The 57,671-nt window shown below is 46.9% G+C and carries 45 protein-coding genes and 4 pseudogenes (2 of these 49 cut by a window edge); 45 read left to right on the plus strand and 4 right to left on the minus strand.

The annotated features are described in order from the left end of the window. Positions 1-120, plus strand: the final stretch of a protein-coding gene (locus tag AACU19_RS11955) for a PP2C family serine/threonine-protein phosphatase (protein WP_105278912.1). Its footprint begins 642 nt before the window's first position; 120 of the gene's 762 nt are visible here — the last part of the coding sequence; its start codon lies beyond the left edge, outside the window; the stop codon is at positions 118-120. A gap of 64 nt (positions 121-184) precedes the next feature. Here the strand turns inward: AACU19_RS11955 and AACU19_RS11960 are convergent, their stop codons facing one another. After that, positions 185-646, minus strand: coding sequence for a YegJ family protein (locus AACU19_RS11960; RefSeq protein WP_105278913.1), 462 nt, complete (start codon positions 644-646; stop codon positions 185-187). 200 nt (positions 647-846) lie between these two features. On the opposite strand from AACU19_RS11960, the gene yegI reads away from it, so the two are divergent. Continuing rightward, complete coding sequence (gene yegI / locus AACU19_RS11965; RefSeq protein WP_105278914.1) at positions 847-2,793, plus strand: protein kinase YegI; 1,947 nt, start codon at positions 847-849, stop codon at positions 2,791-2,793. A gap of 12 nt (positions 2,794-2,805) precedes the next feature. Here yegI and yegD read toward each other — a convergent pair whose 3' ends face one another. After that, the gene (gene yegD, locus AACU19_RS11970; RefSeq protein WP_105278915.1) at positions 2,806-4,158 is read right to left on the minus strand and encodes a molecular chaperone; all 1,353 of its coding nucleotides are present in this window, start codon (positions 4,156-4,158) and stop codon (positions 2,806-2,808) included. Positions 4,159-4,291: 133 nt separating this feature from the next. Between yegD and alkA the strand changes: the two genes are divergently transcribed. Then, positions 4,292-5,140 (plus strand): DNA-3-methyladenine glycosylase 2, encoded by an 849-nt coding sequence (gene alkA / locus AACU19_RS11975; protein WP_105278916.1) that lies wholly within the window; start codon positions 4,292-4,294, stop codon positions 5,138-5,140. Between the two features lie 109 nt (positions 5,141-5,249). Here the strand turns inward: alkA and AACU19_RS11980 are convergent, their stop codons facing one another. Then, positions 5,250-8,567 (minus strand): diguanylate cyclase, encoded by a 3,318-nt coding sequence (locus AACU19_RS11980; RefSeq protein ID WP_105278917.1) that lies wholly within the window; start codon positions 8,565-8,567, stop codon positions 5,250-5,252. A 317-nt stretch (positions 8,568-8,884) separates the two neighbouring features. On the opposite strand from AACU19_RS11980, the gene udk reads away from it, so the two are divergent. From udk to asmA, 3 genes are all read left to right on the plus strand, one after another. Next, positions 8,885-9,526, plus strand: coding sequence for a uridine kinase (gene udk / locus AACU19_RS11985; RefSeq protein ID WP_000132077.1), 642 nt, complete (start codon positions 8,885-8,887; stop codon positions 9,524-9,526). A gap of 91 nt (positions 9,527-9,617) precedes the next feature. Beyond that, entirely contained in the window at positions 9,618-10,199 is a 582-nt protein-coding gene (gene dcd / locus AACU19_RS11990) for a dCTP deaminase (RefSeq protein ID WP_001234777.1), read from the plus strand. 21 nt (positions 10,200-10,220) lie between these two features. After that, entirely contained in the window at positions 10,221-12,074 is a 1,854-nt protein-coding gene (asmA, locus tag AACU19_RS11995) for an outer membrane assembly protein AsmA (protein WP_105278918.1), read from the plus strand. 458 nt (positions 12,075-12,532) lie between these two features. On the opposite strand, the gene AACU19_RS12000 is transcribed toward asmA, so the two are convergent. After that, a complete protein-coding gene (locus tag AACU19_RS12000) occupies positions 12,533-14,116 on the minus strand; it encodes a TerC family protein (protein ID WP_001366304.1) in 1,584 nt (527 codons plus the stop codon). A gap of 658 nt (positions 14,117-14,774) precedes the next feature. Between AACU19_RS12000 and wza the strand changes: the two genes are divergently transcribed. The 39 genes and pseudogenes from wza to gndA all read left to right on the plus strand — a co-directional run. Beyond that, the gene (gene wza / locus AACU19_RS12005; protein ID WP_000978094.1) at positions 14,775-15,914 is read left to right on the plus strand and encodes a polysaccharide export protein Wza; all 1,140 of its coding nucleotides are present in this window, start codon (positions 14,775-14,777) and stop codon (positions 15,912-15,914) included. Positions 15,915-15,919: 5 nt separating this feature from the next. Beyond that, on the plus strand, positions 15,920-16,363 hold the full coding sequence (wzb, locus tag AACU19_RS12010; RefSeq protein ID WP_000482901.1) for a low molecular weight protein-tyrosine-phosphatase Wzb: 444 nt from the start codon (positions 15,920-15,922) through the stop codon (positions 16,361-16,363). A 2-nt stretch (positions 16,364-16,365) separates the two neighbouring features. Beyond that, positions 16,366-18,528, plus strand: a complete 2,163-nt coding sequence (gene wzc / locus AACU19_RS12015) for a tyrosine-protein kinase Wzc (protein ID WP_105278919.1) — start codon at positions 16,366-16,368, stop codon at positions 18,526-18,528. A gap of 128 nt (positions 18,529-18,656) precedes the next feature. Beyond that, positions 18,657-19,496, plus strand: a complete 840-nt coding sequence (gene wcaA, locus AACU19_RS12020) for a colanic acid biosynthesis glycosyltransferase WcaA (RefSeq protein ID WP_000654499.1) — start codon at positions 18,657-18,659, stop codon at positions 19,494-19,496. Positions 19,497-19,498: 2 nt separating this feature from the next. Continuing rightward, positions 19,499-19,987, plus strand: coding sequence for a colanic acid biosynthesis acetyltransferase WcaB (wcaB, locus tag AACU19_RS12025; RefSeq protein WP_000888735.1), 489 nt, complete (start codon positions 19,499-19,501; stop codon positions 19,985-19,987). After that, positions 19,984-21,201, plus strand: coding sequence for a colanic acid biosynthesis glycosyltransferase WcaC (wcaC, locus tag AACU19_RS12030; protein WP_105278920.1), 1,218 nt, complete (start codon positions 19,984-19,986; stop codon positions 21,199-21,201). Before wcaB ends, wcaC begins: the two co-directional genes overlap by 4 nt. Then, a complete protein-coding gene (wcaD, locus tag AACU19_RS12035; RefSeq protein ID WP_105278921.1) occupies positions 21,176-22,396 on the plus strand; it encodes a colanic acid polymerase WcaD in 1,221 nt (406 codons plus the stop codon). Before wcaC ends, wcaD begins: the two co-directional genes overlap by 26 nt. Positions 22,397-22,521: 125 nt before the next feature. Then, a complete protein-coding gene (wcaE, locus tag AACU19_RS12040) occupies positions 22,522-23,268 on the plus strand; it encodes a colanic acid biosynthesis glycosyltransferase WcaE (RefSeq protein ID WP_105278922.1) in 747 nt (248 codons plus the stop codon). A gap of 15 nt (positions 23,269-23,283) precedes the next feature. Continuing rightward, entirely contained in the window at positions 23,284-23,832 is a 549-nt protein-coding gene (gene wcaF, locus AACU19_RS12045; protein WP_001153577.1) for a colanic acid biosynthesis acetyltransferase WcaF, read from the plus strand. 26 nt (positions 23,833-23,858) lie between these two features. After that, positions 23,859-24,980, plus strand: coding sequence for a GDP-mannose 4,6-dehydratase (gmd, locus tag AACU19_RS12050; protein WP_000048190.1), 1,122 nt, complete (start codon positions 23,859-23,861; stop codon positions 24,978-24,980). A 2-nt stretch (positions 24,981-24,982) separates the two neighbouring features. Continuing rightward, the gene (gene fcl / locus AACU19_RS12055) at positions 24,983-25,948 is read left to right on the plus strand and encodes a GDP-L-fucose synthase (protein WP_000043590.1); all 966 of its coding nucleotides are present in this window, start codon (positions 24,983-24,985) and stop codon (positions 25,946-25,948) included. A 2-nt stretch (positions 25,949-25,950) separates the two neighbouring features. After that, a complete protein-coding gene (gene gmm / locus AACU19_RS12060) occupies positions 25,951-26,430 on the plus strand; it encodes a GDP-mannose mannosyl hydrolase (RefSeq protein WP_105278923.1) in 480 nt (159 codons plus the stop codon). Continuing rightward, the gene (gene wcaI / locus AACU19_RS12065; RefSeq protein WP_105278924.1) at positions 26,427-27,650 is read left to right on the plus strand and encodes a colanic acid biosynthesis fucosyltransferase WcaI; all 1,224 of its coding nucleotides are present in this window, start codon (positions 26,427-26,429) and stop codon (positions 27,648-27,650) included. The genes gmm and wcaI overlap by 4 nt, the downstream gene beginning before the upstream one ends. A gap of 2 nt (positions 27,651-27,652) precedes the next feature. Next, positions 27,653-29,089 carry a mannose-1-phosphate guanyltransferase gene (cpsB, locus tag AACU19_RS12070; RefSeq protein ID WP_000083412.1) on the plus strand — a complete coding sequence of 479 codons (1,437 nt, stop codon included), beginning with the start codon at positions 27,653-27,655 and terminating at the stop codon, positions 29,087-29,089. A gap of 101 nt (positions 29,090-29,190) precedes the next feature. Then, complete coding sequence (gene cpsG / locus AACU19_RS12075; protein ID WP_105278925.1) at positions 29,191-30,561, plus strand: colanic acid biosynthesis phosphomannomutase CpsG; 1,371 nt, start codon at positions 29,191-29,193, stop codon at positions 30,559-30,561. Positions 30,562-30,615: 54 nt separating this feature from the next. Then, positions 30,616-32,010 carry an undecaprenyl-phosphate glucose phosphotransferase gene (gene wcaJ, locus AACU19_RS12080; protein ID WP_000183149.1) on the plus strand — a complete coding sequence of 465 codons (1,395 nt, stop codon included), beginning with the start codon at positions 30,616-30,618 and terminating at the stop codon, positions 32,008-32,010. A gap of 1 nt (position 32,011) precedes the next feature. After that, positions 32,012-33,490, plus strand: a complete 1,479-nt coding sequence (wzxC, locus tag AACU19_RS12085) for a colanic acid undecaprenyl disphosphate flippase WzxC (RefSeq protein WP_105278926.1) — start codon at positions 32,012-32,014, stop codon at positions 33,488-33,490. Between the two features lie 72 nt (positions 33,491-33,562). Beyond that, positions 33,563-34,843 (plus strand): colanic acid biosynthesis pyruvyl transferase WcaK, encoded by a 1,281-nt coding sequence (gene wcaK / locus AACU19_RS12090; protein WP_105278927.1) that lies wholly within the window; start codon positions 33,563-33,565, stop codon positions 34,841-34,843. After that, complete coding sequence (gene wcaL / locus AACU19_RS12095; protein ID WP_000862632.1) at positions 34,840-36,060, plus strand: colanic acid biosynthesis glycosyltransferase WcaL; 1,221 nt, start codon at positions 34,840-34,842, stop codon at positions 36,058-36,060. Before wcaK ends, wcaL begins: the two co-directional genes overlap by 4 nt. Positions 36,061-36,070: 10 nt before the next feature. Beyond that, positions 36,071-37,465 (plus strand): colanic acid biosynthesis protein WcaM, encoded by a 1,395-nt coding sequence (wcaM, locus tag AACU19_RS12100; RefSeq protein WP_105278928.1) that lies wholly within the window; start codon positions 36,071-36,073, stop codon positions 37,463-37,465. A gap of 174 nt (positions 37,466-37,639) precedes the next feature. After that, positions 37,640-38,533 carry a UTP--glucose-1-phosphate uridylyltransferase GalF gene (galF, locus tag AACU19_RS12105; protein ID WP_000183060.1) on the plus strand — a complete coding sequence of 298 codons (894 nt, stop codon included), beginning with the start codon at positions 37,640-37,642 and terminating at the stop codon, positions 38,531-38,533. A gap of 371 nt (positions 38,534-38,904) precedes the next feature. Further along, entirely contained in the window at positions 38,905-39,990 is a 1,086-nt protein-coding gene (gene rfbB / locus AACU19_RS12110) for a dTDP-glucose 4,6-dehydratase (protein ID WP_105278930.1), read from the plus strand. Then, positions 39,990-40,889 carry a dTDP-4-dehydrorhamnose reductase gene (gene rfbD, locus AACU19_RS12115; RefSeq protein ID WP_105278931.1) on the plus strand — a complete coding sequence of 300 codons (900 nt, stop codon included), beginning with the start codon at positions 39,990-39,992 and terminating at the stop codon, positions 40,887-40,889. The genes rfbB and rfbD overlap by 1 nt, the downstream gene beginning before the upstream one ends. 57 nt (positions 40,890-40,946) lie before the next feature. Beyond that, a complete protein-coding gene (gene rfbA, locus AACU19_RS12120; RefSeq protein ID WP_105278932.1) occupies positions 40,947-41,825 on the plus strand; it encodes a glucose-1-phosphate thymidylyltransferase RfbA in 879 nt (292 codons plus the stop codon). Between the two features lie 4 nt (positions 41,826-41,829). After that, complete coding sequence (rfbC, locus tag AACU19_RS12125; RefSeq protein ID WP_105278933.1) at positions 41,830-42,372, plus strand: dTDP-4-dehydrorhamnose 3,5-epimerase; 543 nt, start codon at positions 41,830-41,832, stop codon at positions 42,370-42,372. Between the two features lie 9 nt (positions 42,373-42,381). Next, positions 42,382-43,515 carry a dTDP-4-amino-4,6-dideoxygalactose transaminase gene (rffA, locus tag AACU19_RS12130; RefSeq protein ID WP_105278934.1) on the plus strand — a complete coding sequence of 378 codons (1,134 nt, stop codon included), beginning with the start codon at positions 42,382-42,384 and terminating at the stop codon, positions 43,513-43,515. 70 nt (positions 43,516-43,585) lie between these two features. Continuing rightward, a complete protein-coding gene (wzx, locus tag AACU19_RS12135) occupies positions 43,586-45,106 on the plus strand; it encodes an O10 family O-antigen flippase (protein WP_105278935.1) in 1,521 nt (506 codons plus the stop codon). Then, complete coding sequence (locus AACU19_RS12140) at positions 45,103-46,014, plus strand: hypothetical protein (protein WP_001702371.1); 912 nt, start codon at positions 45,103-45,105, stop codon at positions 46,012-46,014. The genes wzx and AACU19_RS12140 overlap by 4 nt, the downstream gene beginning before the upstream one ends. 122 nt (positions 46,015-46,136) lie before the next feature. Further along, on the plus strand, positions 46,137-47,057 hold the full coding sequence (locus tag AACU19_RS12145) for a glycosyltransferase family 2 protein (protein WP_105278936.1): 921 nt from the start codon (positions 46,137-46,139) through the stop codon (positions 47,055-47,057). 69 nt (positions 47,058-47,126) lie between these two features. Further along, complete coding sequence (wzy, locus tag AACU19_RS12150) at positions 47,127-48,170, plus strand: O10 family O-antigen polymerase (RefSeq protein WP_105278937.1); 1,044 nt, start codon at positions 47,127-47,129, stop codon at positions 48,168-48,170. A gap of 88 nt (positions 48,171-48,258) precedes the next feature. Continuing rightward, the gene (locus AACU19_RS12155) at positions 48,259-49,194 is read left to right on the plus strand and encodes a glycosyltransferase (RefSeq protein ID WP_105279005.1); all 936 of its coding nucleotides are present in this window, start codon (positions 48,259-48,261) and stop codon (positions 49,192-49,194) included. A 9-nt stretch (positions 49,195-49,203) separates the two neighbouring features. Beyond that, positions 49,204-50,334, plus strand: coding sequence for a glycosyltransferase family 4 protein (locus AACU19_RS12160; protein ID WP_001702375.1), 1,131 nt, complete (start codon positions 49,204-49,206; stop codon positions 50,332-50,334). 396 nt (positions 50,335-50,730) lie between these two features. Then, positions 50,731-51,147, plus strand: coding sequence for an acyltransferase (locus AACU19_RS12165; RefSeq protein WP_241957776.1), 417 nt, complete (start codon positions 50,731-50,733; stop codon positions 51,145-51,147). Positions 51,148-51,385: 238 nt separating this feature from the next. Next, positions 51,386-51,531, plus strand: a pseudogene (locus AACU19_RS12170) (transposase family protein); the annotation flags it as partial. 501 nt (positions 51,532-52,032) lie between these two features. Beyond that, a pseudogene (ltrA, locus tag AACU19_RS12175) lies at positions 52,033-53,356 on the plus strand (group II intron reverse transcriptase/maturase). A 206-nt stretch (positions 53,357-53,562) separates the two neighbouring features. After that, positions 53,563-54,699, plus strand: a pseudogene (locus tag AACU19_RS12180) (ISAs1 family transposase). 9 nt (positions 54,700-54,708) lie between these two features. Further along, positions 54,709-55,064 (plus strand): annotated as a pseudogene (locus AACU19_RS12185) (ISAs1 family transposase); the annotation flags it as partial. Positions 55,065-55,141: 77 nt separating this feature from the next. Then, on the plus strand, positions 55,142-56,761 hold the full coding sequence (locus AACU19_RS12190) for an LTA synthase family protein (protein ID WP_241957777.1): 1,620 nt from the start codon (positions 55,142-55,144) through the stop codon (positions 56,759-56,761). A 134-nt stretch (positions 56,762-56,895) separates the two neighbouring features. Beyond that, positions 56,896-57,671, plus strand: partial view of an NADP-dependent phosphogluconate dehydrogenase gene (gene gndA / locus AACU19_RS12195; RefSeq protein ID WP_105278940.1) — the 5' portion only. Its footprint extends 631 nt past the window's final position; only the first 776 of its 1,407 coding nucleotides appear in the window; its start codon is at positions 56,896-56,898; the stop codon falls past the right edge of the window.

Genomic DNA, 57,671 nt, shown 5'->3' on the forward strand with positions numbered 1-57,671 from the left:
GCAACGCAGGAACAACTCGATTTATTACCTGAATTGTTAAAGCAGTTTTTGTCCAGCCCAGCGGTAAACGAGCGTACCGATGATGATAAAACGTTAGCACTGGCTATGTGGACAGAATGAACATCGCATGGCGGTTGAAGACAACGGTTCAACCGCCAGTTTAAGCAATCAATATAATGGCTGGCTAGCGAACTAATTTTGCTCTTAGCTCGTCGGCTTCTTCTTTTGGATAGGTGACCAATAAAGGATCAATGGTATAACCACCGTAAATTTTATCTCCGTGCGTATACATCCAGTCTGAAATATCTTCTTTCTTGATTTTCCACTCCTGGCCATATTCTACGTTTGTAACAATACCAGGGTCATTGCTTATTATACCAATAAATATGCCGTTAGAATAAGTGACATCCGTGAGCCAGAAATGCTCGGTTTCTCCGCGATCGGTTATCGGGGCTTTGACTGCGAAAGTATCAGCATCTTTTTTATTCATAACTTCGATGAATTGATCGGTTTCTTTCCGCGCATGTTGAATGGCGTCAGACATCGCCTTTTTATCATAACCTCCTGTCACTAACGTATCCGAAATCTCACAATAGCTTGCGGTAGTAAAAAATAGCAGACTCAACATAAGTAATATCTTTTTCATTTTTTCTCCAGAATCCCTGTGTAGTAAAAGTTAGCAAAAAACCTGTGGAAGTGAATCATTATCAGGTTGGAATTGAATTGTATCCTGATGAAATTGCATTATCATTTTTATTCTTGAGTGGGACTCTTCCAATATAGAAATAATTATAATGGACAGTGTTATTATTCATAGAAATATAATATAACTGCCCTTGAAACATTATGAAGACAAATATAAAAGTATTTACATCGACAGGTGAATTGACCACTCTCGGGCGTGAACTGGGCAAAGGCGGCGAAGGTGCGGTTTATGATATCGAGGAGTTTGTCGATAGCGTTGCCAAGATTTATCACACGCCGCCACCCGCCTTAAAACAGGATAAACTTGCCTTTATGGCTGCGACAGTTGACGCGCAGTTGCTGAATTATGTCGCCTGGCCGCAGGCAACGCTTCATAGTGGACGAGGTGGGAAGGTTATCGGTTTTATGATGCCGAAGGTTTCAGGTAAAGAACCGATTCATATGATCTATAGCCCGGCACATCGTCGTCAGAGTTACCCTCATTGTGCGTGGGATTTTCTCCTCTATGTTGCGCGCAATATTGCTTCATCTTTTGCTACGGTTCACGAGCACGGGCACGTCGTGGGTGACGTAAACCAGAACAGCTTTATGGTAGGCCGTGACAGCAAAGTGGTGTTGATTGATAGCGACTCCTTTCAGATTAACGCCAATGGAACGCTGCATTTATGCGAAGTGGGCGTGTCGCATTTTACGTCGCCAGAGCTGCAAACCTTGCCATCATTTGTTGGCTTTGAACGCACCGCGAATCACGATAATTTTGGCCTTGCATTGCTGATTTTTCACGTATTGTTTGGTGGGCGGCATCCTTATTCTGGTGTGCCGCTTATCTCTGATGCGGGTAATGCGCTGGAGACGGATATTGCCCATTTCCGTTATGCCTACGCGTCAGATAATCAGCGACGTGGTTTAAAACCGCCGCCACGATCGATTCCGCTATCGATGTTACCGGGCGATGTTGAAGCCATGTTTCAGCAGGCATTCACGGAAAGTGGCGTGGCAACCGGGCGTCCGACGGCAAAAGCGTGGGTTGCGGCACTGGATTTACTACGCCAACAGTTAAAGAAATGTACCGTTTCGGCAATGCATGTTTACCCCGGTCATTTGACTGACTGCCCGTGGTGTGCGCTGGATAATCAAGGCGTTATCTATTTTATTGATCTCGGCGAAGAGGTCATTACCACCGGCGGTGATTTTGTGCTGGCGAAAGTCTGGGCGATGTTGATGGCGTCAGTAGCACCGCCAGCACTACAGTTACCATTACCCGATCATTTCCAACCAGCTGGCAGGCCGCTTCCTTTAGGCCTGTTACGGCGTGAATACATCATTCTGATTGAGATCACACTGTCAGCGTTATCGCTGTTGCTTTGCGGTCTTCAGGCAGAACCGCGTTATATTATTTTGGTGCCTGTGCTGGCGGCTATCTGGATTATTGGCAGTCTGACAAGCAAAGCTTACAAAGCAGAAGTCCAGCACCGTCGTGAGGTATTTAATCGTGCGAAAATGGACTATGACCATTTAGTCAGCCAGATCCAACAGTTGGGCGGGTTGGAAGGTTTTATCGCCAAACGGACGATGCTCGAAAAAATGAAGGACGAAATTCTCGCTTTACCGGAAGAAGAAAAGCGCGCGGTGGCAGCACTTCGCGACACCGCAAGGGAACGGCAGAAGCAGAAGTTTCTGGAGGGATTTTTTATTGATGTTGCCTCTATACCCGGTGTTGGCCCTGCGCGTAAAGCGGCGTTACGGTCTTTTGGTATTGAAACAGCAGCAGATGTTACCCGTCGTGGTGTTAAGCAAGTGAAAGGGTTTGGTGATCATCTGACACAGGCGGTTATCGACTGGAAAGCGAGTTGCGAACGCCGTTTTGTGTTCAGGCCGAATGAAGCGGTAACGCCAGCAGACAGACAAGCGGTAATGGCGAAAATGACCGCCAAACGACATCGGCTGGAATCGGCGCTGACTGTCGGCGCGACAGAGTTGCAGCGATTCCGCCTTCATGCTCCAGCACGGACCATGCCGTTGATGGAACCATTACGTCAGGCGGCAGAAAAACTGGCTCAGGCGCAGGCTGATTTAAGCCGCTGCTGAGCCATTTTTCAATTAACGAAACACCACTTCTGCCCAACGTGCCAGCCCGGCGGTAACCGACCCAAAGTCATCGCCGCCTGCAATCGGAATGCCCGGCAACTGTTCTGCCAGCGCTTTTTTAATCAGCGGGGATCGGGCGCTACCACCAGTCAGATAGATGACATCCGGTTTTTCCTGGGCGTTATCCAGCGCCAGTTGCACCTGTTCCAGAATTCGCGCCAGCGGCTGACTGAGGGCGTTTTCCAGTCCTTGTTGGCTAATCAGTGTTGCCAGCTCATCGCTGATAAACGGCAGCGATGCACGGGTTTCCGCTGCGCTGGAAAGGGCGATTTTGCTCTCTTCCGCGCTGCGTACCAGCCGATAACTTAAACGCTGACGCCAGACTTTCTGTAACAGGGCCACTTTCTCCGGTTCGCGGGCGTCGCGTACCAGGTCGTTAAGCAGACGACCGTTAGCACTACTGTAGAAATCACTCTGCGCTGGTACATCGTTGATGGCAACTGCATTCCACCACGGCAGGATCGGCAGGGCGATGCCTTTTTCGGTTTCGCCACCCATGCCCAGTAACGGCATCAGGTTTTTAAACGCCAGCGCGATATCCAGATCGTTACCACCAATACGGCAACCACTATGACCCAGCAGGCTGGCTTCACGATCGAGACGCGAACGCCACTGTGGCCCCATTAGCAGTAAAGAACAGTCAGTCGTACCACCACCAATATCCACCACCAGCACCCGTTTTTCTTCCTGCAAGGTGGCTTCGTAATCCAGCCCAGCCGCCACCGGCTCGTACTGGAATACCACATCCTTAAACCCGGCACGCTTTGCTGCGCGCTCCAGAATCCCTTGTGCCTGGGCGTTTGCTTCATCGCCGCCCAGCCCCTGGAAGTTGATCGGGCGACCAATCACCGCCTGGGTAATCGCTTCTGGCAATTGCGCCTGCGCCTGCTGGCGAATGTGCAACATCATTGCGCAGACCAGATCCTCAAACAGTGCTACTTGCTGCGGTTTTAAGCCGCTGGCACCGAGGAACGATTTTGGTGATTTCACAAACCACACTTCTTCCGGATCATCAATGTACTGCGCCAGTGAGGAAAGACCGAACTGCACGCTTTTCGCCGTGACATCGATATCTTCTTCGCGGTTATAACGAATTGCCCGACGTAATAGCGCCTGCGTTTCATTGTCGTCTGCCGGAACATCATGATGGCGGTACAGCCATTCGCTTACCGCTTCACGCGTTGGCGCGCAAAGCATTGAAGGCAGCAGCGTGCTGTCGTTTTCCATTTTCAGTAATTGCGGTTTACCGTCACGCATGACCGCCACTGAACAGTTTGCTGTACCGTAATCAAAACCAATAAACACGAAATAATCCCCATGCCGGTGAAGAAGGGGCGTGACTTTAGCGAAATGTTGCCGTCGCGACAACCGGAATATGAAAGCAAAGCGCAGCGTCTGAATAACGTTTATGCTGAAAGCGGATTAACAAGGAGATGCGATGTATACCCTGAACTGGCAGCCGCCGTATGACTGGTCGTGGATGTTGGGTTTTCTCGCCGCTCGTGCGGTGAGCGGTGTGGAAACGGTCGCTGACGATTTTTATGCCCGTAGTCTGGCGGTGGGCGAATATCGCGGCGTGGTGACTGCTATTCCGGATATAGCCAGCCATACTCTGCACATAAATTTAAGTGCAGGTTTAGAACCTGTTGCCGCTGAGTGTCTGGCGAAAATGAGCCGCCTGTTTGATCTGCAATGTAACCCGCAGATTGTGAACGGTGCGTTGGGAAAGTTAGGCGCGGCGCGGCCCGGATTGCGTTTACCTGGTTGTGTTGATGCTTTTGAGCAGGGCGTGCGGGCGATTTTAGGCCAACTGGTGAGCGTGGCGATGGCGGCAAAATTGACCGCCAGAGTGGCACAGCTTTATGGCGAACGGCTGGATGATTACCCGGAATATGTCTGCTTCCCCACGCCTCAGCGGCTGGCTGCAGCCGACCCGCAGGCATTAAAAGCGTTAGGTATGCCGTTGAAACGGGCAGAGGCGCTGATTCATCTGGCAAATGCGGCGCTGGAGGGCACCTTACCAATGATAATACCGGGCGACGTAGAACAAGCGATGAAAAAGCTGCAAACTTTTCCGGGTATCGGGCGCTGGACGGCGAATTATTTCGCCTTACGTGGTTGGCAGGCGAAAGATGTTTTCCTGCCGGATGATTATCTGATTAAACAGCGATTTCCGGGAATGACACCGGCACAAATCCGCCGTTATGCCGAACGCTGGAAGCCCTGGCGTTCTTATGCGCTGTTGCATATCTGGTATACGGAAGGCTGGCAACCAGACGAAGCATGACGTTGGTCGCCGGATGCGGTGCGAGCGCCTTATCCGGCCTGGGGAATGAGCGATTTGTAGGCATGATAAGACGCGTTAGCGTCGCATCAGGCAATGGGCAAACGCTCCCTCAGTTAATCGCGAAATAACTGCTATTCACCAGCAAATCCAGCGGTTGGGCATCGGCAATCACATCACCATAAATCAGATCAACGCCGATGCCAGAAAGCGTATCCATCACTAAGGGTAAAACAACTGGCCCGGCGATAGTCTTCACCCCGAGTCGCTGAGCGTGCCCCTGAATAATCGTAATCAGCATCTCATCCATCAAATTACCCTGCACGCTGGCGCATAGCTCACCGTCAAGTAGCAGGTAATCTGCCATATTCGCTTTCAGCGTGTTGAAAATTTGCAGATCTCGACCCACCTGGCTGAGTACGATCCGACATCCCGCCAGCCGTAGTTTTTGCACGCTTTCTGCGTGATCGAAAACCGCTTCTGCCGGAATAATCAGATGTAATAACCGTGGTGGTAGAGGGCTATTTTCCAGCTGCTCAATTAGTTCATTCACCAGCGAGGCGCTACTCAAACCGGCAACAGAAAGGGGGAGGGCGATGCTTAAGCCTTTACTGGCAATCGCTTTTGCGGTCTGCTGGAAAAATTCATGGAGTACCCGGCGGTCAAGAGCATGGTTAAGCGCCGGATCACCGAAGCTACGACGAAATGTTTGTTCATCAAAAATCTCGCCTTCGCAACCCCAGAGTTTTAGTGATATCAACCACAAATTACGCGCTTCCGGGATCCGTGGCGAAGCGACGCCGTGGGCGATCATCATCAACTGATTCTCTTTAATCATCCGCCACTGTTCATCAATCGACATCGCCGCCCGTTCGATATGTGCGTCAGCTTGCTGCGGTTCGTAAACTGTCACCCGGCCGCGGCCACCATTTTTGGAGGCATAACAGGCGATGTCAGCCTGCGACATCACTTCAACCGCCTGATGATTGTTGTCATCAATCAAGGTAATCCCGGCACTGGCACCTACCCGATGTACACGTCCTTCCCATATAAAGTGATAGTCATTCACGGCGCTGATAATGCGTGTAGCGATAAAACGCGCACTTTCGACATTACAATCTGGCAGCAGCAGACCAAATTCATCGCCACCGAGTCGCGCCAGCACGTCGCTGGAGCGCAGCATACTCAGCATCAATGACGCCAGTTCGCGCAACAAAGCGTCGCCAGCGGCGTGTCCGGCGCTGTCATTCACCGCTTTAAAGCGATCAAGATCGATAAACACCAGGGCATGTCGCTGATGTGTACTGTTTACCGTTTGCAGCAGGATGCGTAGTTGCTTCTCAAAACTGGCGCGATTGGCGAGATGCGTCAGTGCATCATGGGAGGCGCTGTAGCTCAGCTGGCGCAGCATTTTGCGTGATTCGGTGACGTCCTGAATCACCAGAACCGAGCCTATATTGCTGCCGTCCAGAGTACTTAACGGCGTAATACTGTAATGCACGTCGTAGCTGCCGCCGCTCCGGCAGTGCAACACCACATTTTGTTCAATCGCGGAACGTGAGGTGTCGGCACTGTAAATGTTCTCCATTAATGGCCCGTTGTCGCCAAAAGTAATATGCAACACCGTCAGGAGCGGAACACCTAACGCTTCTTCCTGCGTCCAGCCGCTCATCTTCTCCGCCACCGGATTCATAAAGGTAATTTTCATCGCCATATCAATACAGACCACGGCTTCGCCGATGGAATCCAGCGTAATGTGCAGGCGCTCTTTTTCCTGAAACAATGCCTCGTTAAGCTGTTTCACTTCGGTCATATCCATATTAATGCCGAGCAGGCGTTCGACTTCGCCTTCTTTATTCAGTACCCGGTTGGCGAGGGCGCGGATATGGCGGATGCCATCTTTCACGGTAATGCGAAATTCCAGTTTAAAGGGAGAGCGCGATTGCAATGAATCGCGAATCACTTTTTCGGCGTGCTGGCGATCTTCCGGCAGCACGCACTCGTACCACACCTGCCAGTTCGGTTTGATATGCGGAGGAATTTCATACAGCTCGAACATCCGCTTATCCCAGCTAAAAATATTCGGCTTTAGCTCCCACTCCCAGATGCCAATCCCGCCCGCTTCGTTAGCCAGCGTGATGCGCTCCATCAGTTGCTGGTTCACCTGTTCGGTGCGTTTTAGCTCGTTAATGTCTTCAATCTGAGCGATAAAATAGAGCGGCGTACCATCGGTGTGGCGCACCAGTGAGACGGCAAGCAACGCCCAGACAACATCGCCATTGCGGTTGTAGTAGCGTTTTTCCATTGAATAGGTGTTTATTTCACCGCTTATCAGCTTTTCAACCTGTTGCAGATCTTTATTGAGATCCTCCGGCCAGGTCAGTTGCTGAAAGGTGAGTCCGCGCAGTTCTTCCTGACTGTAACCGAGAAACTGGCAGAGCGCTTTGTTGGATTGCAGCCATTGCCCCTCGGTGCCCACTAATGCCATGCCGATGGCGGAATATTCCATCGCGTTCCGAAAGCGGGTTTCGCTTTCGGAAATGTGTTTGCGTTCCGCACGAAAGGCATACATCACCATCGTCATGATGTTGGCGGGCAGCAGGATCAGCAAAAACGGTAGCCACGGCATATGGCTCATCAGGTACGTACGCGGCGTAGCAAGCAGGGAGGGATCAGCGGCCATCATCAGTGACACCATCATCACCGTGGTAAGGAAGATCAAAAAGGCTTCCATTCGTGGCAGGCGCACGGCGCTCCACATCAACAGCACAATAATGAAAGTAAAAGGCCACGGCAGATACAGCATCGAAAGCCAACTTAACGTCAGTGTGATGGCTAACGTGAGCAGCGACTCAAAAAGCAACCTTGGGTTGCGATGGCGCAGCAGATAGTGTGGTTTAAATAACAATCCCAGCGGCACCAGTGCCAGTGCGCCGATGGATTCTGACAGTACCCATATCAAAAATGCCCTGAGAGGATCGTCTCCGGGCGTCAGCAGGATAACCAGAACACCCCCTAACAGAGGTGGAACAATGGCGCTGCCGAGTGCCAGACGCAGCCAGTCAGCCAGATTTTGCAAGGGGTTATACCACGGCAGCAATTTACGCAGTAGCACTGCCCCGACCACGGCTTCAACAATATTGATGGTCGTCCAGGTCATGTTCAGCGAGCTGGTGGAAAAAAGCAGGATGGATGCGGCGATATTTCCCAGCGAGCAGCTCAGCGCAATCCCCGGCCACATGCGCCCGGCATGGCGATAGAACGCCACCATCATGATGGATGTCGGGAACCACAATGGGGCGAGTTGAGTTCCAAACTGCGAAAGTTCAAGCGAGAAAAGGGTAAAGATAAACGAGACTAAACCTAAACTGACCAGGTGAAGCAGCGGGTGGGGCAGGGCAATTAATACATGCTGTGATTGTTTGCTCATTACCGCTTTATCCGCAAGACCAGGTCGCCAGTATTCGTTTCTGTGTTTATGCTAGTACAAAAGTTTTACATTTTATATGCGAATTGCTCATAAAGTGACGTAAAGGCGGATAATTTGCGCAACGACGTATAACATTTTTTACCTTGCATTAAAACTGAACAACGTAATTTGCCACCGGGAATTATTCGTCAACAATTACTCTGAGCGCGCGGCAACGCTATTCGACTGGTATCAGGCGGATGAAATCCCTATAATTGCCGCGTTTGGCGCTTCGTCGCCCCCTTCCTAACATCCAGGTTAATCAGGTCGCTAAATATATGACTGATCAGTCTCATCAGTGCGTCATTATCGGTATCGCTGGCGCATCGGCTTCCGGCAAGAGTCTTATTGCCAGTACCCTTTATCGTGAATTACGTGAGCAAGTCGGTGATGAACACATCGGCGTAATTCCCGAAGACTGCTATTACAAAGATCAAAGCCATCTGTCGATGGAAGAACGCGTTAAGACCAACTACGACCATCCCAGCGCGATGGATCACAGCCTGCTGCTTGAGCATTTACAAGCATTGAAACGCGGCTCGGCAATTGACCTGCCGGTTTACAGCTATGTTGAACATACGCGTATGAAAGAAACGGTAAAGGTTGAGCCGAAGAAGGTCATCATTCTCGAAGGCATTTTGCTGCTGACGGATGCGCGTTTGCGTGATGAACTTAACTTCTCAATTTTCGTTGATACCCCGCTGGATATTTGCTTGATGCGCCGCATCAAGCGTGATGTTAACGAGCGTGGGCGTTCAATGGATTCCGTGATGGCGCAATATCAAAAAACTGTGCGCCCGATGTTCCTGCAATTCATTGAGCCTTCTAAACAATATGCGGACATTATCGTGCCGCGCGGCGGGAAAAACCGCATCGCCATCGATATATTGAAAGCGAAAATAAGTCAGTTCTTTGAATAAGCTTGATAAATTGTGTACCGTTCAGTGATAACCTGGTATGCCCTTGACGTAATTGGCGTTAAGGGAGTGATGCGCGAAAGGAGAAAATGCCATGCGTCTGTGTGACCGAGATATTGAAGCCTGGCTTGATGAAGGCCGTTTGTCGATCAACCCACGTCCGCCAGTGGAGCGTATTAATGGCGCGACGGTGGATGTGCGCCTGGGCAATAAATTTCGTACCTTCCGTGGTCACACGGCAGCGTTTATCGATCTGAGCGGTCCCAAAGATGAAGTGAGCGCCGCGCTTGACCGCGTGATGAGCGATGAGATCGTACTCGATGAAAGCGAGGCGTTTTATCTTCACCCAGGAGAGCTGGCGCTGGCGGTGACGCTGGAGTCGGTGACGCTGCCAGCCGATCTGGTGGGATGGCTGGACGGTCGTTCCTCACTGGCGCGTCTGGGGCTTATGGTGCACGTCACCGCGCACCGTATCGATCCGGGCTGGTCTGGCTGCATTGTGCTGGAGTTCTACAACTCCGGTAAGCTGCCGCTGGCGCTGCGTCCGGGCATGTTAATTGGTGCGCTGAGCTTTGAGCCGCTTTCCGGCCCGGCGGCGCGACCTTACAACCGCCGTGAAGATGCGAAATATCGCAACCAGCAGGGCGCGGTAGCCAGCCGAATCGATAAAGACTAATTCAGGCCCATTGAGGATACCATGAGACGATTTCTGACGACGCTGATGATACTCCTGGTCGTGCTGGTGGCCGGGTTATCTGCGTTAGTGTTGCTGGTGAATCCGAATGATTTCCGCGACTATATGGTCAAGCAAGTTGCTGCACGTAGCGGTTATCAATTGCAGCTCGACGGGCCACTGCGTTGGCACGTCTGGCCGCAACTTAGTATCCTCTCCGGGCGAATGTCTCTCACTGCCCAGGGCGCGAGCCAGCCACTGGTTCGCGCAGACAACATGCGTCTGGACGTGGCGCTTTTACCACTGCTGAGTCATCAACTGAGTGTTAAGCAGGTGATGCTAAAAGGGGCAGTGATCCAACTGACGCCGCAGACGGAAGCGGTACGCAGCGAAGATGCCCCGGTTGCACCGCGCGACAATACCTTGCCGGATCTGTCAGACGATCGCGGATGGTCGTTTGATATCTCCAGTCTTAAGGTGGCGGACAGCGTGCTGGTGTTCCAGCATGAAGATGATGAGCAGGTGACAATCCGCAATATCCGCCTGCAAATGGAACAAGATCCCCAACATCGTGGCTCATTTGAGTTCTCCGGGCGGGTTAATCGCGATCAGCGCGATCTCACGATATCCCTTAACGGTACGGTAGATGCTTCTGATTATCCGCATGATTTAACGGCGGCTATTGAACAAATTAACTGGCAGTTGCAGGGTGCCGATTTACCAAAACAAGGTATTCAGGGGCAGGGGAGTTTCCAGGCCCAGTGGCAGGAGTCACATAAACGCCTGTCATTTAACCAAATTAGTTTGACCGCCAATGACAGTACGCTGAGCGGGCAAGCACAGGTCACGCTGACAGAGAAACCGGAATGGCAGCTGAGACTGCAATTCCCGCAACTGAATCTTGACAACCTCATCCCGCTTAAAGAAACAGCGAACGGTGAAAACGGTGCCGCGCAGCAGGGGCAGAGCCAATCCACGTTGCCGCGCCCGGTCATTTCTTCGCGTATTGATGAACCGGCCTATCAGGGATTGCAAGGCTTTACGGCTGATATTTTGTTGCAGGCCAGTAACGTGCGCTGGCGCGGAATGAATTTTACAGACGTTGCCACGCAAATGACCAACAAGTCGGGTTTGCTGGAAATTACTCAACTGCAGGGCAAGCTTAACGGTGGACAGGTTTCGCTGCCGGGCACGCTGGACGCGACATCAATAAGTCCGCGGATAATCTTCCAGCCACGGCTGGAAAACGTTGAGATTGGCACCATTCTGAAGGCGTTTAACTATCCGATTTCGTTGACCGGAAAGATGTCACTGGCTGGTGATTTCTCCGGTGCTGACATAGATGCCGACGCATTCCGCCACAACTGGCAAGGACAGGCGCATGTCGAAATGACGGACACACGCATGGAAGGGATGAACTTCCAGCAGATGATTCAGCAAGCGGTAGAGCGTAATGGTGGTGATGTGAAGGCCGCTGAAAACTTCGATAACGTGACGCGTCTTGACCGCTTTACCACCGATTTGACGTTGAAGGATGGCGTCGTGACGTTAAACGACATGCAAGGTCAATCGCCTGTGCTGGCGCTGACAGGGGAAGGCATGTTGAATTTGGCAGATCAAACCTGCGACACCCAGTTTGATATTCGGGTCGTGGGTGGCTGGAACGGGGAAAGCAAACTGATTGATTTCCTAAAAGAAACGCCAGTACCGCTGCGGGTTTATGGCAACTGGCAGCAACTTAATTACAGCCTGCAAGTGGACCAGCTGCTACGCAAACATCTACAGGACGAAGCCAAACGTCGCCTGAATGACTGGGCCGAGCGGAATAAAGATTCCCGCAATGGCAAAGATGTGAAGAAGTTGCTGGAGAAGATGTAAGTCATCCAGATGACATATGCTGTAGGCCTGATAAGACGCGTAAGCGTCGCATCAGGCAATCACGTAGATTACTTTCAGCAAAGATGAATCATCTGTATAAGTAAGATACTTCAGCGAGGGTGTTGGTCCGGCTGTAAATCGCCGAATCGTTTCCTGTAGGCCGGGGCAGCCCACATGGATGTGGGCTGAGGGCGCGTTTTACAGGGATGTTACCTCGCGCCCGTACCCGATAGCCGAAAGGAATAAGATGAGGGGACCGCGCTAGCGGCGATTTACCGCCGGGAGCCCGGGTTGCCAGGGTGGTGGCGATTGAGCCACCCTGGCACGTTCACCGGCTTGAGCGTTCCAAAGTAGCGAGGAACATAAAGTGAACGGAACAGCCTCTAATGTCACATACTCTCCCGGTTGAATGAAACGCCTGATGCGACGCTTACGCGTCTTATCAGGCCTACATGCCATCACACCTCGTACTCCATCTCGCCATCCTTATGCAGCGGAATAATCTGCACCTTCTGCACGCGATGGCTTTCCACCTGCAACGTTTTAAGCAAATAATCCCCCACCTGAACTTCTTCGCCAGGTTTTGGAATACGCTGTAAATATTCCATCAACAGCCCGGCAATGGTGTGATATTCACGTTTTTCATCCAGCGGCAGCGGCACATATTGCACCAGATCTTCCAGCGGCATATGACCATTCGCCGTCCAGGAACCGTCGGCATTCTTCTGAATATCATGGCGGGCGTCGATCTCTTCCACTTCGTTCGGTAAGTTACCGGCAATGGTTTCAGTGACGTCACTTAATGTCACAATCCCTTCCACCGAGCCGAACTCATCCACCACAAAAGCAAAGTGTGTGCGGGCATTACGGAACTGCTCCAGGGCAGGTAACAACGGTAAAGTTTCCGGGAACACCAGCGGCTGGCGAATCAACACCCGCAGGTTGAGCGGTTCGCCGCGCAGTGACTGTTGTAACAGGTCGATAACGTGAACGACACCGAGCAAATCTTCTGCATCATCGCCGTCGGTAACGACCAGACGCGTGTGCTGATTTCGCTCCAGCAGCTGGCGGATCTCCTCTTCCGGCGCGTTGAGATCGATATGCTCAATATCGTGGCGCGACGTCATAATGCTGCTGACAGTACGCTGGTTAAGATTAAGTACCCGCTCAATCATCCGCCGTTCCTGCGGATTAAAGATCTGCTGGTTACCATGATCCACCAGCATGGACGCGGTTTCGGCATCCAGTTCCGCATCTTCTTTTTGCCCGCTTAACAAGCGCATTACCGCTTCGGTAGTCCGCTGGCGCAGCGTCTGGTTAGCGGAAAGAAAACGTCGCCGGTTAAAGATAGCCAGCTGATTGAGCGCCTCGATCATCACCGAGAAACCAATGGCAGCGTACAGGTAGCCTTTCGGAATGACGAAGCCGAAACCTTCCGCCACCAGGCTAAAGCCAATCATCAACAGGAAACTTAAGCAGAGTATGACGATGGTCGGGTGGCTATTAACGAACTGGGTTAACGGCTTGCTTGCCATCAGCATCAGGCTGATCGCGATAACGACGGCGGCCATCATGACCAGTAAATGGTCGACCATCCCGACGGCAGTAATCACCGAGTCAAGTGAGAAGATGGCGTCCAGTACCACAATTTGTGTCACCACACCCCAGAACTTCGCACCTTTGCGTTGCGTGGGGTTATTGCTGTCTTTCCCCTCCAGCCGTTCGTTCAGCTCCATCGTGGCTTTGAACAGCAGGAAGAAACCACCAAACAGCATGATTAAGTCGCGGGCACTAAAGGTAAACGAGCGGAAGCTGAACAGCGGTTGAGTCAGGGTGACCAGCCAGGAGATTGACGCCAGCAGTAACAGGCGCATTAACATTGCCAGCAGCAGCCCGGTAACCCGTGCGCGGTCGCGCTGCTTCGGCGGTAGTTTTTCGGCGAGGATGGCAATAAAGACCAGGTTATCAATGCCGAGGACCAGTTCGATCACAATCAGCGTGATTAACCCGGCCCAGATAGACGGATCGGCAATCCATTCCATAGTAAGTACAAAACCTATTCGTTGTATGACAAATGTCACAATTCGATCATGGATAAATCGGGGCAAAAATGCAATGTTGCAGCACTATTTATCTCATATAATTTGAGGGTTATAACCTCACATTATCCCTGAATTAAAAGTGGCAATAATAAAACATTATTTAAGAAATATCGCATATGGAGACACTATATTAATTATTGTCAACCTAAAGAAAGTCCTAAAAAACATATTGATTGACACTTAATATAATTCTTAAAAATAGCCAATTGCCGAATTGTTACCTTGCCTGCTATTCCGTTAGCTGTAACACTTCCTCCTGCATTATTGGAAGCCAATATTCAATTACCATAATGCCACCTTATATCTGGAAAATTAATTCACGGAATAACGCTTTTTCATAATCGACTGCATGATGAAAGAGTTGGAAAATCTAAACTAAATCAGTGTATTGGTAGCTAAAAAGCCAGGGGCGGTAGCGTGTCTGGATGCCTGAAAGACCAGTCTGAATTATTCTGTCAATAGCCTGCGGATGAAATCAATTTTTTTAGGACTGATGCCAGTTAAATTTTTATTCAATTAACTGCAAGGTAAATGTGCATGGCGACATTGCTATTAATAGTGCACAGGATAATTACTCTGCCAAAGTGATAAATAAACAATGATGAAATCCAAAATGAAATTGATGCCATTATTGGTGTCAGTAACCTTGATAAGCGGTTGCACAGTACTTCCGGGCAGCAATATGTCGACGATGGGTAAAGACGTCATCAAACAGCAGGATGCTGATTTCGATCTCGACAAAATGGTGAATGTTTATCCGCTGACCCCGCGCCTGATTGATCAATTACGTCCACGCCCGAACGTCGCGCGCCCCAATATGACGCTGGAAAGCGAGATTGCCAATTATCAATATCGTGTCGGGCCGGGCGACGTTCTTAATGTCACCGTCTGGGATCACCCGGAACTCACCACGCCAGCTGGTCAGTACCGCAGCTCCAGCGACACCGGCAACTGGGTACAGCCTGACGGCACCATGTTCTACCCGTATATCGGCAAGGTTCACGTGGTGGGGAAAACGCTCGCTGAAATCCGCAGTGATATTACCGGGCGCTTAGCGACGTACATCGCTGACCCGCAGGTGGACGTTAATATCGCCGCCTTCCGCTCGCAAAAGGCCTATATCTCCGGTCAGGTGAATAAATCCGGTCAACAGGCGATCACCAACGTACCATTGACCATTCTCGACGCCATTAACGCCGCAGGTGGCCTGACCGATACCGCTGACTGGCGCAACGTGGTGCTAACACACAATGGTCGTGAAGAACGCATTTCTTTGCAGGCGCTGATGCAAAACGGTGACCTCAATCAGAATCGACTGCTTTACCCCGGCGATATCCTCTACGTGCCGCGTAATGATGATCTGAAAGTATTTGTGATGGGTGAAGTGAAGAAACAGAGCACCCTGAAAATGGACTTTAGCGGCATGACCTTGACTGAAGCCCTGGGCAATGCCGAAGGTATCGACATGACCACCTCCAACGCCAGCGGCATCTTTGTCATTCGTCCATTGAAAGGCGAGGGCGGGCGTAACGGCAAGATCGCCAATATCTACCAACTGGATATGTCCGATGCCACGTCGCTGGTGATGGCGACAGAATTCCGCCTGCAGCCTTATGACGTGGTGTATGTCACCACCGCCCCGGTTTCCCGCTGGAACCGTCTGATCAATCAGTTGCTGCCAACTATTAGCGGTGTCCGTTACATGACGGATACAGCCAGCGACATTCATAACTGGTAATCGTCATGTTTAACAACATCTTAGTTGTCTGTGTCGGCAATATTTGCCGTTCCCCGACGGCGGAACGCTTACTGCAACGTTATCACCCTGAGCTGAAAGTTGAATCCGCTGGTCTCGGCGCACTGGTCGGTAAGGGCGCTGATCCTACCGCTATCAGCGTCGCCGCAGAACATCAACTGTCTCTGGAAGGTCACTGTGCACGGCAAATCAGCCGCCGCCTGTGTCGCAACTACGACCTGATTTTGACCATGGAAAAGCGCCATATCGAACGCTTATGCGAGATGGCACCTGAGATGCGCGGCAAAGTGATGCTGTTTGGTCACTGGGATAACGAATGTGAAATCCCCGATCCGTATCGCAAAAGCCGGGAAACGTTTGCAGCGGTGTACACATTACTTGAACGGTCTGCCCGCCAGTGGGCGCAGGCATTGAACGCAGAGCAGGTATAACAATGACAGAAAAAGTAAAACAACATGCCGCTCCGGTAACGGGCAGTGATGAAATCGATATTGGTCGCCTGGTCGGCACCGTCATTGAAGCGCGCTGGTGGGTAATTGGCATCACCGCCGTATTCGCCCTCTGTGCTGTGGTTTACACCTTCTTCGCTACGCCGATATACAGCGCCGACGCACTGGTACAAATTGAGCAAAGCAGCGGCAATTCGTTAGTGCAGGATATCGGCTCGGCGTTAGCTAACAAGCCGCCAGCATCGGACGCTGAGATCCAGTTGATTCGCTCGCGTCTGGTGCTCGGTAAAACGGTGGACGATCTCGACCTCGATATTGCGGTGAGCAAAAACACGTTCCCCATTTTCGGTGCGGGCTGGGATCGTTTGATGGGACGTCAGAACGAGACCGTAAAAGTGACCACCTTTAACCGTCCAAAAGAGATGGTGGATCAGGTGTTTACGCTTAATGTGCTGGACAACAAAAACTACACTTTGAGCAGCGACGGCGGCTTTAGCGCTCGTGGGCAAGCGGGTCAGATGCTGAAAAAAGAAGGCGTCACGCTGATGGTTGAAGCTATTCACGCCAGCCAGGGCAGTGAGTTTACCGTCACTAAATACTCCACGCTGGGGATGATCAATCAACTGCAAAACAGCCTGACGGTAACAGAGAATGGCAAAGACGCTGGCGTACTGAGCCTGACATATACCGGTGAAGATCGCGAACAGATCCGCGACATTCTTAACAGTATCGCCCGTAACTATCAGGAACAAAATATTGAGCGCAAATCGGCGGAAGCGTCGAAAAGCCTCGCCTTCCTCGCGCAACAGTTACCAGAAGTACGCAGCCGCCTTGATGTTGCTGAAAACAAACTGAATGCCTTCCGTCAGGATAAAGATTCTGTTGATCTGCCGCTGGAAGCGAAAGCGGTGCTCGATTCGATGGTGAACATCGACGCGCAGTTGAACGAACTGACCTTTAAAGAGGCGGAAATCTCCAAGCTGTACACCAAAGTTCACCCGGCGTACCGCACGCTGCTGGAGAAACGTCAGGCGCTGGAAGAAGAGAAAGCCAAACTTAACGGTCGCGTAACGGCGATGCCGAAAACCCAGCAGGAAATTGTCCGTCTGACCCGCGATGTCGAGTCTGGTCAACAGGTCTATATGCAACTGCTGAATAAAGAGCAGGAGCTGAAAATCACCGAAGCCAGCACCGTCGGCGATGTGCGCATTGTTGACCCGGCAATCACCCAGCCTGGCGTGCTGAAACCGAAGAAAGGGCTGATTATCCTCGGCGCGATTATCCTTGGCCTGATGCTCTCTATCGTGGGTGTGCTGCTGCGCTCGTTGTTTAATCGCGGCATCGAAAGCCCGCAGGTGCTGGAAGAACACGGCATCAGCGTCTATGCCAGCATCCCGCTGTCGGAATGGCAAAAAGCGCGCGATAGCGTCAAAACCATCAAAGGGGTTAAACGCTATAAACAGAGCCAGCTACTGGCGGTGGGGAATCCAACCGATCTGGCGATTGAAGCCATCCGTAGTCTGCGTACCAGTTTGCACTTCGCGATGATGCAGGCACAGAACAATGTGTTGATGATGACCGGGGTTAGCCCGTCAATCGGTAAAACCTTTGTCTGCGCCAACCTGGCGGCGGTCATTAGCCAGACCAATAAACGGGTGTTGTTGATCGACTGCGATATGCGCAAAGGCTACACCCACGAGCTGCTCGGCACCAATAACGTCAATGGCCTGTCGGAAATTCTGATTGGTCAGGGCGATATTACTACCGCTGCTAAACCGACCTCTATTGCCAAATTTGACCTGATCCCGCGCGGCCAGGTGCCGCCAAATCCTTCTGAACTGTTGATGAGCGAACGCTTTACCGAACTGGTGAACTGGGCGAGTAAAAACTACGACCTGGTGTTAATTGATACGCCGCCGATTCTGGCTGTGACCGATGCCGCAATTGTCGGGCGTCACGTCGGAACCACATTAATGGTGGCGCGTTATGCGGTCAACACCTTGAAAGAAGTGGAAACCAGTCTGAGCCGCTTTGAGCAAAACGGTATTCCGGTGAAAGGGGTGATTCTGAACTCTATCTTCCGCCGCGCCAGCGCGTATCAGGATTATGGCTATTACGAATACGAATATAAGTCGGACGCGAAATAACGAGATCCGCTGTCGGATGCGATGCTGACGCATCTTATCCGACCTACGTTCACGCCGCATCCGGCAACAGAACCTGTAAACCAGCTTATAAACCGGCAGAACATCTCGATACTCCGGGAGAACAACCTATGAAAGACAATCCGCTGATCTCAATCTATATGCCGACCTGGAACCGCCAACAACTGGCGATTCGGGCGATAAAATCGGTCCTGCGCCAGGACTACAGCAACTGGGAGATGATCATCGTGGATGATTGCTCCACCTCCTGGGAACAACTGCAACAGTACGTCACCGCCCTCAACGATCCGCGTATTACGTACATTCACAACGACATTAACAGCGGGGCGTGCGCGGTACGTAACCAGGCGATTATGCTGGCACAAGGGGAATACATCACCGGGATCGATGACGACGATGAATGGACACCCAACCGCCTGAGCGTCTTCCTCGCCCATAAACAGCAACTGGTCACACACGCCTTTTTGTACGCTAACGACTACGTTTGCCAGGGCGAAGTCTATTCCCAACCGGCAAGCTTGCCGCTGTATCCCAAATCGCCGTATTCACGCCGCCTGTTCTACAAACGCAATATCATTGGTAATCAGGTATTTAGCTGGGCGTGGCGTTTCAAAGAGTGTTTGTTCGATACCGAACTGAAAGCGGCACAGGATTACGACATCTTCCTGCGAATGGTGGTGGAGTACGGCGAACCGTGGAAAGTGGAAGAGGCGACGCAAATCCTGCATATCAATCACGGCGAAATGCAGATCACCTCGTCACCGAAAAAATTCTCCGGGTACTTCCACTTTTATCGTAAGCACAAAGACAAATTCGACCGCGCCAGCAAAAAATATCAGTTGTTTACCCTCTACCAGATCCGCAATAAACGCATGACCTGGCGCACCTTGTTGACGCTGCTGTCGGTGCGTAACGGCAAACGTCTGGCTGATGGAATTCGGGGGCGCTAAAGATGCTGGAAGATCTGCGCGCCAACAGCTGGAGTTTACGCCCGTGCTGCATGGTTCTTGCCTATCGCGTTGCTCATTTTTGTTCAGTGTGGCGCAAAAAAAACGTCCTCAACAATCTGTGGGCGGCCCCGCTGTTGGTGCTGTATCGCATTATCACCGAATGCTTTTTCGGTTATGAAATCCAGGCCGCCGCGACCATTGGCCGACGCTTTACTATCCATCACGGCTATGCCGTAGTGATCAATAAAAATGTGGTCGCGGGGGATGATTTCACCATTCGCCACGGTGTCACTATCGGCAATCGTGGTGCCGATAACATGGCATGTCCACACATTGGCAACGGCGTCGAGCTTGGTGCCAACGTCATTATTCTCGGCGATATCACGATTGGTAACAACGTTACCGTGGGGGCGGGCAGCGTGGTGCTCGACGCAATCCCGGACAACGCGCTGGTGGTGGGAGAAAAAGCGCGAGTGAAGGTAATTAAATGAATATTCTGCAATTTAATGTGCGACTGGCGGAAGGCGGGGCGGCAGGTGTGGCGTTAGATCTCCACCAGCGCGCGCTGCAACAGGGGCTGGCGTCACATTTTGTCTACGGCTACGGCAAAGGCGGCAAAGAGAGCGTCAGCCATCAGAACTATCCGCAGGTCATCAAACATACGCCGCGGATGACCGCGATGGCGAACATTGCCCTGTTTCGTCTGTTTAATCGCGATCTGTTCGGCAATTTCAGTGAGTTATATCGCACCATTACTCGCACACCGGGACCGGTAGTCCTGCATTTTCATGTGCTGCACAGCTACTGGTTGAATCTTAAGAGCGTGGTGCGCTTTTGCGAAAAGGTGAAAAACCACAAACCGGATGTCACTTTGGTCTGGACACTGCACGATCACTGGAGCGTTACCGGACGCTGTGCTTTTACCGACGGTTGCGAAGGCTGGAAAACGGGCTGCCAGAAATGCCCGACCTTAAATAACTATCCGCCGGTGAAGATTGATCGCGCACACCAGCTGGTGGCGGGCAAACGCCAGTTATTCCGCGAGATGCTGGCGCTGGGCTGTCAGTTTATTTCCCCCAGCCAGCATGTGGCTGATGCTTTCAATAGCCTGTATGGTCCAGGGCGTTGTCGGATTATCAATAATGGCATTGATATGGCAACCGAAGCGATTCTGGCAGACTTGCCTCCAGTGCGCGAAACCCAGGGTAAGCCGAAAATCGCGGTGGTGGCGCATGACCTGCGTTACGACGGCAAAACTAACCAGCAACTGGTGCGCGAGATGATAGCGCTGGGTGACAAAATAGAACTGCATACCTTTGGTAAGTTCTCGCCGTTCACCGCTGGTAACGTGGTTAATCACGGCTTTGAAACTGACAAGCGCAAGTTGATGAGCGCGCTTAATCAGATGGATGCGCTGGTGTTCAGTTCTCGCGTCGATAACTACCCGCTGATTTTGTGTGAGGCGTTATCAATTGGTGTGCCGGTGATTGCCACCCATAGCGATGCGGCGCGGGAAGTGCTGCAAAAATCCGGTGGTAAAACCGTCAGCGAAGAAGAGGTGCTGCAACTGGTGCAGTTAAGCAAACCGGAAATCGCGCAGGCGATATTTGGTACCACGCTGGCTGAGTTCAGCCGGCGCAGCCGCGCCGCCTACAGTGGACAACAGATGCTGGAGGAGTATGTCAACTTCTATCAGAATCTGTAGCTACCTGCTGCTGCCGCTGATTTACCTGCTGGTTAACGTCAAAATCGCCCAGCTTGGTGAAAGTTTCCCCATCACCATCGTCACTTTTTTACCTGTCTTGTTACTGCTGTTTTTAGAGCGCATCAGCGTTAAAAAATTGATGATTGCCTTAGGGATTGGTGCGGGACTCACGGCGTTTAACTACTTGTTTGGTCAGTCGTTGGATGCCAGTAAATACGTAACTTCAACCATGCTGTTTGTCTATATTGTGATCATTATTGGCATGGTGTGGAGTATTCGCTTTAAAACGATTTCGCCACACAACCATAGCAAGATATTACGTTTCTTTTATCTGGTGGTCGGGCTGGTGGTGGCGCTGGCGGCGGTGGAGATGGCGCAAATTATCCTCACTGGCGGCAGCAGTATTATGGAGTCGATTTCGAAATATCTGATTTACAGCAACAGTTATGTGCTGAATTTCATTAAATTCGGCGGCAAGCGTACGACAGCACTTTATTTCGAACCGGCATTTTTCGCTCTGGCATTAATCTCAATTTGGCTCAGCATTAAACAGTTTGGTATCAAAACGCCTAAAACCGATGCTATGATTCTCGCAGGGATAATATTATCCGGATCGTTTTCAGGGGTTATGACCTTTATCCTGTTTTATTTGTTGGAGTGGGCGTTTCAATATCTGAACAAAGAGGCGATTAAGAAAAAGTTACCGTTAGCATTGATTTCTCTGGCTGTATTCCTGGTTGGTGTGGTAATCGCGTTTCCTTATATTTCCACCCGCTTGGGCGATTTAGGTACGGAAGGATCGTCATCGTATTATCGTATTGTCGGTCCACTGGTGATGGTCGGTTATTCTTTGAGCCATATTGACGGTGTAGTCAGATTTGGCTCACTTTATGAATATGTCGCATCATTCGGAATATTTAACGGTGCGGATGTCGGAAAAACCATAGACAATGGTTTGTATCTGCTGATTATTTATTTTTCCTGGTTCGCAGTGCTTTTATCACTGTGGTACATGGGGAAAGTGATAAAAATGATGATCAACGCTTTTGGTGATAATCGCAATTTTCGTGTGCAGCTCTATCTTTTTACTCCGGTGTCGCTGTTTTTTACCGGTTCGATATTTAGCCCGGAATATGCATTTTTAATCGTCTGTCCATTTATTTTGCGAAAAGCGTTAAATATACACCCTAAATAATTCGAGTTGCAGGAAGTTGGTGACGCAGCGAATCTCCAGGAGCGTACACGAGTACGTGACTGGGGTGAGCGAGGAAAACCAACGCACATGCAGCTTGAAGTATGACGGGTATTACGAGGTAAAAAATGTTGCTTAGCATAATCACCGTTGCGTTTCGTAACCTCGAAGGGATAGTCAAAACACACGCCTCGCTGGCGCATCTGGCGCAGGCTGACGATATCAGCTTCGAATGGATTGTTGTCGATGGCGGTTCCAATGACGGCACCCGTGAGTATCTGGAAAATCTCAATGGTATCTATAACCTACGCTTTGTCAGCGAGCCAGATAACGGTATCTACGACGCCATGAACAAAGGCATTGCGATGGCACAAGGCAAGTTTGCGCTGTTTCTCAACTCGGGCGATATTTTTCATCAGGATGCCGCAAATTTTGTCCGTAGATTAAAAATGCAAAAAGATAACGTGATGATCACCGGCGATGCGCTGCTGGATTTTGGCGACGGGCATAAAATTAAACGTCGCGCTAAACCGGGCTGGTATATTTATCACAGCCTGCCCGCCAGCCATCAGGCGATATTTTTTCCGGTATCCGGTTTGAAAAAATGGCGTTATGACCTGGAGTATAAAGTTTCTTCCGATTATGCGCTGGCGGCCAAAATGTATAAAGCCGGTTATGCATTTAAAAAACTCAATGGCCTGGTGTCTGAATTTTCTATGGGTGGGGTATCTACCACCAATAATATGGAATTGTGCGCGGACGCTAAAAAAGTCCAACGGCAAATATTACATGTGCCTGGCTTCTGGGTTGAATTATCCTGGCATTTACGCCAGCGCACGACGGGTAAGACTAAAGCCTTATATAACAAAGTCTGAATATAAGGAATACCAATGCAAGATTTAAGCGGTTTCTCGGTGCCGAAAGGATTCCGGGGCGGCAACGCTATTAAAGTGCAATTGTGGTGGGCAGTACAGGCAACATTATTTGCCTGGTCGCCACAAGTATTGTATCGCTGGCGGGCATTTTTATTACGTTTATTCGGCGCAAAAATAGGAAAAAACGTAGTTATTCGTCCGTCAGTAAAAATTACCTATCCGTGGAAATTAACCTTAGGTGATTACGCGTGGGTCGGCGATGACGTCAATTTATATACCCTCGGTGAAATAACCATTGGCGCACATTCGGTGATATCGCAAAAAAGTTATTTATGCACCGGGAGCCACGACCATGCAAGTCGACATTTCACCATAAACGCCACGCCCATTGTGATTGGCGAGAAATGCTGGCTGGCAACCGATGTTTTTGTTGCTCCTGGCGTCACGATCGGCGACGGCACCGTCGTGGGTGCGCGAAGCAGTGTTTTTAAATCGCTTCCGGCAAATAGAGTTTGCCGGGGGAATCCCGCAGTGGTGATACGCGAACGCGTTGAAACTGAATAAATTCAAAAAATACAGAGGAATAAGACATGTCAAAAGTCGCTCTCATCACCGGTGTAACCGGACAAGACGGTTCTTACCTGGCAGAGTTTCTGCTGGAAAAAGGTTACGAGGTACATGGTATTAAGCGTCGTGCATCGTCATTCAACACCGAGCGCGTGGATCATATTTATCAGGATCCGCATACCTGTAACCCGAAATTCCATCTGCATTATGGCGACCTGAGTGATACCTCCAACCTGACGCGCATTTTGCGTGAAGTGCAGCCGGATGAAGTGTACAACCTGGGCGCAATGAGCCACGTTGCGGTTTCTTTTGAGTCACCGGAATATACCGCAGACGTTGATGCGATGGGCACACTGCGTCTGCTGGAGGCGATCCGCTTCCTTGGTCTGGAAAAGAAAACCCGTTTCTATCAGGCTTCCACTTCTGAACTGTACGGTCTGGTGCAGGAAATTCCGCAGAAAGAAACCACGCCGTTCTATCCGCGATCTCCATATGCGGTCGCCAAACTGTATGCCTACTGGATCACCGTTAACTACCGCGAATCCTACGGCATGTACGCCTGTAACGGCATTCTCTTCAACCATGAATCCCCGCGCCGTGGCGAAACCTTCGTTACCCGCAAAATCACCCGCGCAATCGCCAATATCGCTCAAGGGCTGGAGTCGTGCCTGTACCTCGGCAATATGGATTCCCTGCGTGACTGGGGCCATGCCAAAGACTACGTAAAAATGCAGTGGATGATGCTGCAACAGGAACAACCGGAAGATTTTGTTATCGCTACCGGCGTTCAGTACTCCGTACGTCAGTTCGTGGAAATGGCGGCAGCACAGCTGGGCATCAAACTGCGCTTTGAAGGCACGGGCGTTGAAGAGAAGGGCATTGTGGTTTCCGTCACCGGGCATGACGCGCCGGGCGTTAAACCGGGCGATGTGATTATCGCCGTTGACCCGCGTTACTTCCGTCCTGCTGAAGTAGAAACGCTGCTCGGCGACCCAACCAAAGCGCACGAAAAACTGGGCTGGAAACCGGAAATCACCCTCAGAGAGATGGTATCTGAAATGGTGGCTAATGACCTCGAAGCGGCGAAAAAACACTCTCTGCTGAAATCTCACGGCTACGACGTGGCGATCGCGCTGGAGTCATAAGCATGAGTAAACAACGTATTTTTATCGCTGGCCATCGCGGGATGGTCGGTTCTGCCATCAAGCGACAGCTCGAACAGCGCGGTGATGTGGAACTGGTATTACGCACCCGCGACGAACTGAACCTGCTGGACAGCCGCGCGGTGCATGATTTCTTTGCCAGCGAGCGCATTGACCAGGTCTATCTGGCGGCGGCGAAAGTGGGCGGGATTGTCGCCAACAACACGTATCCGGCGGATTTCATCTACCAGAATATGATGATTGAGAGCAACATCATTCACGCTGCGCATCAGAACGACGTGAACAAACTGCTGTTTCTCGGATCGTCCTGCATCTACCCAAAACTGGCAAAACAGCCGATGGCAGAAAGCGAGCTGTTACAGGGCACGCTGGAGCCGACCAACGAGCCATACGCCATTGCCAAAATCGCCGGGATCAAACTGTGCGAATCTTACAACCGCCAGTATGGACGCGATTACCGCTCTGTCATGCCGACCAACCTGTACGGGCCGCACGACAACTTCCATCCAAGTAATTCGCATGTGATCCCCGCATTGCTGCGCCGCTTCCACGAGGCGACGGCACAGAATGCACCGGACGTGGTGGTGTGGGGCAGCGGTACGCCGATGCGCGAATTTCTGCATGTCGATGATATGGCGGCGGCAAGCATTCATGTCATGGAGCTGGCGCACGAAGTCTGGCTGGAAAACACCCAGCCGATGCTGTCGCACATTAACGTCGGCACGGGTGTTGACTGCACTATCCGCGAGCTGGCGCAAACCATCGCCAAAGTGGTGGGTTACAAAGGTCGGGTGGTTTTCGATGCCAGCAAACCGGATGGTACGCCGCGCAAACTGCTGGATGTGACGCGCCTGCATCAGCTTGGCTGGTATCACGAAATTTCACTGGAAGCGGGGCTTGCCAGCACTTACCAGTGGTTCCTTGAGAATCAAGACCGTTTTCGGGGGTAATGATGTTTTTACGTCAGGAAGACTTTGCCACGGTAGTGCGCTCCACACCGCTTGTCTCTCTCGACTTTATTGTCGAGAACAGTCGCGGCGAGTTTCTGCTTGGCAAAAGAACCAACCGCCCGGCGCAGGGTTACTGGTTTGTGCCGGGAGGGCGCGTGCAGAAAGACGAAACGCTGGAAGCCGCATTTGAGCGGCTGACGATGGCGGAACTGGGGCTGCGTCTGCCGATTACAGCAGGCCAGTTTTACGGTGTCTGGCAGCACTTTTATGACGATAACTTCTCCGGCACGGATTTCACCACTCACTATGTGGTGCTCGGTTTTCGCTTCAGAGTAGCGGAAGAAGAGCTGTTACTGCCGGATGAGCAGCATGACGATTACCGCTGGCTGACGCCGGACGCACTGCTCGCCAGTGACAATGTTCACGCTAACAGCCGCGCCTATTTTCTCACTGAGAAGCGTGCCGGAGTACCCGGATTATGAAAATACTGGTCTACGGCATTAACTACTCGCCGGAGTTAACCGGCATCGGCAAATACACCGGCGAGATGGTGGAATGGCTGGCAGCACAAGGTCATGAGGTGCGGGTCATTACCGCACCGCCGTACTACCCGCAGTGGCAGGTGGGCGAGAACTATTCCGCATGGTGGTACAAACAAGAAGAGGGGGCCGCCACGGTGTGGCGCTGCCCGCTGTATGTGCCAAAACAGCCGAGCACCCTGAAACGCCTGTTACATCTCGGCAGCTTTGCTGCCAGCAGTTTCTTTCCTCTGATGGCGCAACGTCGCTGGAAGCCGGATCGCATTATCGGCGTAGTACCAACGCTGTTTTGCACGCCGGGAATGCGCCTGCTGGCGAAACTCTCTGGTGCGCGTACCGTGCTGCATATTCAGGATTACGAAGTGGATGCCATGCTGGGGCTGGGCCTTGCCGGAAAAGGTAAAGCCGGCAAAGTGGCACAGCTGGCGACAGCCTTCGAACGTAGCGGACTGCATAACGTCGATAACGTCTCGACGATTTCGCGTTCGATGATGAATAAAGCCATCGAAAAAGGCGTGGCGGCAGAAAACGTCATCTTCTTCCCCAACTGGTCGGAAATCGCCCGTTTTCAGCATGTCGCAGACGCTGATGTTGCTGCCCTTCGTAACCAGCTTGGCCTGCCGGATAACAAAAAAATCATTCTTTACTCCGGCAATATTGGTGAAAAGCAGGGGCTGGAAAACGTTATTGAAGCTGCCGATCGCCTGCGCGATGAACCGCTGATTTTTGCCATTGTCGGGCAGGGCGGCGGCAAAGCGCGGCTGGAAAAAATGGCGCAGCAGCGCGGACTGCGCAATATGCAATTTTTCCCGCTGCAATCTTATGACGCCTTGCCTGCACTGCTGAAGATGGGCGACTGCCATCTGGTGGTGCAAAAACGCGGCGCGGCAGATGCCGTATTGCCGTCGAAACTGACCAATATTCTGGCGGTAGGCGGTAACGCGGTAATTACCGCAGAAGCTCACACAGAACTGGGGCAGCTTTGCGAAACCTTCCCAGGAATTGCGGTTTGCGTAGAACCAGAATCGGTCGAGGCGCTGGTGGCGGGGATCCGTCAGGCGCTCCTGCTGCCCAAACACAACACGGTGGCACGTGAATATGCCGAACGCACGCTCGATAAAGAGAACGTGTTACGTCAATTTATACATGATATTCGGGGATAATTATGTCGCAGTCGAAACTCTATCCAGTTGTGATGGCAGGTGGCTCCGGTAGCCGCTTATGGCCGCTTTCCCGCGTACTTTATCCCAAGCAGTTTTTATGCCTGAAAGGCGATCTTACCATGCTGCAAACCACCATCTGCCGCCTGAACGGCGTGGAGTGCGAAAGCCCGGTGGTGATTTGCAATGAGCAGCACCGCTTTATTGTCGCGGAACAGCTGCGTCAACTGAACAAACTCACCGAGAACATTATTCTCGAACCGGCAGGGCGTAACACTGCACCTGCCATTGCGTTGGCGGCGCTGGCGGCAGAACGTCATAGCCCGGACAGCGATCCGTTAATGTTGGTCCTGGCGGCAGATCATGTGATTGCCGACGAAGACGCGTTCCGCGCCGCCGTGCGTAATGCCATGCCGTATGCCGAAGCGGGCAAGCTGGTGACCTTCGGCATTGTGCCGGATCTACCTGAAACCGGATATGGCTATATTCGTCGCGGTGAAGTGTCGGCGGGTGAGCAGGATACGGTGGCCTTTGAAGTGGCGCAGTTTGTCGAAAAACCGAATCTGGAAACCGCTCAGGCCTATGTGGCAAGCGGCGAATATTACTGGAACAGCGGTATGTTCCTGTTCCGTGCCGGACGTTATCTCGAAGAACTGAAAAAATATCGCCCGGATATTCTCGACGCCTGCGAAAAAGCGATGAGCGCCGTCGATCCGGATCTCGATTTTATTCGTGTGGATGAAGAGGCGTTTCTCGCCTGCCCGGAAGAGTCGGTGGATTACGCGGTTATGGAACGTACGGCAGATGCCGTTGTGGTGCCGATGGATGCGGGCTGGAGCGATGTCGGTTCCTGGTCCTCTTTATGGGAGATCAGCGCCCACACCGCGGAAGGCAACGTTTGCCACGGCGATGTGATTAATCACAAAACCGAAAACAGCTACGTGTATGCCGAATCTGGCCTGGTCACCACCGTCGGGGTGAAAGATCTGGTAGTGGTGCAGACCAAAGACGCGGTGCTGATTGCCGACCGTAACGCGGTGCAGGATGTGAAAAAAGTGGTCGAGCAGATCAAAGCCGATGGTCGCCATGAGCATCGGGTGCATCGCGAAGTGTATCGCCCGTGGGGCAAATATGACTCTATCGACGCGGGCGACCGCTACCAGGTGAAACGCATCACCGTGAAACCGGGCGAGGGCTTGTCGGTACAGATGCACCATCACCGCGCGGAACACTGGGTAGTGGTCGCGGGAACGGCAAAAGTCACCATTGACGGTGATATCAAACTGCTTGGTGAAAACGAGTCCATTTATATTCCGCTGGGGGCAAAACACTGCCTGGAAAACCCGGGGAAAATTCCGCTCGATTTAATTGAAGTTCGCTCCGGCTCTTATCTCGAAGAGGATGATGTGGTGCGCTTCGCGGATCGCTACGGACGGGTGTAGTAGTTGAATAATCAACCGGAATAAATCTCCGGTAAATAACGACAAAAACAAAATTGGCCGCTTCGGTCAGGGCCAACTATTGCCTGAAAAAGGGTAACGACATGAAAAAATTAACCTGTTTTAAAGCCTATGATATTCGCGGGAAATTAGGCGAAGAACTGAATGAAGATATTGCCTGGCGTATTGGGCGTGCCTATGGCGAATTTCTCAAACCGAAAACCATTGTTTTAGGCGGTGATGTCCGCCTCACCAGCGAAACCTTAAAACTGGCGCTGGCGAAAGGTTTACAGGATGCGGGCGTCGATGTGCTGGATATTGGCATGTCCGGCACCGAAGAGATCTATTTCGCCACGTTCCATCTCGGCGTGGCTGGCGGCATCGAAGTTACCGCCAGCCATAACCCGATGGATTACAACGGCATGAAGCTGGTGCGCGAAGGGGCTCGCCCGATCAGCGGTGATACCGGACTGCGCGACGTCCAGCGTCTGGCAGAAGCCAACGATTTTCCTCCCGTCGATGAAACCAAACGCGGTCGCTATCAGCAAATCAATCTGCGTGACGCTTACGTTGATCATCTGTTCGGTTATATCAACGTCAAAAACCTTACGCCGCTCAAGCTGGTGATCAACTCCGGGAACGGTGCGGCGGGTCCGGTGGTGGACGCCATCGAAGCCCGCTTTAAAGCCCTCGGCGCACCCGTGGAATTGATCAAAGTGCACAACACGCCGGACGGCAATTTCCCCAACGGTATTCCTAACCCGCTGCTGCCGGAATGCCGCGACGACACCCGCAATGCGGTCATTAAACACGGCGCGGATATGGGTATTGCTTTTGATGGCGATTTTGACCGCTGTTTCCTGTTTGACGAAAAAGGACAGTTTATCGAGGGCTACTACATTGTCGGCCTGCTGGCAGAAGCGTTCCTCGAAAAAAATCCCGGCGCGAAGATCATCCACGATCCGCGTCTTTCCTGGAACACCGTTGATGTAGTGACTGCCGCAGGCGGCACCCCGGTGATGTCAAAAACCGGACACGCCTTTATTAAAGAACGTATGCGCAAGGAAGACGCCATCTACGGTGGCGAAATGAGCGCCCACCATTACTTCCGTGATTTCGCTTACTGCGACAGCGGCATGATCCCGTGGCTGCTGGTCGCCGAACTGGTGTGCATGAAAGGGAAAACGCTGGGCGAACTGGTGCGCGACCGCATGGCGGCATTCCCGGCAAGCGGTGAGATCAACAGCAAACTGGCGCAACCCGTTGAGGCGATTAATCGCGTCGAACAGCATTTTAGCCGCGAGGCGCTGGCGGTGGATCGCACCGATGGCATCAGCATGACCTTTGCCGACTGGCGCTTTAATCTGCGCTCCTCCAACACCGAACCGGTGGTACGCCTGAATGTGGAATCGCGCGGTGATGTGCCACTGATGGAAGCGCGAACGCGAACTCTGCTGACGTTGCTGAACGAGTAATGTCGGATCTTCCCTTACCCCACTGCGGGTAAGGGGCTAATTACAGGAACAACGATGACAAATCTAAAAAAGCGCGAGCGAGCGAAAACCAATGCATCGTTAATCTCTATGGTGCAACGCTTTTCAGATATCACCATCATGTTTGCCGGGCTATGGCTGGTTTGCGAAGTCAGCGGACTGTCATTCCTCTACATGCACCTGTTGGTGGCGCTGATTACGCTGGTGGTGTTCCAGATGTTGGGCGGCATCACCGATTTTTATCGCTCATGGCGAGGTGTTCGGGCAACGACAGAATTTGCCCTGCTGCTGCAAAACTGGACCTTAAGCGTGATTTTTAGCGCCGGACTGGTGGCGTTCAACAATGATTTCGACACGCAACTGAAAATCTGGCTGGCGTGGTATGGGCTGACCAGCATCGGGTTAGTGGCGTGTCGTTCGTGTATTCGCATTGGTGCGGGCTGGTTGCGTAATCATGGCTATAACAAGCGTATGGTTGCCGTGGCGGGGGATTTAGCTGCCGGGCAAATGCTGATGGAGAGCTTCCGTAATCAGCCGTGGTTAGGGTTTGAAGTGGTGGGCGTTTACCACGACCCAAAACCGGGCGGCGTTTCTAACGACTGGGCGGGCAATCTGCAACAGCTGGTCGAGGATGCAAAAGCGGGCAAAATTCACAACGTCTATATCGCGATGCAAATGTGCGACGGCGCACGAGTGAAAAAACTGGTCCATCAACTGGCGGACACCACCTGTTCGGTGCTGCTGATCCCCGACGTCTTTACCTTCAACATTCTCCATTCACGCCTCGAAGAGATGAACGGCGTTCCGGTGGTGCCGCTGTACGACACGCCGCTTTCCGGGGTTAACCGCCTGATAAAACGTGCGGAAGACATTGTGCTGGCAACGCTGATCTTGCTGCTGATCTCCCCGGTGCTGTGCTGTATTGCGCTGGCAGTGAAACTCAGTTCACCAGGGCCGGTTATTTTCCGCCAGACTCGCTACGGCATGGATGGCAAGCCGATCAAAGTGTGGAAGTTCCGTTCCATGAAAGTGATGGAGAACGACAAAGTGGTGACCCAGGCGACGCAGAACGATCCGCGCGTCACCAAAGTGGGGAACTTTCTGCGCCGCACCTCGCTGGATGAATTGCCGCAGTTTATCAATGTGCTGACTGGCGGGATGTCGATTGTGGGGCCACGTCCGCACGCCGTGGCGCATAACGAACAATATCGCCAGCTCATTGAAGGCTACATGCTGCGCCATAAGGTGAAACCGGGCATTACCGGCTGGGCGCAGATTAACGGCTGGCGCGGCGAAACCGACACGCTGGAGAAAATGGAAAAACGCGTCGAGTTCGACCTTGAGTACATCCGCGAATGGAGCGTCTGGTTCGATATCAAAATCGTTTTCCTGACGGTATTCAAAGGCTTCGTTAACAAAGCGGCATATTGATATGAGCTTACGTGAAAAAACCATCAGCGGCGCGAAATGGTCGGCGATTGCCACAGTAATCATCATCGGCCTCGGGCTGGTGCAGATGACCGTGCTGGCGCGGATTATCGACAACCACCAGTTCGGTTTGCTTACCGTGTCGCTGGTGATTATCGCGCTGGCAGACACGCTTTCTGACTTCGGCATCGCTAACTCGATTATTCAGCGAAAAGAAATCAGCCATCTTGAACTCACCACGCTGTACTGGCTGAACGTCGGGCTGGGGATCGTGGTGTGCGTGGCGGTGTTTTTGTTGAGTGATGCCATTGGTGACGTGCTGAATAACCCGGATCTGGCACCGTTGATTAAAACATTGTCGCTGGCGTTTGTGGTGATCCCCCACGGGCAACAGTTTCGCGCGTTGATGCAAAAGGAGCTGGAGTTCAACAAAATCGGTATGATCGAAACCAGCGCGGTGCTGGCGGGCTTTACTTTTACAGTGGTTAGCGCCCATTTCTGGCCGCTGGCGATGACCGCGATCCTCGGTTATCTGGTCAATAGTGCGGTAAGAACGCTGCTGTTTGGCTACTATGGTCGAAAAATTTATCGCCCCGGTCTGCATTTCTCGCTGGCGTCTGTTGCGCCGAACTTACGCTTTGGTGCCTGGCTGACGGCGGACAGCATCATCAACTATCTCAACACCAACCTTTCAACGCTGGTGCTGGCGCGTATTCTCGGCGCGGGCGTGGCAGGGGGCTACAACCTGGCTTACAACGTGGCCGTTGTGCCGCCGATGAAGCTGAACCCCATCATCACCCGCGTGTTATTTCCGGCATTCGCCAAAATTCAGGACGACACCGAAAAGCTGCGCGTTAACTTCTACAAGCTGCTGTCGGTGGTGGGGATTATCAATTTTCCGGCGCTGCTGGGGCTGATGGTGGTGTCGAATAACTTTGTACCGCTGGTCTTTGGTGAGAAGTGGAACAGCATTATTCCGGTGCTGCAATTGCTGTGTATTGTGGGGCTACTGCGCTCAGTGGGTAACCCGATTGGCTCGCTGCTGATGGCGAAAGCGCGGGTGGATATCAGCTTTAAATTCAACGTATTCAAAACCTTTCTGTTTATTCCGGCGATTGTTATTGGCGGGCAGATGGCGGGCGCAATCGGCGTCACGCTTGGTTTCCTGCTGGTGCAGATTATCAACACCATTCTGAGTTATTTCGTGATGATTAAACCGGTGCTCGGTTCCAGTTATCGCCAGTACATCCTGAGTTTATGGCTGCCGTTTTATCTCTCGCTGCCGACGCTGGTGGTTAGTTATGCGCTGGGCATTGTGCTGAAAGGGCAACTGACGCTGGGGATGCTGCTGGCGGTGCAAATTATCGCGGGCGTGCTGGCGTTTGTGGTGATGATTGTGCTGTCGCGCCATCCGCTGGTGGTGGAAGTGAAGCGTCAGTTTTGTCGCAGCGAAAAAATGAAAATGCTTTTACGGGCGGGGTGAATAGTTGTTTTCGGTTCCGACAACGAACACAACAAACACAGCCTCACCTGGCATCAAATTTATGAGGAAAAAATGAAATTACTTATTCTGGGCAACCACACTTGCGGCAATCGCGGCGACAGCGCCATCTTGCGCGGTTTACTTGATGCCATCAACATCCTCAATCCACACGCCGAAGTGGACGTAATGAGCCGCTATCCGGTCAGTTCTTCCTGGCTGCTCAACCGCCCGGTAATGGGCGATCCGCTGTTCCTGCAAATGAAACAACACAACAGCGCGGCGGGCGTTGTCGGGCGCGTAAAAAAAGTCCTCCGTCGCCGCTACCAGCACCAGGTATTGCTCTCACGCGTCACCGACACCGGTAAGCTGCGTAATATCGCCATTGCCCAGGGATTCACTGACTTTGTGCGCCTGCTGTCAGGTTACGACGCCATTATTCAGGTCGGCGGATCGTTTTTTGTCGATCTCTACGGCGTGCCGCAGTTTGAACACGCGCTTTGCACGTTTATGGCGAAAAAGCCGCTGTTTATGATTGGTCACAGCGTCGGCCCGTTCCAGGATGAGCAATTTAACCAACTGGCAAACTACGTATTCGGGCACTGCGACGCGCTGATCCTGCGCGAATCGGTCAGCCTGGATCTAATGAAACGCAGCAATATCACTACCGCAAAAGTTGAACATGGCGTCGATACCGCATGGCTGGTCGATCACCACACCGAAGACTTCACCGCCAGCTATGCTGTTCAACACTGGCTGGACGTAGCCGCACAGCAAAAAACGGTGGCCATTACCCTGCGCGAACTGGCACCGTTCGACAAACGTCTCGGCACCACTCAACAAGCGTATGAAAAAGCCTTTGCCGGGCTGGTCAATCGCATTCTCGATGAAGGGTATCAGGTGATTGCGCTCTCCACCTGTACGGGCATCGACAGCTATAACAAAGACGACCGCATGGTGGCGCTCAATCTGCGTCAGCACATCAGCGATCCTGCCCGTTATCACGTGGTGATGGATGAGCTCAACGATCTGGAAATGGGCAAAATTCTGGGTGCCTGTGAACTCACCGTTGGTACGCGTCTGCACTCGGCTATTATCTCGATGAATTTCTCCACTCCGGCAATTGCCATCAACTACGAACACAAATCCGCCGGGATTATGCAGCAGCTTGGGCTACCTGAGATGGCGATTGATATCCGTCATTTATTAGACGGCAGCCTGCAAGCGATGGTTGCGGATACCTTAGGCCAGCTTCCTGCGCTGAACGCACGACTTAGCGAAGCCGTCAGTCGCGAACGCCAGGCAGGAATGCAGATGGTGCAATCTGTGCTTGAGCGCATCGGGGAGGCGAAATGAAGGTCGGCTTCTTTTTACTGAAATTTCCGCTGTCATCGGAAACCTTCGTTCTCAACCAAATCACTGCGTTTATTGATATGGGCTTTGAGGTGGAGATTGTCGCGCTGCAAAAAGGCGATACGCAAAACACCCACGCGGCATGGACGAAATATAACCTTGCCGCCAGAACTCGCTGGTTACAGGACGAACCACAAGGCAAAGTGGCGAAACTGCGCCACCGCGCCAGCCAGACCTTACGCGGCATTCATCGTAAAAATACCTGGCAGGCGCTCAACCTCAAACGCTATGGTGCCGAGTCGCGGAACCTGATTTTGTCTGCCATTTGTGGTCAGGTCGCAACACCGTTTCATGCCGATGTTTTTATCGCACATTTTGGCCCTGCGGGGGTAACCGCAGCAAAACTACGGGAACTGGGTGTCATTCGCGGCAAAATCGCCACTATCTTCCACGGTATTGATATCTCCAGTCGGGAAGTGCTCAACCATTACACTCCCGAATATCAGCAACTGTTCCGCCGCGGCGATCTGATGCTACCAATAAGCGATCTGTGGGCCGGAAGGCTGCAAAAAATGGGCTGCCCGAGGGAAAAAATCGCCGTATCGCGCATGGGCGTGGACATGACGCGTTTTAGCCCACGTCCGGTGAAAGCGCCCGCAACGCCGCTGGAAATCATTTCCGTCGCACGCTTAACCGAGAAAAAAGGCCTGCATGTGGCGATCGAAGCCTGCCGGCAGTTGAAAGAGCAGGGCGTGGCATTTCGCTATCGCATCCTCGGCATTGGCCCGTGGGAACGACGCCTGCGCACCCTCATCGAACAATATCAACTGGAAGATGTGGTAGAGATGCCGGGCTTTAAACCAAGCCACGAAGTGAAGGCGATGCTCGACGACGCGGATGTCTTCCTGTTGCCTTCGGTAACGGGTGCTGACGGTGATATGGAAGGTATTCCGGTGGCGCTAATGGAAGCAATGGCAGTCGGCATTCCGGTGGTTTCTACTCTGCATAGCGGAATTCCGGAACTGGTGGAGGCCGATAAATCCGGCTGGCTGGTGCCTGAGAACGATGCTCGCGCACTGGCGCAGCGACTGGTGGCGTTTAGCCAACTGGATACCGACGAACTTACTACGGTTGTCAAACGTGCGCGCGAAAAAGTCGAACACGATTTTAACCAGCAGGTGATTAACCGAGAACTCGCCAGCTTGTTGCAGGCTTTATAGAGGAGAACGTATGCCATTTAAAAAACTCTCCCGACGCACCTTCCTGACGGCAAGCTCCGCGCTTGCCTTCCTCCATACCCCTTTCGCTCGCGCACTTCCCGCCCGACAAAGCGTTAACATTAACGACTACAACCCACACGACTGGATCGCCTCATTTAAACAAGCCTTCGGCGAAGGGCAAACGGTCGTCGTGCCTGCTGGATTCGTTTGTGACAATATCAACACCGGCATCTTCATTCCTCCTGGCAAAACGTTACACATTCTTGGAAGCCTGCGCGGCAGCGGCAGAGGGCGGTTTGTCTTACAGGACGGCAGCCAGGTGACAGGGGAGGAGGGCGGCAGTATGCATAACATCACCCTGGATGTGCGCGGCTCTGACTGCATCATCAAAGGGCTGGCGATGAGCGGCTTTGGCCCGGTAACGCAGATTTATATCGGCGGCAAAAACAAACGGGTCATGCGCAACCTGACCATCGATAACCTGACCGTTAGCCACGCTAATTACGCCATCTTACGGCAGGGATTTCATAACCAGATTATCGGTGCCAATATCACCAATTGTAAGTTCAGCGACTTACAGGGCGACGCCATTGAATGGAACGTGGCAATTAACGACAGTGATATTTTGATCTCCGACCATGTCATCGAGCGTATCAACTGTACCAACGGCAAAATCAACTGGGGCATCGGCATAGGCCTTGCGGGAAGCACTTATGATAATAATTACCCGGAAGACCAGGCAGTGAAAAACTTTGTCGTGGCGAATATCACGGGATCGGATTGTCGGCAGTTGATCCATGTTGAAAATGGTAAACATTTTGTTATTCGTAATATCAAAGCCCGCAATATCACGCCGGATTTCAGTAAGAAAGCAGGTATTGATAACGCCACAGTCGCTATTTACGGTTGTGACAATTTCGTGATTGATAATATTGAAATGACTAATAGCGCCGGGATGTTAATCGGTTACGGGGTAATTAAAGGCAAATATCTCTCGATACCGCAAAATTTCCGAGTGAATAATATTCAACTGGATAACACCCATCTTGCTTATAAATTGCGCGGCATCCAAATCTCCGCCGGGAATGCTGTCTCCTTTGTGGCACTGACTAACATTGAGATGAAGCGTGCCTCGCTGGAGCTACACAATAAACCGCAACACCTTTTTATGCGTAATATCAAGGTGATGCAGGAATCCTCTGTTGGACCCGCATTGAGCATGAACTTCGACATGCGCAAAGACGTTCGCGGCGTGTTTATGGCGAAAAAAGAAACACTACTATCTCTTGCAAATGTTCATGCGGTGAATGAAAGAGGGCAAAGCTCCGTCGATATCGACAGGGTTAATCACCATATTGTTAATGTGGAAAAGATTAACTTTAGATTGCCGGAACGGAGAGAGTAGATTTGCGACCATTCCTGGAAAAATGGAGCCATACTTAGGAACAATGCTACTGCAATCCACAACGAAGCGGCGTAACATCACAAGTAATTCAGTAATCAATTCAGGGTAATTGATGCTGGCGAAAAAAATCGAACAAGCTATAATTCAGCAACCATTTTACAGGTGGATGAAATAATGACGAATTTAAAAGCAGTTATTCCTGTAGCGGGTCTTGGGATGCATATGTTGCCTGCCACTAAGGCGATTCCCAAAGAGATGCTACCGATCGTCGACAAGCCAATGATTCAGTACATTGTTGACGAGATTGTGGCTGCAGGGATCAAAGAAATCCTCCTGGTAACTCACGCGTCCAAGAACGCGGTCGAAAACCATTTCGACACCTCTTATGAATTAGAATCTCTTCTTGAGCAGCGCGTGAAGCGTCAGCTACTGGCGGAAGTACAGTCCATCTGCCCGCCGGGTGTGACCATTATGAACGTGCGTCAGGGCGAACCTTTAGGTCTGGGCCACTCCATTTTGTGTGCGCGACCTGCCATTGGTGACAACCCATTTGTCGTGGTACTGCCAGACGTTGTGATCGACGACGCCAGCGCCGACCCGCTGCGTTACAACCTTGCTGCCATGATTGCGCGCTTCAATGAAACGGGACGCAGCCAGGTGCTGGCAAAACGTATGCCGGGCGATCTCTCTGAATACTCCGTCATCCAAACCAAAGAACCACTGGATCGTGAAGGTAAAGTCAGCCGCATCGTCGAATTTATCGAAAAACCGGATCAACCGCAGACGCTGGACTCAGACATTATGGCCGTTGGTCGCTATGTACTTTCTGCCGATATTTGGCCGGAACTGGAACGCACTCAGCCAGGTGCATGGGGACGTATTCAGCTGACTGATGCCATTGCTGAACTGGCGAAAAAACAGTCCGTTGATGCCATGCTGATGACAGGTGATAGCTACGACTGCGGTAAAAAAATGGGTTATATGCAGGCATTTGTGAAGTATGGACTACGCAACCTCAAAGAAGGGGCGAAGTTCCGTAAAGGGATTGAGAAGCTGTTAAGCGAATAATGAAAATCTGACCGGATGTAACGGTTGATAAGAAAATTATAACGGCAGTGAAGATTCGTGGCGAAAGTATTTTGTTGCGAATATTCCTGCCGTTGTTTTATATAAACAATCAGAATAACAACGAGTTAGCAATAGGATTTTAGTCAAAGTTTTCCAGGATTTTCCTTGTTTCCAGAGCGGATTGGTAAGACAATTAGCGTTTGAATTTTTCGGGTTTAGCGCGAGTGGGTAACGCTCGCCACATCGTAGGCATGCATGCAGTGCTCTGGTAGCTGTAAAGCCAGGGGCGGTAGCGTGCATTAATACCTCTATTAATCAAACTAAGAGCCGCTAATTTAACAGCATGCTCTGAAGTAATATGGAATAAAAAAGTGAAGATACTTGTTACTGGTGGCGCAGGATTTATTGGTTCTGCTGTAGTTCGTCACATTATAAATAATACGCAGGATAGTGTTGTTAATGTCGATAAATTAACGTACGCCGGAAACCTGGAATCACTTGCTGATGTTTCTGATTCTGAACGCTATGTTTTTGAACATGCGGATATTTGCGATGCTGCTGCAATGGCGCGGATTTTTGCTCTGCATCAGCCGGATGCAGTGATGCACCTGGCTGCTGAAAGCCATGTGGATCGTTCAATTACAGGCCCTGCGGCATTTATTGAAACCAATATTGTTGGTACTTATGTCCTTTTGGAAGCGGCTCGCAATTACTGGTCTGCTCTTGATGGCGACAAGAAAAATAGCTTCCGTTTTCATCATATTTCTACTGACGAAGTTTATGGCGATCTGCCTCATCCTGACGAAGTAAATAATAAAGAAGAATTACCCTTATTTACTGAGACAACAGCTTACGCACCAAGCAGCCCTTATTCTGCATCAAAAGCGTCCAGCGATCATTTAGTCCGCGCGTGGAAACGTACCTATGGTTTACCGACCATTGTGACTAATTGCTCTAACAATTATGGTCCTTATCATTTCCCGGAAAAATTGATTCCATTGGTTATTCTCAATGCTCTGGAAGGTAAAGCGTTACCTATTTATGGTAAAGGGGATCAAATTCGCGACTGGCTGTATGTTGAAGATCATGCGCGTGCGTTATATACCGTCGTAACCGAAGGTAAAGCGGGTGAAACTTATAACATTGGTGGGCACAACGAAAAGAAAAACATTGATGTAGTGCTCACTATTTGTGATTTGCTGGATGAGATTGTACCGAAAGAGAAATCTTATCGTGAGCAAATCACTTATGTTGCCGATCGTCCGGGACACGATCGCCGTTATGCCATTGATGCTGAGAAGATTGGTCGCGAATTGGGATGGAAACCACAGGAAACGTTTGAGAGCGGGATTCGGAAGACAGTGGAATGGTACCTGTCCAATACAAAATGGGTTGATAATGTGAAAAGTGGTGCCTATCAATCGTGGATTGAACAGAACTATGAGGGCCGCCAGTAATGAATATCCTCCTTTTTGGCAAAACAGGGCAGGTAGGTTGGGAACTACAGCGTGCTCTGGCACCTTTGGGTAATTTGATTGCTCTTGATGTTCACTCCACTGATTACTGTGGTGATTTTAGTAATCCTAAAGGTGTAGCTGAAACCGTAAGAAGCATTCGGCCTGATATTATTGTCAACGCAGCCGCTCACACCGCAGTAGACAAAGCAGAATCAGAACCGGAGTTCGCACAATTACTTAACGCGACGAGTGTCGAAGCGATCGCGAAAGCAGCCAATGAAGTCGGCGCCTGGGTTATTCACTACTCTACTGACTACGTATTTCCGGGGACCGGTGAAATACCATGGCTGGAGACGGATGCAACCGCACCACTAAATGTTTACGGTGAAACCAAGTTAGCTGGAGAAAAAGCATTACAAGAGCATTGTGCGAAGCACCTAATTTTCCGGACCAGCTGGGTCTATGCAGGAAAAGGAAATAACTTCGCCAAAACGATGTTACGTCTGGCAAAAGAGCGTGAAGAATTAGCGGTTATTAACGATCAGTTTGGTGCGCCAACTGGCGCAGAGTTGCTGGCTGATTGTACGGCACATGCCATTCGTGTGGCACTGAATAAACCGGAAGTCGCAGGCTTGTACCATCTGGTAGCTAGTGGTACCACAACCTGGCACGATTATGCTGCGCTGGTTTTTGAAGAGGCGCGCAAAGCAGGCATTCCCCTTGCACTCAACAAGCTCAACGCAGTACCAACAACTGCCTATCCTACACCAGCTCGTCGTCCATATAACTCTCGCCTTAATACAGAAAAATTTCAGCAGAACTTTGCGCTTGTCTTGCCTGACTGGCAGGTTGGCGTGAAACGAATGCTTAACGAATTATTTACGACTACAGCAATTTAATAGTTTTTGCATCTTGTTCGTGATGGTGGAGCAAGATGAATTAAAAGGAATGATGAAATGAAAACGCGTAAAGGTATTATTTTAGCGGGTGGTTCTGGTACACGTCTTTATCCTGTGACTATGGCTGTCAGTAAACAGCTATTACCTATTTATGATAAACCGATGATCTATTACCCGCTCTCTACACTGATGTTAGCGGGTATTCGTGATATTCTGATTATCAGTACGCCACAGGATACTCCTCGTTTTCAACAACTGCTGGGTGACGGTAGCCAGTGGGGGCTAAATCTTCAGTACAAAGTGCAACCGACTCCAGATGGGCTTGCGCAGGCGTTTATTATCGGTGAAGAGTTTATCGGTGGTGATGATTGTGCTCTGGTTCTCGGTGATAATATCTTTTACGGTCACGACCTGCCGAAGTTAATGGATGTCGCTGTTAACAAAGAAAGTGGTGCAACGGTATTTGCCTATCACGTTAATGATCCTGAACGCTATGGTGTCGTTGAGTTTGATAAAAACGGTACGGCAATTAGTCTGGAAGAAAAACCGCTACAGCCAAAAAGTAATTATGCGGTAACCGGGCTTTATTTCTATGATAACGACGTTGTCGAAATGGCGAAAAATCTTAAGCCTTCTGCCCGCGGTGAACTGGAAATTACCGATATTAACCGTATCTATATGGAACAAGGGCGTTTATCTGTTGCCATGATGGGGCGTGGTTATGCGTGGTTAGACACGGGGACACATCAGAGCCTGATTGAGGCAAGCAACTTTATTGCAACAATTGAAGAGCGTCAGGGGTTGAAAGTTTCCTGCCCGGAAGAAATTGCTTACCGTAAAGGGTTTATTGATGCAGAGCAGGTGAAGATATTGGCCGAGCCGCTAAAGAAAAATGCTTATGGTCAGTATCTGCTAAAAATGATTAAGGGTTATTAATAAAATGAACGTAATTGAAACTGAAATTCCTGATGTGCTAATTTTTGAACCAAAAGTATTTGGTGATGAGCGTGGTTTCTTTTTTGAGAGTTTTAACCAGAAAGTATTTGAAAAAGCTGTAGGGCGGAAGGTTAATTTCGTACAAGATAATCACTCGAGATCGGTTAAAGGTGTTTTAAGAGGACTGCATTTTCAAATAAAACCTTATTCTCAAGCAAAATTAGTCCGCTGTGTTAAAGGTGAAGTTTATGATGTTGCTGTAGATATACGACCAGAGTCAAGTACATACTGTAAGTGGGTAGGTGTCTTTCTTTCAGCGCAAAATAAAAAACAATTATGGATACCTGAAGGTTTTGCACATGGTTTTGTTGTAGTAAGTGATGAGGCTGAGTTTTTATATAAAACGACTAATTATTATATGCCAAGTGCCGAAGGTTGTATCAGATGGGATGATCCGGCATTGAACATTGACTGGCCGATGAAAACAAACGAACTTATCCTATCGGATAAAGATAAAAATGCTGAAAGATATTATTTTAAGAAATAAGGAATAAATATGATACCATTTAACAAGCCTTATCTCCAGGGAAATGAATTGACATATATTGCGGAAGCAGTGTCTAATGGAAAAATATCAGGCGATGGGATTTTCACTAAGAAATGTCATGAGTTTTTTGAAAGGAAATACGGATTTAAGAAAGCCTTATTGACCACATCTTGTACAGACGCCTTGGAGATGGCAGCCATTCTTTTAGATATAAAACCTGGCGATGAAGTTATAGCTCCGGCTTACACCTTTGTTTCAACTGTCAATGCTTTTGCTCTAAGAGGTGCAAAAATAATTTTTGCTGATAGTTATGATGATAATCCAAATATGGATCCAGAATCTGCAAGTAAGCTCATCACAAATAAAACGAAAGCAATAATTGTTGTGCACTATGCCGGTGTAGCATGCGATATGGATAAATTTTTAGAGCTTTCGAAAGAATATAAAATTCATATCATTGAAGATGCAGCGCAAGCAATTGACTCTTATTATAAAGATAGACCATTGGGTAGCATTGGTACGTTTGGAACCTTTTCCTTTCATGAAACTAAAAATATAATTTCAGGAGAAGGAGGGTTGATTGCTTTAAATAACGATGAATATTTTCATCGGGCAGAAATTATTAGAGAAAAAGGGACGAATAGAGCATCTTTTTTTAGAGGGGAAGTCAATAAATATGGATGGGTTGATATAGGATCTTCGTTTCTTCCATCTGATATGATAGCAGCTTATCTTTATGCACAATTGGAGAATATAGATGCTATACAAAATAAGCGAAAGGAATTGTGGAGAGAGTATTATGACAATCTAAAACAGTTGGCCAACTCTGGGTTTATACAACTACCGATAATACCAGAGTATGCTACCAATAATGCTCATATGTTTTATATTATATGCAGTGACCTTAAAAAACGCTCAGAGCTTATTTCTTATTTAAAAGAGAGTGGAATACATTCCGTTTTTCATTACTTATCATTGAACAAAAGTGAGTATTATTTGAAGCAAAATAAAAAAATAAGTTTGCAAAATAGTGATAAATTCGCTGATTGTCTGTTAAGGCTGCCAATGTATTATGAACTGGAGTGTAAACAAGTTAACTATATTTCTGAAAAAATAGCTCATTTCTTTAAAAAACACGCATAAAAATATTGTGGTGGTATTATAACCGCCACGTTATGTTGCTGGAGAAGTTCTATACTATGAAATATGGTTTATGAATAGAGAATATAAGCTTTTAATTTACATATATAGTGTGAGAATATACACGGCATTAGTGACGATCTTTTTAATTCCAATATTAATTGGAGAAATTGGGTTAGAGGCGTACGGTTTGATTGGCTTTTTTGCAGTGCTTCAGGCTTGCCTTAGTATTTTAGATGCAGGGTTGGGGGGGGTAATAACAAGAGAAGCAATAGTATCAAGGAAAAATCAAGGAACATATAAAAAATTTAGTATTTTGTATAAGAAAATAATTATATTTTTTATAGTTGTATCATTGTTATTAGTTACTTGTGGTTGGTGGATAAGTGAACAATATAGTACTTCATGGCTAAATACAAAGCTTGATAAAGGTGTGGTTGTTTTTTGTACAACAGTAATGTTTTGGGTATTCGCATTACGCTATATGCAAGGACCGTTCCGTAGCATATTACTTTCAAATGAATCGCAAATCATATTGACAACTATTAATCTATTTACCATCACACTATCTCAGCCATTGACTATATTTTTAATGAAGTACCTAGATGAGGGAATTAAGTTTTATTTTTTGATGCAACTTATTTCATCAGCTATTGGCTGTATTTCTATGGTGTTATATAGTGAAAAAATAAGGAGGAAAGTATTATTTTTATGTCCTCTCGAAGAGGATAGCATAAAATCTGAAGATGCTTCTGTCAGAAAATTAATAGTTTTCGCATTACAATTATCAACACTTTCTATTTTATGGGTTTTAGTTAACCAGTCAGACAAATTAGCACTAACAAAATACAGCACATTAACGGAATATGGTATTTATAGCGTTGCAGTATCTATCATAAGTGTGTTAGCTATATTGAGTGATCCGTTGAATCAGTATTTACAACCTAGATTAACAAGATATTATCATCAAAATAACTTAAAGGAATACTCAAAATTATTTAGTGGTGCATTAAAGTTTATATGTATATTAACAATACCTCTAAGTGTATTTTTATTTTTTTATGGTAAGGATGTGTTATTTATATGGAGCGGTGATGAAACATTATCAATAAAAGCTGCGAAGTATTTACCATGGTTATTTATAGGTGGGGTGTTTTCAATATACTCTAATTTTGTATTTTTGTTATTATATAGTTTTGGTGAGTTAAAAAGACACACAATAGTGTATGCGTTATTTAGTCTTTTCGTAATTCCGGCAAATGTTTTCCTAGCAAAACAATATTTAGGTCAAGGGACATCTATTTTCTTTGGTATTAGTTCTATGTTCTTATTTCTCTTATGGGGGGGGTATAACTTTGCAAAATTTTTCGTCAAGGGATTGCGCATTATATATGTATATATCATTCCTTTGTTTCTGGTTGAAATAATATATTTCAAAACTTCAACAGCTTTTCCGTATAATCATACTGTAAAGTGGACTTTATTCATTCAATTATTTTCGGTTGGCTTGGTCGGGCTTGCTTTAGCTATTATTTACTGCAAGCTGGTAGATAAAAAAAATTCACAAGTGATATTAAAGATTGTTGACAAATGAATATATATATTTATGCAAGCTCATATGATGAAAATAGTGGTGGCTCTGTAGTCCTACATAGGCTATGCCACATAATAAATAAACACAGTTCCCATAGTGCATATTTAGTTAAATTAGATCCATTTCATTATGGTAAAAAAACAATTAGAAAATACCTGTCAAAATTAAAATGGGAACTTTGTAATAAGTTTAAATTTAAAACTAATGACGATTGGGATACTCCTGTTTGGCACAAATTAAACAATATCCCTTCAAATTCCGTGGTGATTTATCCGGAAATAATTAATGGCAATCCTTTAAAAATAAAAAATGTTGTAAGATGGTTATTACATCAGCCCGGTCATCATACTAATGTCATTGATTATGGGAAAAATGAACTGTATTTTAAATTTAACTCGGCGATTCATGACTTTGAAAATGATGGATCTTATACAGCAGCAAATGAGCTAAAGGTAATTTACTATCCAGTTCAAATATATAATGAAAAGTTAAATCAAGAAAGGGATATAGAGTGTTGTTATCTTGTACGGAAGGGATTTTATAAAAAAAGCGTCCATCCCCCTAAAGCAATAAAAATTGACGGATTAACTCATCAAGAAATAGCTGATGTTTTTAGACGCTCACAGAAATTTATTTCATATGATGATTATACGGCATATTCTATATTTTCTGTTCTGTGTGGTTGTCCATCTTATGTAGTACCGACAGAAGGGCAAACTGTTAATGATTGGTATCCTGATGAAAGAGATCGTTATGGGATATCATATGGTTTTACTGATGAGCAAGCTAAATGGGCAGAAGAGACCAAAGATAGAGTTTATAGGCATATAATAAATGAGCATAACAAATCAATAGATAGGGTGATTAATTGTTTACAAGAAATTGAAGTTTTTTTTGGTAAAAATTGAACTACTAAACAGTGGGTAAAACATTATTCATTTTATGACAATTGAGTGTTTTTTAGAAAAGTAACATTTTAATGAGTTAATGTTATATTTTATTAGTAGTATGCAAATAAAATAGGTAAAACATGATAGAACAAGATAAATGTATCATTGCAGTCGTGGTCCTTTTCAGACCTGAAATTGCACGCATACATGGATTGCTGAAAAGTATAATTATGCAAGTTGACAAGGTTGTTCTTATCGACAATACAGACGAGTCTAACTTAATAATACCTGATTCCGAGTTTGAGTCATACGGAGAAAAAATTGAACATTATCGACTGAACAACAATCTAGGCATTGCAAAAGCTCAGAATATTGGAATTCATTATGCCGAAAAATCGAAAGCATCTCATATTTTATTTTTGGATCAAGACAGTATCGTCCCAGAAGGAATGGTTAAAACATTGCTAATCAATGAGCGTGAGCTTTTAAATAGTGGAAAAAAAGTCGCTGTTTTAGGTCCAGCATTTAAGGATGAGAAAACTGGAAAGGTAACAGGTGCAATTCACATTAGCCCATTTTATAAAACCAAGCTGTGTCATGGTGTTCATCCGCTAGAAACAGATTTTCTAATTTCTTCAGGAAGCTTGGTTAGGATGGAGGTGTTGCAAAAAATCGGATTTATGGATGAGGAGTTGTTTATAGATTTCGTTGACATTGAATGGTGCGAACGGGCGAAGAAAATGGGATTGCGATCTTATGTTGTGTCTGATATTGTCATGATGCACAATATTGGAAATGAAGCAAAACGAGTATTGGGTAAAAATGTAATAATGCATAGTGATTTTAGACATTATTTCATAGTAAGGAATTCAATTTATTTGATTCTTAAAGATAAACTTTCATTCAATCATCGTGTATATTTATTCATCCGGTTGCCATTATTTATAGCTGTTCACACTCTTAATTCATCTTCGAAGTTAAAAAAAATTAAACTGTTAGCAACTGCAATAAAAGATGGTGTTGTGGGTAAGATGGGAAAAGGTTACTTCTCTAATTCTTGATAAATGTATTGGCAATGTAAACTAAACATTAATAATGGCCACTTAACCTAATCATGAAATGAGATTGTAATGTTTTTATACCTCTCAATATTTATATGCATTTCTATTCTATCTTTTTTTCCTAACCAGAAATATTTGTTAAAAGCAATAATGATCTTTTTGCTTTTGATGTGTGCCTTCCGTAGCGAGTTTGTCGATAGGGATTATACAAACTATATTACGCTAATTTTTGAGTCAGCAAATAACTTATTCTATCCAATAGAATTATCATTTAAAGTAATAAGTTTTATTGCTGTTAATATGCTTGGCGGATATTATTTTGTTTTTATTATTTTTGCGCTAATATCTATCTATTTAAAATACAATATAATAAAAAAATCCTCACCGTTTTTACTGCTATCTGTACTTGTGTATTACTCAAATACATTTTTACTGCAAGATATGACTCAGATCCGGGCTGGAGTTGCAGGTGCTATAGTACTATATTCAGTGTTACTATATGCAAAAAATAAAAATATAATGAGTTTTGTGATGTTGATTTTCCTCGCATCTACATTTCATATAACTGCGTTGTTATTTTTTATTGTTCTTGCATTCGATACTAATGTAGTTAGTCGAAGGTATATCTTTATTTATTTCTTGACCTTATTTGGGGCATATTGTTGTTATTATGCAGGTATCAATTTCTTGACCTTATTAAGATATATCCCTGTTTCTTATGTACAATATAAATTTAGTGACTATATTAGTCAAAGTCAAGGTGCTGATTTTGTTCCTGTCAATATTTTCTCTGTAACGCAATTATTGCATTTACTTATAGTTATATTATCTTTTATTTTTTCTCGAAAAAAAATCTTATCTCGTGATAAGGTGCTTGTCATTAAAATTTATTCATTATCTCCGCTTGCTTTCATCATATTATCTTCTATGCCAGTATTCGCTTTACGCGTTAGTGAACTTTTTGCTATTAGTGAAATAATTCTACTTCCATTCCTGCCCCTTCTTTTTAGACAAAAACAGTTTGCTAAATTAGCGATTATAGGAATATGTTTTATTATGTTTTATATTAATATATATCATCTTGAGATTTTAAATGAGTATTCGGCATTGTAAGCTAAGAATATGTTATATATGATTATGGCTATTGTTTGGCACCATTGATGGATACAAATCAAAATCAGTGTTAATAATGTGGAAAAAAATGAAATTAAAAAGCATGGCTGTTTTATTATCGAGTTACAATGGGGAAAAATATATTGGAGAGCAATTGGACTCAATAATAAAATGCTATAGAGATTTCGATTTACATATTCATATAAGAGATGATGGTTCAGTTGATTCAACATGTGAAATTATTAAAGAGTATATATCAAAAAATGATTCTATATTTTTATATGAAGGTAATAACGTTGGCGTCATAGCTAGTTTTTTGTGGTTGGTTGAGAATGTTGGTGATTATGACTATTACGCTTTTTGCGATCAGGATGATGTATGGGAACCTCTTAAATTGATTGCAGCTACAACTAAGATTATTAAATATAATCAAGATATAGCAATAGGGTATTGCTCCTCATATAACTATGTGGACAAAGAGTTAAATCATATCGGCCGTTATAATTCTCAGAGTGATTTTTCTTTAAACAATATTTTAATTGAAAATTGTGCGCCAGGCTGTACTTTCGTGTTTAATCAATCTTTACGTAAATTATACTTGGACATAAATGAAGCCAATATGGCCAATCGTATTGTCATGCATGATTGGTTTTTTTTAATACTGGCAAGAACATTTGGCCACCTAATATATGATCATAATAGCTACCTAAGTTATAGGCAGCATGATAATAATGTCGTAGGTATAAAGTCTGGTTTTAAGAATATTCTATGTAATAGATTAAAACAGTTCAAAAAATATAAGCAAAATGGGAGGCATCTTCTATCGCTTCAGATGGATTTGGTCTCCTTATATTGTTTAAAGCATAATAAAGAAGCAGCATATGAAATAAGTCATGGGTTTGTAGAGTCTCAAGCAAGCTTGGTAAAAAGATTGAGGTATGTTTTTTCCGGGTATGTAAAAAGAGTTAGGTTTATTGATGATGTGCTTTTTAAAGTTTTGTTTATTATTGGATGGTTTAAGTAAGGATAAAAGATGCCTCGTAAAAAAATTTTGCTTGTCGCAAATACACTCTGGTCGGTATACAATTTCCGAAAAGGATTAATAAAAAGTTTAATTGAAAAAGGATACGATGTAACCATTGTTGCTCCAGAAGATGACCATTTGGAAAAAATTGTCGATTTAGGGTGTAAATTTGAATCAATTTCTGTTTCCTCGCAAGGCAAAAACCCACTTAAAGATTTAATGCTATTATTTAAGCTAATAAAAATATATAAGAAAATAAAACCTGATTTTATTTTTCATTACACAATAAAGCTAAATATTTATGGATCTATAGCCGCTGGTATTACGAATTGTAAATCTATAGCGGTAACCACAGGGTTAGGATTTGTATTTAATAAAGAAACACTTCTGACTAAATTCATAACTCAGTTGTATGCTTTTTCTTTTCGCTTTGCAAAAGAGGTTTGGTTTCTGAATGAGGATGATAGAAATGTATTTCTGAGAAAAAGAATAATCAATGAGAGTAAATCATTTATTCTGGCAAGTGAGGGTGTTGATACCAGTTATTTCACCCCCAGCCAGGTTTCGTGCAAGACTAAATATAATGATAATGTTACATTTCTTCTTATAGCTCGGATGCTATGGGAAAAGGGAATTGGTGTATATATTGATGCTGCTAATATTCTAAAGTCTGAGTTTCCTGGCATTAGATTCCAGCTACTGGGTGCTTGCGATAGCCAAAACCCCGGAGCGATTACAAGACAGGAAATTGAAAACTGGCAAATTAAAGGGATTATCGAGTATTTAGGTGTTGAAAGTGATGTTAGACCGCACATAATTAGCGCAGATTGTATTGTTTTGCCTTCATTCTATAGAGAGGGGGTACCTCGCGTGTTGATGGAAGCTTCATCAATGTGTAAGCCAATAATTACTACAAACAATGTAGGTTGCAAGGATGTTGTAGTCGATGGTGAAACGGGATACCTATGCAATGTACGTGATTACATTGGGTTAGCAAATGTAATGCGTAAATTTATTGAACTCACCCCACAAGAAAGAGAAACTATGGGCAAAAAAGGGCGGGACTATATCATTAAAAATTTTGATGAAAGGAAAATAATAAAAATATACCATGATACATTAACAAAATATATATCTTAAATTGTGTTGAAAGTTTTATTTAACAAATCTACTAGATTGAAGTGTATCCTTGAGCTGTTTGATATGTGTTAAATTTTATGTTTTAAAAATTTACCTCATGTCATGTGTATCTATAGCTTAAAAAGGTGTACTTTTGGTTAAAGTGAAGATTTTTATGCTATCATGATTATTTGAACTCGCAGTGGAAATTCAGCTCAGTAGTTTAGACTAAAAATATTTTGATTATGATTTTAATATAAAAGAGAATAAAAATGTCATTCTTATCAGATTCTGAATCTCAGAAAAATAGGTTTTAAAAAACTTGGAAAAAATGTCAAAATAAGTGATAAAGCGTCAATTTATAACCCTGAAAAAATTGAGATTGGGGATAATTCTCGAATAGATGATTTTTGTCTATTGTCTGGAAAAATCTCCATAGGAAATAATGTTCATATTGCCGCATACTGTAATATTGCTGGGGGAATAGAAGGCATCACATTTGATGACTTCTCTGGGTTGGCATATGGTTGTCATGTCTTTTCTCAGTCTGATGATTATACTGGACGTACTCTGACCAACCCAACGATTCCTAAAAAATATAAAAAAGAAATAATTAAGCAAGTTATAATTGGTAAACATGTAATTGTTGGTACAAATTCATTAGTTTTTCCCGGCGTAACAATTGAAGAAGGATGCTCAATCGGAGCTATGACAATGGTTACAAAGTCTACAAAAGCTTGGGGGTGTTATTTCGGGATTCCTGCAAAGAGAATAAAGGAAAGAAAAAAAGATCTGCTGGAGCTTGAACAACTCTTTCATAAAGAAAATAAATGAAAGCAAGTTAGCTGCTCTGTTCAATATTTAAGATTTTTCTGTTTAGTTATTGGTTCCGAAAAGAGTACGTAATGCTGTTTCTTGTACTTGGGAGCCAGGAAAGATCATCAAGCGTACACTTGTTACACTAAATAATTCGCATTTTATGTTCAATAATTGATATGTTCCTTATTACCTAAAACTATTCTTCATAGTTTATATATGATCAAATACTCCTTGCCTAAATAAGGAGAACAAAATGGGACTTAAAAATTTGATGGAACATATTTCTACTATCCCCGATTACTGACAATCTTGGAAAGTAGAACATAAATTGTCAGATATTCTACTGTTGACTATTTGTGCCGTCATTTCTGGGCAGAAGGTTGGGAAGATATAGAGGACAGGGAAAGATCATCGTGTGCCGTAGGCACAAAGATGCAAAACGGGACGTTTTGCATGTAATAAGCATAAGCTTGTGAAGAGATGGTGGCAGGCCCACCGGGATCTGCTGTCGGAAGTCGGTCCCAAACAACCCCGGCTGCTGTGGTAAAGAGCCACGGTAGTGAGCGCAGGGGGAACGATCAGACGAGATCTGATCCTATGTGAGATACAGTGAGATGAGTAAACCCGAACCTGTGTTGAAACGTCGTTAAGCCAAAGTGACATCAAAACCGGAGGCATGATGATACCGCCGGGATTAATTTACGGGTGAATTCCGAATGCTGCGTGAATGGTGTCCGGCGTATAGCAGGCATGACGCTGTATCAGGCTCTTTGCAGGAACTACGGGAACCGGTCGTCGCAATGTCAAGAGAGAAATACAAATAACAGAAATTATGAGTATGAGAGTATCGATGTGCGAAACCGGGGCAGAGCTGTTCGTAGTAGTGAGGAAGCGTTTGTAATGAACGTGGAGCGAAGGGACAGCGTCGGGCAGTCTGCATCACAGCCCAACTGTAGGCAGGAGGAGGCTGTGTGTGAACAGACAAAACCGTTTCAGGTCAGTAAATTGCATGTTGTGGAAGCGTACCGGCGGGTAAGGGCGAATGCCGGAGCTGCCGGAGTGGATAACCAGACGCTGAAAGATTTTTGAGCGGGATCTGAAAGGAAATCTGTACAAAATCTGGAACAGGTTATCGTCGGGAAGCTGGATGCCGCCGCCAGTGCGTGCGGTGGAAATTCCGAAGAAGGATGGCAGTAAAAGACTTTTAGGAATACCGACAGTAAGCGATCGAATAGCGCAGATAACGGTGCTGGTAACGTTTGAACCATTAGTGGAGCGTTATTTCCTGAATGATTCATACGGATACCGGCATGGAAAATCAGCGCTGGATGCAATAGCAGTCACCAGAAAACGTTGCTGGCAATACGACTGGTGTCTTGAGTTTGATATTAAAGGGTTATTCGATAATATCCCCCACGATTTATTACTCAGGGCAGTAGATAAACATTGTGCGGATAAATGGGTAAGACTGTCTATTCGCCGGTGGCTGACAGCGCCGGTGCAGATGCCGGATGGAACACTGAAGGAAAGAAATAAAGGTACGCCACAGGGTGGAGTCATCAGCCCGGTACTGGCGAATTTATTTCTGCACTATGTGTTTGATAAATGGCTGACGTTACATTATCCGGAAATTCCCTGGTGCCGTTATGCAGATGATGGATTAATTCATTGTGGCAGTAAACAACAGGCAGAGGAATTACCGAATAAGCTGGCAAAACGTTTTCAGGAATGTGGACTGGAATTACATCCGGAGAAAACGAAAGTAGTTTACTGCAAAGACAGCGAACGACAGGCGAACCATGAAACAGTGCAGTTTGATTTTCTGGGGTATACGTTCAGAGCGCGAAGAGCACGTAACCACCGGCGGGGAAACCTCTTTACGAGTTTCAGCCCGGCGGCGAGTAACCGTGCGCAGAAAGGCATGATTGGAAAACTCAGAAAACTGTGGATCAGACGCAGGGTGGAGATGAGTCTCGAAGATATTGCGAAGTGGCTGAATCCGATAATATCGGGGTGGCTGAATTATTACGCGAGATACCACAAATCAGCGATGAAGAAAGTATGCAGATATATTAATCTGACGCTGATTGCGTGGGCGAGAAAGAAATATAAAACCCTGCGGTATAGAAAGACGAAGGCGTGTCAGCTAATGGAAAGGCTGTCAAAAGAGAAGCCGGAGTTGTTTGCCCACTGGAAAGCAGGACCAGGAAGCGCGTTTGCCTGACGGGAGCCGTATGAAGCGAGAGTTTCACGTACGGTTCTGCGAGAGGCTGTCGGGGAGGTTCCGGTGGCCTACTCACTAGGAGTACGCTTTTTGTACTAAATAATTCGCATTTTATGTTCAATAATTGAGGTGTTCCTTATTACCTGAAGCTGTTTTTTATTGCTTATACATGATCAAATACCCCTTACATAATTAAGGAGAACAAAATGGTACTTAAAAAATTGATGGAACATATTTCTATTATCCCCGATTACAGACAAGCCTGGAAAGTGGAACATAAATTATCGGATATTCTACTGTTGACTATTTGCGCCGTTATTTCGGGTGCAGAAGGTTGGGAAGATATAGAGGATTTTGGGGAAACACATCTCGATTTTTTGAAGCAATAGGGTGATTTTGAAAATGGTTTTCCTGTTCACGATACCATTGCCAGAGTTGTATCCTGTATCAGTCCTGCAAAATTTCACGAGTGCTTTATTAACTGGATGCGTGACTGCCATTCTTCAGATGATAAAGGCGTCATTGCAATTGATGGAAAAATGCTCCGGCACTCTTATGACAAGAGTCGCCGCAGGGGAGCGATTCATGTCATTAGTGCGTTCTCAACAATGCACAGTCTGGTCATCGGACAGATCAAGACGGATGAGAAATCCAATGAGATTACAGCTATCCCAGAACTTCTTAACATGCTGGATATTAAAGGAAAAATTATCACAACTGATGCGATGGGTTGCCAGAAAGATATTGCAGAGAAGATACAAAAACAGGGCGGTGATTATTTATTCGCTGTAAAAGGAAACCAGGGGCGGCTAAATAAAGCCTTCGAGGAAAAATTTCCGCTGAAAGAATTAAATAATCCAGAGCATGACAGTTACGCAATGAGTGAAAAGAGTCACGGCAGAGAAGAAATCCGTCTTCACATTGTTTGCGATGTCCCTGATGAACTTATTGATTTCACGTTTGAATGGAAAGGTCTGAAGAAATTATGCGTGGCAGTCTCCTTTCGGTCAATAATAGCAGAACAAAAGAAAGAGCCAGAAATGACGGTCAGATATTATATCAGTTCTGCTGATTTAACCGCAGAGAAGTTCGCCACAGCAATCCGAAACCACTGGCATGTGGAGAATAAGCTGCACTGGCGTCTGGACGTGGTAATGAATGAAGACGACTGCAAAATAAGAAGAGGAAATGCAGCAGAATTATTTTCAGGGATACGGCACATCGCAATTAATATTTTGACGAATGATAAGGTATTCAAGGCAGGGTTAAGACGTAAGATGCGAAAAGCAGCCATGGACAGAAAGTATCTGGCGTCAGTCCTTGCGGGGTGCGGGCTTTCGTAATCTTGCCCTTGTGTACTCTCCTTTCGGTCAATAATAGCAGAGCAAAAGAATGAGCCAGAAATGACGGTCAGATATTATATCAGTTCTGCTGATTTAACGGCAGAGAAGTTTGCTGCAGAGATTCGAAATCACTGGCACGTAGAGAATAAGCTGCACTGGCGTCTGGACGTGGTAATGAATGAAGACGACTGCAAACTAAGAAGGGGAAATGCAGCAGAATTATTTTCAGGGATAAAAGGCATATCGCCATTAATATTTTGACGAAAGATAAAGTATTCAAGGCTGGGCTAAGACGTAAGATGGGAAAAACAACTATGGACAAAGACTACCTCGCGTCAGTCTTTGCGGGGAGCCGGCTTTCGTAATCTTGCTCTGGTGATACAATGCTGAATAAATAACATTAAAAATTTCAAATAAAATGGTTTAACCCAACATGAACTTTATGAGTATTATTAGAATAATTTTACCTTTCTGTATTTTTTTGAGTATTTTACTTTACTCTGGAAGGGCGGATTGTGTTTTTTTATTTACTATTGAATACACCTTTACAAGTGTGGCAATTTTTCTGATAAAGAGAAAGTTTATAAGTAATATTTTATGGGGAATTTATCTTTCCATTTTAGGTGTGCAGGCAGCGTCGCTATTTAGTTCAGGACAATATTTGATGCCTCTTGCCTTGTCGAATGCTGCAGAAATTGAATCCCTAGGTATTGGTGAGGTAATTAAAGTTTTATTTGTTTTTATTTTATTTGTTATAGTTTCATTCATTACAATGCCTTCAGGTGCTCTAACTGAGCGTATTAAATATTATAAATTTAATCTTCTCTGTATAGTATTATTGCTTATGTGTTCTTTCATAAGTGCGGGACCAGTATATGCTTTTTATGAAACGGCAAAATTGTTCTATTTACAGCAAACCTTTAAGCCTAGTAAGAAGATCGGAGATGCAGGGGAATCATTTTTAAAAACAAGTGTTTTTATTAACCCTATAGAAAATAACTACAGTTTCAAAGGTCGTAATGTTATTGTAATATTTACTGAGGGGTTTTCATCTGAAATTATGGGCAACGCCAAACCAGGAGCATTTTCAGTTACACCTAATTTAAATAAGTTATCTACTGAAGCACTAAGTTTTAAAAATTATTATAACCATACAGCTGCAACATTTCGAGGATTGAGAGGTCAGTTAACTTCTGGTTATCAATTTCGAGATGGTTTAACTGATGCTGGTACAGGTATTGCACAATTATCTAATGCAGAAATTAATAATATTTATCTTCATCGTCAAACCTCTTTATCGGATATATTAAAAGAGCATGGCTATAAAAGTTATTTTATAGCTTCCACCGAAAAAAATAGTCCACTCAATACAATGTTGAAGACACTTAATTTTGATAAAGTTCTTGGCATGGGTGATTTTATTGGTTATCAACGAGACAGAATGACGGATAAGCAAACATTTAATGCACTGCAATATTTTTTACGTTCTCAGGAAAATAAAAAAGAACACTTCTTTATTGGTGTCTATCCATCTGGTACTCATCATGGTCAAGATAGTCCAAATGAAAAATATTTTGATGGTAAGAACCCGCTCTACAATAAATTCTATAACTATGATTTTCAGTTAGGGGAATTTGTTGACTTCTTTCGGCGTAGTTCATTTTATAATAATACATTATTAATAATAACGTCAGATCATTCAACATTTCCTTCGACAGAATATAAAAAAGCATTTAATAGCGATTCTCGTTACTTTGTAGGCGAAATACCATTTCTGGTTATTGGAGGAGATATCACTCCTGAAACTTTGGATGCAGACGGTAAAAATTCATTAAGCTTTGCGCCAACAATATTGCACATGTTAGGGATTCAGTATTCAATGAACTATTTTTTGGGATGTTCTCTTTTTGATAAGGAATGCACATCGCCATTTTCACATTTTTCTGCTATTGGTAATGACTATTTCATTACAAGCAAAGAAAATCATGTTGAACTAATACCAAATAATAGTGATAGTGAATTAATAAAACTTGCTGAACGTTTTTATAATATTAGTGGATAAGTAGATGATTGGGTAAAAAGCAATCGATCCACTAATTATGAAAAATATGACTGTAAAATAAGATATAAATTAAGCTATTCTTTATCTTAAATAAGCCGCAACCCCGCGGTGACCACCCCTGACAGGAGTAAACAATGTCAAAGCAACAGATTGGCGTCGTCGGTATGGCAGTGATGGGGCGCAACCTTGCGCTCAACATCGAAAGTCGTGGTTATACCGTCTCTATTTTCAACCGTTCCCGTGAAAAGACGGAAGAAGTTATTGCCGAAAATCCAGGCAAGAAACTGGTTCCTTACTATACGGTGAAAGAGTTTGTTGAATCTCTGGAAACGCCTCGTCGCATCCTGTTAATGGTGAAAGCAGGTGCAGGCACGGATGCTGCTATTGATTCCCTCAAGCCATACCTCGATAAAGGTGACATCATCATTGATGGTGGTAATACCTTCTTCCAGGACACCATTCGTCGTAACCGTGAGCTTTCTGCCGAAGGCTTTAACTTTATCGGTACCGGTGTCTCCGGTGGTGAAGAAGGTGCGCTGAAAGGTCCTTCCATTATGCCTGGTGGCCAGAAAGAAGCCTATGAACTGGTTGCACCGATCCTGACCAAAATCGCCGCCGTTGCTGAAGACGGCGAGCCATGCGTTACCTATATTGGTGCCGATGGTGCTGGTCACTATGTGAAGATGGTTCATAACGGTATTGAATACGGCGATATGCAGCTGATTGCTGAAGCCTATTCACTGCTTAAAGGTGGCCTGAACCTCACCAACGAAGAACTGGCGCAGACCTTTACCGAGTGGAATAACGGTGAACTGAGCAGCTACCTGATTGACATCACCAAAGATATCTTCACCAAAAAAGATGAAGACGGTAACTACCTGGTTGATGTGATTCTGGATGAAGCAGCAAA

This window comes from Escherichia sp. MOD1-EC4550, assembly GCF_963876935.1.
Lineage (GTDB): Bacteria > Pseudomonadota > Gammaproteobacteria > Enterobacterales > Enterobacteriaceae > Escherichia > Escherichia coli_F.

Bases quoted from the DNA above. Each gene is read 5' to 3' on its own strand.
- AACU19_RS11960 (WP_105278913.1), bottom strand. From the start codon at position 646: ATGAAAAAGATATTACTTATGTTGAGTCTGCTATTTTTTACTACCGCA.
- yegI (WP_105278914.1), top strand. From the start codon at position 847: ATGAAGACAAATATAAAAGTATTTACATCGACAGGTGAATTGACCACT.
- alkA (WP_105278916.1), top strand. From the start codon at position 4,292: ATGTATACCCTGAACTGGCAGCCGCCGTATGACTGGTCGTGGATGTTG.
- AACU19_RS11980 (WP_105278917.1), bottom strand. From the start codon at position 8,567: ATGAGCAAACAATCACAGCATGTATTAATTGCCCTGCCCCACCCGCTG.
- udk (WP_000132077.1), top strand. From the start codon at position 8,885: ATGACTGATCAGTCTCATCAGTGCGTCATTATCGGTATCGCTGGCGCA.
- dcd (WP_001234777.1), top strand. From the start codon at position 9,618: ATGCGTCTGTGTGACCGAGATATTGAAGCCTGGCTTGATGAAGGCCGT.
- asmA (WP_105278918.1), top strand. From the start codon at position 10,221: ATGAGACGATTTCTGACGACGCTGATGATACTCCTGGTCGTGCTGGTG.
- AACU19_RS12000 (WP_001366304.1), bottom strand. From the start codon at position 14,116: ATGGAATGGATTGCCGATCCGTCTATCTGGGCCGGGTTAATCACGCTG.
- wza (WP_000978094.1), top strand. From the start codon at position 14,775: ATGATGAAATCCAAAATGAAATTGATGCCATTATTGGTGTCAGTAACC.
- wzb (WP_000482901.1), top strand. From the start codon at position 15,920: ATGTTTAACAACATCTTAGTTGTCTGTGTCGGCAATATTTGCCGTTCC.
- wzc (WP_105278919.1), top strand. From the start codon at position 16,366: ATGACAGAAAAAGTAAAACAACATGCCGCTCCGGTAACGGGCAGTGAT.
- wcaA (WP_000654499.1), top strand. From the start codon at position 18,657: ATGAAAGACAATCCGCTGATCTCAATCTATATGCCGACCTGGAACCGC.
- wcaB (WP_000888735.1), top strand. From the start codon at position 19,499: ATGCTGGAAGATCTGCGCGCCAACAGCTGGAGTTTACGCCCGTGCTGC.
- wcaC (WP_105278920.1), top strand. From the start codon at position 19,984: ATGAATATTCTGCAATTTAATGTGCGACTGGCGGAAGGCGGGGCGGCA.
- wcaD (WP_105278921.1), top strand. From the start codon at position 21,176: ATGTCAACTTCTATCAGAATCTGTAGCTACCTGCTGCTGCCGCTGATT.
- wcaE (WP_105278922.1), top strand. From the start codon at position 22,522: ATGTTGCTTAGCATAATCACCGTTGCGTTTCGTAACCTCGAAGGGATA.
- wcaF (WP_001153577.1), top strand. From the start codon at position 23,284: ATGCAAGATTTAAGCGGTTTCTCGGTGCCGAAAGGATTCCGGGGCGGC.
- gmd (WP_000048190.1), top strand. From the start codon at position 23,859: ATGTCAAAAGTCGCTCTCATCACCGGTGTAACCGGACAAGACGGTTCT.
- fcl (WP_000043590.1), top strand. From the start codon at position 24,983: ATGAGTAAACAACGTATTTTTATCGCTGGCCATCGCGGGATGGTCGGT.
- gmm (WP_105278923.1), top strand. From the start codon at position 25,951: ATGTTTTTACGTCAGGAAGACTTTGCCACGGTAGTGCGCTCCACACCG.
- wcaI (WP_105278924.1), top strand. From the start codon at position 26,427: ATGAAAATACTGGTCTACGGCATTAACTACTCGCCGGAGTTAACCGGC.
- cpsB (WP_000083412.1), top strand. From the start codon at position 27,653: ATGTCGCAGTCGAAACTCTATCCAGTTGTGATGGCAGGTGGCTCCGGT.
- cpsG (WP_105278925.1), top strand. From the start codon at position 29,191: ATGAAAAAATTAACCTGTTTTAAAGCCTATGATATTCGCGGGAAATTA.
- wcaJ (WP_000183149.1), top strand. From the start codon at position 30,616: ATGACAAATCTAAAAAAGCGCGAGCGAGCGAAAACCAATGCATCGTTA.
- wzxC (WP_105278926.1), top strand. From the start codon at position 32,012: ATGAGCTTACGTGAAAAAACCATCAGCGGCGCGAAATGGTCGGCGATT.
- wcaK (WP_105278927.1), top strand. From the start codon at position 33,563: ATGAAATTACTTATTCTGGGCAACCACACTTGCGGCAATCGCGGCGAC.
- wcaL (WP_000862632.1), top strand. From the start codon at position 34,840: ATGAAGGTCGGCTTCTTTTTACTGAAATTTCCGCTGTCATCGGAAACC.
- wcaM (WP_105278928.1), top strand. From the start codon at position 36,071: ATGCCATTTAAAAAACTCTCCCGACGCACCTTCCTGACGGCAAGCTCC.
- galF (WP_000183060.1), top strand. From the start codon at position 37,640: ATGACGAATTTAAAAGCAGTTATTCCTGTAGCGGGTCTTGGGATGCAT.
- rfbD (WP_105278931.1), top strand. From the start codon at position 39,990: ATGAATATCCTCCTTTTTGGCAAAACAGGGCAGGTAGGTTGGGAACTA.
- rfbA (WP_105278932.1), top strand. From the start codon at position 40,947: ATGAAAACGCGTAAAGGTATTATTTTAGCGGGTGGTTCTGGTACACGT.
- rfbC (WP_105278933.1), top strand. From the start codon at position 41,830: ATGAACGTAATTGAAACTGAAATTCCTGATGTGCTAATTTTTGAACCA.
- rffA (WP_105278934.1), top strand. From the start codon at position 42,382: ATGATACCATTTAACAAGCCTTATCTCCAGGGAAATGAATTGACATAT.
- wzx (WP_105278935.1), top strand. From the start codon at position 43,586: ATGAATAGAGAATATAAGCTTTTAATTTACATATATAGTGTGAGAATA.
- AACU19_RS12140 (WP_001702371.1), top strand. From the start codon at position 45,103: ATGAATATATATATTTATGCAAGCTCATATGATGAAAATAGTGGTGGC.
- AACU19_RS12145 (WP_105278936.1), top strand. From the start codon at position 46,137: ATGATAGAACAAGATAAATGTATCATTGCAGTCGTGGTCCTTTTCAGA.
- wzy (WP_105278937.1), top strand. From the start codon at position 47,127: ATGTTTTTATACCTCTCAATATTTATATGCATTTCTATTCTATCTTTT.
- AACU19_RS12155 (WP_105279005.1), top strand. From the start codon at position 48,259: ATGAAATTAAAAAGCATGGCTGTTTTATTATCGAGTTACAATGGGGAA.
- AACU19_RS12160 (WP_001702375.1), top strand. From the start codon at position 49,204: ATGCCTCGTAAAAAAATTTTGCTTGTCGCAAATACACTCTGGTCGGTA.
- AACU19_RS12190 (WP_241957777.1), top strand. From the start codon at position 55,142: ATGAGTATTATTAGAATAATTTTACCTTTCTGTATTTTTTTGAGTATT.